Origin of the sequence: Pseudomonas sp. FW305-25 (assembly GCF_017351415.1) — a bacterium.
GTDB classification, from domain to species: Bacteria; Pseudomonadota; Gammaproteobacteria; order Pseudomonadales; family Pseudomonadaceae; genus Aquipseudomonas; species Aquipseudomonas chlororaphis.
Window position 1 is genome coordinate 227,732 of record NZ_JACNDE010000004.1, and the last position, 57,303, is coordinate 285,034.

Genomic DNA, 57,303 nt, shown 5'->3' on the forward strand with positions numbered 1-57,303 from the left:
CCAGGATATGAGTAACGTGCGGGCGAAGATCGAGCGTGCCGGCGCGGAGCTGAAAACCCTCAAGGCCAATGCCGAGGCGGCCACCCGTACCGCGACCGTAACCGGCAACGATTCGTTGAAATCGCCCAAGGCCGGGGTTTGATCGGCGGCCTCGAACGCCGCGTTGAATGAACCAGCGCTATCGCGAGCAAGCTCGCTCCTACAGGGGATTGCGCAAAACCTGTAGGAGCGAGCTCGCTCGCGATGACCGCAAAGCGGTCGACTCCACTAATGCAACAAATCGCTGTCGAGCACCTTCGACGAGCCGTCCAGCACGCTCTCGCTGAGCTGGATGAACTCTTTGGTGCTGACACGCTCCAGACGCATCACCGCCCGGGTCACGTCATCCAGCGAACGCTTGTTGCGGGTCTTCAGGCGGATCTCCCGATCCAGTTCCTGCAACAGCAACACCGCCCTGGCCACCACCGGCGCGTCCACCTGTTCGCCACGCAGGCTGCTGACGCCGTGGCCGCTCTTGGCCAACCGAGTCTCCAGGGCCTGGTAACGCTCGTCGCTCATGCCGCCAGCGCGCCGCATCAACTCTATGGCGTAGTACTCCGCCAGGCCCTCGCCGATCCAGTCGCTGCGCTCGCTGTCATTGATCCGGGCAAAGACCTGGATCACTTCGCGCAGCAGCGGGCTGGTGCCGCTCTCGCTGACCAGCGGCAGGCGGCTGTGCAAGAACAGCGAATCGTGCCCGGCCAGGCTGCCGCGCCACATCGGGTCGGCCGCGCCGACGATCAGCAACTTGGTTGGATGACGGGGAAAAGTCGCCTGGATCTGCGGCCAGACGAAGGTCAGCAGGGTCAGCACATCCATGCGTCGCATGCCCTGCCCTTGCGGCGAGGCCACCGTGACTTCGGTTTCCCCCAGCCGGGTGCGGCGGCTGCCCAGGGCGCCGGCCAGCATCCAGCCGGTGGGCCGGTCGAACAGGCGCGCGGGGTTATCGATACGGAAGCGGTTCTTGCCAATCCGTGGCCAGGCGGTCTCCACGCTTTTCCAGCCCGCGGGCAACTCGAACTCCAGGCGCGACACCAGCTCGATGCCGTCCTGCTGGTCGAGCTTCGCCGCCGGCACCAGCGTGTCGCCACGCAACAAGGCCCAATGCGGGGTCATGCGGCTGTCGAAGCTGTCTTTCTTCAGGCTGTGGCTGATTCGCACCCGGTAGCTCAGGCTGGCCTTGCCGCCGGCCGGGCGCCATACGCCGCGCTGTACCGCGGGCGGCTTGGCCGCCCCGGGCTGCCATTGGCCATCGGCCTTGAAGTCGCTGTAATCGCCATGCTTGCCCAGGTTGAAATCCAGGCTGCGTACCGCCGCGCCCTCCGCCAGGGTCAGGCGTACCTCGGCCTGGTCGCTCTGCGGCAACAGGCGCACGTGGTAATCCAGATCGATTTTTTTCGCCGCCCACCCCGGCGCACTGAGCACCAGCAGCCAGCCGGCCAGCGCCAGCCTTGCCCCCACAGCCATACACACTCCTTCGTGAAACAACCTTGAACGCGAGCGCGGCGTACCTTCAGCCGGCGCGGAAAATCAGATGATCTTCCCAGTCTTCCTCGGCCACGCTGCCTTCGGCGAGCATGCGTCCGGATTGGGAAATACGCTCATGGTGCACCGCGTCGCGGTCACCGCACACCAGATGGTGCCAGAGCGGCAGGTCCTTGCCCTCGCTGACCAGGCGATAACCGCAGGTCGGCGGCAGCCATTTGAACTCATCGGCCTTGCCCGGGGTGAGCTGGATACAGTCCGGCACCGAGGCCCGGCGGTTGGCGTAGTCACTGCACTGGCAGGTCTTCAGGTCCAGCAGTTTGCAGGCGATGCGGGTGTAGTAGACGCTGTTGTCTTCTTCATCCTCGAGCTTCTGCAGGCAGCACAGGCCACAACCGTCGCACAACGACTCCCACTCCTCCTGATCGAGTTGTTCGAGGGTTTTGCGGATCCAGAAGGGTTCAACTTTGGCGGCCATGGCTCAGGTAATCGGTATCGGACAGGGAAAAGGCCGCCAGTCTAGTGCCCAAGGCCCCGCGGGCCAAGCGCTGGCGACTGTCGGTAAGGCACTACTTGTCAGGCCGCATGCCGCGCAGTAGCTTTGCCTGTCGCAAAGACCCACGTCCGCGTGCCATTAGCGCTCGACCGCGTCGCACCGGTGAACCGCCCCAGGGTCAGGACAAACCTCATTGCCCAGTTCAACTGCGCTCGCCGGTTTATCCACCTTTCATTCTCAAACGTAGCCAGGAATCTCTGTCATGAGCGCCAATCCCCGCGTTGCCGAGTACGCCATCCACCCGCAGTTCACCGAGCGCTGGTCGCCGCGCGCCTTCACCGGCGAAACCATTCCCGAGGAAACCCTGCTGAGCTTCTTCGAAGCCGCGCGCTGGGCGCCGTCGGCCTACAACTCGCAGCCGTGGCGCTTTCTTTATGCGCGCCGCGACACGCCGAACTGGGAACGCTTCCTCGGCCTGCTCAATGAGTTCAACCGTGGCTGGGCGCAGCACGCCTCGGCGCTGGTGATCGTGATCTCGAAAACCACCTTCACCGCGCCGGGCGCCAGCGAGGAAACCCCGGCCCTGTGGCACACCTTCGACACCGGCTCGGCCTGGGGCCACCTGGCCCTGCAAGCCAGCATCAGCGGCTGGCACACCCACGGCATGGCCGGGTTCGACCAGGAGCTGACCCGCAAGGAGCTGAAGATTCCAGAAGGTTATGCCCTGCATGCCGCCGTGGCCGTCGGCAAGCTGGGTGACAAGGCGAGCCTCGCCGAATACCTGCAGGCCCGCGAAGAGCCAAGCCCGCGTCGCCCGCTGAGCGAAACCGCGGCCGAAGGCGATTTCAGCCTGTAAACCAGCAACCTGTAGCCGCTGCCGCAGGCTGCGATCGCCCACAACGTGGGCGCAGGATCTTGAGATCGCTGAAGTCCTTCGGACTTATCGCAGCCTTCGGCAGCGGCTACAGAGTCTGTGATTCCCCTCAATACCCCCGGGTGAAATCCACTTCGCCACGCAACGCCGTGTCGGCCTGATAGGCCCGCAGGTTGTCGATGAACAGCTGCGCCATCAGGGTCGGCGAGGTCGGCGCCGAGCTGTGGCCGGTCAGCAGCAGGCCCCAGGCGGTCCAGAACGGATGGCGCTGCGGCAGCGGTTCCTGGCGGCAGACGTCGATCACCGCCCCCGCCAGATGCCCTTCCTTCAAGGCGTCCACCAGATCCGCATCGACCACCGCGACCCCGCGGCCGACATTGATAAACAGGCCGGTCGGCTTGAAACGCTTGAACAGCGCCGTGTCGTACAGGTCATGGGTGTGCGGGGTGTTGGGCAGCAGGTTGACCACATAATCCACCTCACCGACCAAACGTCCCAGGTCCGCCAAGGCCGCCACTTCGATAAACGGCGCCTGCTCCCGGGCTTCGCTGGCAATGCCGTACAGCTCGACGCCGAACGGCAAGAGGAACTGCGCCACGCTCTGGCCGATATCGCCCGCGCCGACGATCAGCACCTTGCGCCCGGCCAGGCTCTGGCCCGTGCGGTTATCCCACTTGCGCTCGACCTGGCTGACCAGGCGCGCCAAGACTTCGCGCTCGTGACCGAGCATGTAGGTGAGCACGTATTCGGCCATGACCTGGCCGAAGATCCCCACGGCGCGGGTCAGCCGGTAATGGCGTGGCAGGCCATCGGCAAGCAGCGGCGTGATGCCGGCCCAGGTCGATTGCAGCCACTGCGGCTGGTGGCCCTGGCGCAACAGGGTGGCCAGCAGGTCCGGCTGGCCGAGCCAGACCGGGCAGTCCGCGGCCAGCTTCGACAGCTCGGCGGAATCGCCGCTGGTGAGCACTTCCAGGTCAGGTGCCAGCTGACGCAACAAACGGGCATAAATAGCGTGATCGTGTTCGGCAATCAGAACGCGCATGGTTCAAACCTTACAAAACGGTGCAGGCAGCCACCGACGGAGTATCGCTCCATCGATCGCGGCAGCCGCCAGATAGAATCAGTTCCATTTTCAACGATGCCCTGGACAGGGCATCTACAGGTGTCCGTCAGACCGGATCATTACGGCGCAGCAGCTCTTCGGGCAAGTGCTCGATGTACTCGTCCTCGGCCGGTGGCATCTGCAGGTGGTAACCCTGCTTCTCGAGGTTTTCCAGCACCTGGTGGATGTCCTCGCGCGACAGCTTGCGCTCGGGACTCAGCACCAGGTCGAAGGCGTGCTGCGGCTTGCCGAACGCCGCCAGCAGGTTTTCCGGCACGCGCTCCAGGGCATCGCTCTTGAGCACATAGAGGTACATCTCGTTCTTGCGCGGGCTTTTGTAGATCGAGCAGATACGTTTCATGGCTGTTCTCCGGCGGTGGCCAGGCTGTCGAGCAGCACCTGGCCCATCAATTCGCGGCGCCAGCCACGCAGCGAATCGGGCAATTGGTAGGGTCCGTTAGGAAAGCCGCTCTTGAGCAGGCTTTCCAGGGTTTTCTTGCGCAGCATCAGTTCCGGGGCGATGCCCAGGCGCTCGGCTTCAGCCTGACCCACAGCGCGCAGGCGCTTGAGCAGGGCCGAGGCTTCCATCGGCAACGGCTCGGGGACGGCCGGCGGCCACTGGTCGGGGCTGACGCTGGCGGCACGCTTGATCAGGCCCAGCAGGAACTCGCCGTCCTGACGCACGGTGCGCGGGTGCATGTCTTCGATTTTCGCCAGGGCGCCGAGGTTGTCCGGCTGGCTCTTGGCCAACGGCCACAGCGAGTGCTCGCGCACGATCCGGTTGCGCGGCAGGTCCCGTGCCCGTGCCTCACGCTCGCGCCAGGCGCAGAGTTCACGCAGCACCGCCAGTTGCGCGCGGGACAGTTTCCAGGCCAGCTTGGCCTCGCGGTAGACCTCATAGGGATCGACTTCGCGGCGCAGGTTGGCCACCAGCTCGGCGCCGTCTTCCAGCACCCAGTTGTATTTGTCCTCGGACAGTTTCGGCCGCAGCTGGGTGAAGACCTCGGCCAGGTGCACGGCGTCTTCGGCGGCGTAGCTGACCTGGGTTTCCGACAGCGGGCGTTGCAGCCAGTCGGAGCGGGTCTCGCCCTTGGGCAACTCGATACCCAGCACTTCCTGGACCAGCCGCGAGTAGCCCATGGAGAACCCCAGGTTCAGGTAGGCGGCCGCCAGTTGCGTATCGAACAACGGTGCCGGCAGGCTGCCGGTCAGGCGCAGCAGGACTTCGAGGTCCTCGCTGCAGGCGTGCACCACCTTGACCACCGCGCTGTTCTCCAGCAAGGCCGCCAGCGGCTGCCAGTCGTCGATGGTCAAAGGGTCGATGAGGTAAGCGCGCTGGCCATCGCCGACCTGCAACAGGCCGGCGATCGGATAGAAGGTGTCGACCCGCATGAATTCGGTGTCGAGGGCGACGAATGGCAGCTTCTGCCACTCGGTGCAGAATTGACCGAGGCTATCGTTGTCGCGAATCCAGTGAATATCGATGGCCACACGGCTCTCCCTTGAAGAATGGCGCGCAGTATATATCGCCCTCGGCGATTTCTGAGCATTCACTCGACAAGAGCCTGCGCGAAATCGGCGCCCGGGCCACAAGAATAGTCCGAACGCCGTCGGCTACCCCTGTTTGCGCAGGACGTAAACCCGCCAGGCGGCGCAGCCGGGAATGAAATCCTGGTGGCTGAGCACTTCGAACCCCGCGCCCTTGAACTCGGCCTCGACCCGCGCCCGGCTGACGTCCATGCGTGGAGCACGCTGCAATTGCAGGGTGTCGTTGCCCTCCAGCCGGTCGCGCATGACTTTCAAGCGACTATCGATGCGCACCGCGAGGATCACCGAGTCGCGACTGACCCGATGGAATTCGCCCAGCAACGCCAGGCGCGCCTCGCTGCTGGCGACATGGGGGAACAGTTGCAGGCAGACGATGCAGTCCACCGCGTTGGCCGACAGGCCGATGCTGAACGACGAACTCTGGAAAGTCCTGACCCGCCTGAGCAGGCTCGCCGGGTGGTGGGTCTGGGCGTGGTTGAGCATGTCCTGGGACGGGTCCGCCGCCAGGATCACCCGATTACTGTGCTCGCCCAGAACCGGCCAGAAGCGCCCTGCGCCGCACGCAAGATCGAGAATCAGCCCCGGCTCGCCCGCCACCTTCAACGCGCGGCGAACCAGCCACTCGTCGCGCCACAACGACAGGCGCCGCCCCAACCCGAGCGGGCGCTCGTCGCCACAGACGCGCGCGTGCGCCTGGTCATAACGCCTGGCGAACTCGAGCTCGAGGGGGGATGGAGGGTGCACGGACATGGATCTACTGGCTCTTGTAAGTCTTGGATGAAAAACAGGTTACCGCCCCGATCGTGAAAAAAAGGTCGAACGCCGATCAAGGCTTCATTGCCGCGCCAACACGCCGTCGACCACGCTGCCCCGGCAGCCGGCGAACAGGTCCAGGTCGGGCTGGTAGACCCGGCTGTCGACTTCCAGCAGACCGAGCATCGAGTGGAACAGATTGTCCTGGCTCAGCGGTTTTTCCCGGCTCAGTTGCAGGCAATGGGTGTCCACCGAGAAGGCCTTCTGATAGCTGTCCGAGAACCAGGCCAGCATTGCCACATGTTTTTGCTGCGACGGCGCGAGCATGTAGGGCGTGCCATGCAGGAACAGGTTGTATTCGCCCAGGGACTCGCCGTGGTCCGACAGATAGAGCATGGCGGTATCGACCTTGTCCTGGTTGCTGCGCAACAGGTCGATCAGGGTCGCCAGCACGTGGTCGGTGTACAGCAGCGTATTGTCGTAGCCATTGACGATGCTCTCGCGGCTGCAATTGTTCAGGGCGTTGCTCTGGCACACCGGGGTGAAGCGCTCGTATTGCTTGGGGTAGCGCTTGAAGTATTCCGGCCCGTGGCTGCCCATCTGGTGCAGGACCAGCACGGTGTCCTTGTCCAGGGTATCGATGAAGTGCTGCAGGCCCTGGAGCAGGATCTCGTCGCGGCATTCGCTGTTGGCACAGAGCGCCGGGTCCTTGAGGTTGCTGACGTCGTCGAGGGTCACCCGGTCGCAGGTGCCCTTGCAACCGGACTGGTTGTCCCGCCAGATCACCTCGAGCCCAGCGCGCTTGAGCACGTCCAGCAGCCCTTCCTCGTTCTTCGCCTTGCTGGCGTCGTAGTTCTTGCGCCCCATGTTGGAGAACATGCAGGGCACCGAGACCGCGGTCTCGGTGCCGCAGGACGACACGTCGGTAAAGGCGATCAGGCCGTTTTCCTGGCTGAGTTTCGGCGTGGTGTCGCGCTCGTAGCCCAGCACGCCGAAGTTCTCGGCCCGGGCACTTTCGCCGACCACCAGCACCGTCAGCGACTTGCGCGCATGGTTTTGCCAGGTCGGATTGCGCTGGGCATCTTCCCCGATCTTGACGAAGGGCTGGCGCGCCGAAACCACTTGCTCGCGCAGGTAGCCGATGGAAGCGCCCACGTAGTTGCTCGGCACTATCATCAGGCGCAATTCATGGTGATTGCGAAACAGCGAGGCCAGCCCCTGATAGTTGGCCAGGGCTACCCCGCCAATGGCCGCCGCGCACATAACGGATACCAGCAACTTGCTCAATAACTCGCGGTGCCAGCGACGATAATTGATCGGGGCTTTCCACAATAACCAGGAAGGCAATACACCCAGGAACAGAATATAAACAAGCAACTTCAGGGAGAGTAAGTCACGCACTTCCGTTGCATTGGTTTCGGCGAAGTTGCGAAACATTCCGGCATCTATCAGCACTCCGTACTGGCCCATGAAATAAGCCACGCCGGCACTGACCATAAACAATAAAACCAGCACCGGCTTAAATATCCGGCGAAACGCCAGCCAGGTCAGGATAAGGTTGAAGGCACAGAAGATCATCACCCCGAAAGCCACGCGCATGGCGATGCCGCGGGTGTCCGAGGCGGTAATGCTAAACAGGTGCTGCCAGAGCACAAAGTTGCAGCCAAGCAATAAAAAGGCGCAGGCAATCAACGTCACCCATTCGGGACGCAGGGGTTTGATGTTTAGCATGACGATCGACTTGTTCCTTGAAAGAAGTGCGTCGTCAGGCCTGTTATTCAATGACCGCCCACGACAGCACGAACTTTAGGTAGCCGACCATCAACGTTTCGTGAAAAAGAAGCCAACAAATAGTTGGCATAGCCCTTTGCCAAAACTTTTTTCGGTGAAAACGACCCGCGCGCACTGGCGAGCGATGCGTCTTGCCCCATTCGGGTCGGGCGCAAATAATGAGCCGCCCTCGGCCACTCCCTCGTCATCAAGGATCGACCGCATGAAAGCACGCCTTCTGCTCTGCTCGCTGCTGACCCTCAGCGCCCCGGCCTTTGCCGCGCCAAGCACCTCGCACCTGGATCAGGTCATCGAACGCGGACACCTGAACGTCTGCACCACCGGCGACTACAAGCCTTACACCTACCTGCGCGCGGACGGTGCCTATGAAGGCATCGACATTTCGATGGCGCAGTCCCTGGCGCAAAGCCTGGGGGTCGAGGTGAAGTGGGTGAAGACCACCTGGAAAACCCTGATGCCGGACTTCCTGGCAAACCAGTGCGACATCGCCGTGGGCGGTATTTCCGTGTCCCTGGAGCGACAGAAGAAAGCCTTCTTCAGCGATACCCTGGGCGTCGACGGGAAAATCCCCCTGGTGCGGTGCGCCGACAAGCAGCGCTACCAGACCGTCGAGCAGATCAACCAGCCTTCGGTGCGCCTGATCGAACCGCCGGGAGGCACCAACGAAATCTTCGCCCGGGCCCACCTGCCCAAGGCCAGCCTGACCCTGTTCGCCGACAACGTGACCATCTTCGAGCAACTGCTGGAGAACAAGGCCGACGTGATGATCACCGACGCGTCCGAAGCGCGCTTCCAGCAGAAACTCAAGCCGGGGCTGTGTGCGGTGAACCCCGAGCAGTACCTGCAATACAGTGAAAAAGCCTTCCTGTTGCCACGGGACGACGTCGCCTGGAAAAGCTATGTCGACCAGTGGCTGCACCTGAGCAAGGCCACCGGTTTCTACAGCGGCGTGGTCAATCAGTGGCTGGCGGCGCCCACGCCCTGAGCCGTCAGCCGCTCGCGAAAAGCAGTCGTCAGCAGCTCGCGAAAAGCCTGGCACGCGGCGCTGCGATAAGCGCCCTTGCGCCCCAGCAGCGCCACGCTGCGGGGCGCCAGGGGCGGTTGCAGGATCACCGGCCTCAGGCCCGGCTGCTCCTGGGTGATGGCCAGCGGCAGGATGGTCGCCAGTTGTCCGCGGCGAACGATTTCGACAATGGCGCCGATGGAGTTGGCTTCGATGGCGATGCGCGGCGTCATGCCCTGCTCGCGGCAATAACGGTCGATATGCTGGCGGGTGGCGAAATCGCCGCTGAGCAGCACCAGCGGCTGCCGCTCCAGCTCGGCCGCCGTCAGTTCCCGCGGTAGCTCGGGCTGCTGCTCGCGGCTGACCATCAGGCTCAGGCTCTCCTCGAACAACAGCTGGCTGTCGATATCCGGCAGGTGCTGCCCGGCAAAGGCAATGCCCAGGTCCAGGCGGTCTTCGGCCAGGGCCGCTTCCAGTCGGTCCTGGGTCATCTCTTCGAGGCTCAGGGCGATCCCCGGATACCGCTGGTTGAAACGGGTCAGCAGCGGCCCCGCCAGGTAAGTGATGAAAGTCGGGGTCATGCCCAGGCGCAACGAGCCGCGCCGCAGATCCTGCACGTCATGCATGGCGCGCCTGGCGGCCTCCAGGTCCTGCAGGGCCAGCCGCGCATAACGCACATAGGCCTCGCCGGCGTCGGTCAGGCGCACGGTGCGCCCCGAGCGGTCGAACAGCGGCGCGCCGAGGCTGTCCTCCAGTTGCCTGATCTGTTGCGACAGCGTCGGCTGGGACACGTGCAAGGCTTCGGCGGCGCGGGTGAAGTTGCCGTGCTCGGCGACGGCCAACAGGTAACGGATATGACGTAGCAGCATGGTGTCTCCAGGCCAGGACCGCCAACTATAGGCAGTACTTATGGCCAGCATAACAAGCCAGTCTTGGACGCTATAGCTGAAATTTCCCATCCTTGCGCCATCAGCGATGCAAGGAGAACCACCATGCGGCACATCATCGACGGCTTTCTCAAGTTCCAGCGCGAAGCCTTCCCGAAACGCAGCGAGCTGTTCAAGCAACTGGCCACCACCCAGAACCCCGGCACCCTGTTCGTCACCTGCTCCGACAGCCGGGTAGTGCCGGAACTGCTGACCCAGCAGGAGCCAGGCGATTTGTTCGTGATCCGCAACGCCGGCAATATCGTGCCCTCCTACGGGCCGGAACCGGGCGGTGTGTCGGCCACTGTGGAGTACGCGGTAGCCGTGCTCGGGGTCAGCGACATCGTGATCTGCGGGCATTCGGACTGCGGCGCCATGACCGCCATCTCCACCTGCAAATGCCTGGACCATCTGCCGGCGGTGGCCAACTGGCTGCGCCATGCCGAGTCGGCCAAGGTGGTCAATGCCGCCCGCAGCCATGCCTCGGACGAAGCCCGCCTGGATGCCCTGGTGCGGGAAAACGTGATCGCCCAGTTGGCTAACCTGAAGACCCATCCCGCGGTCGCCCTGGCCCTGGAACAGGGCCGGCTGAACCTGCACGGCTGGGTCTACGACATCGCCAGCGGCGCCATTGCCGCGCTGGACGGCCCGAGCCAGGGCTTCGTGTCCCTGGCCGAACACCCCGACGCCTGCGCCTTGGTCGGTAAACCGCGACACGCGGCTTGAACGCTCTCTTTTCAACGACCCTTTTTCAACGACTCGTTCAACAACCGTTTCACCATCCCAACGAGGAACTCGACATGCTGCAATCCCAATTCGCCCAAGCCCCACGCCTGGCCCTGGCCGACACCATCATCGACGCCAAGGCGCGCAAGAACCTGTCGTGGCAACAGCTCACCGACGGTACCGGCCTGAGCCTGGCGTTCGTCACCGCCGCCCTGCTCGGCCAGCACGCCTTGCCGGCCGCGGCCGCCGACCTGGTCTGCAGCAAGCTCGACCTGGACCAGGACGCCAGCCGCCTGCTGCAAAGCATCCCGTCGCGCGGCAGCATCCCCGGCGGCATCCCCACCGACCCGACCGTGTACCGCTTCTATGAAATGCTCCAGGTCTACGGTTCGACCCTCAAGGCACTGGTCCACGAGCAGTTCGGCGACGGCATCATCAGCGCCATCAACTTCAAGCTCGACATCAAGAAAGTCGAAGATCCGGAGGGTGGTTCCCGCGCGGTGATCACCCTGGATGGCAAGTACCTGCCGACCAAGCCGTTCTGATCGCCCGAGGCCCGCGCACCGTCGCGGGCCCCTGTAGCCGCTGCCGCAGGCTGCGATCCAGGCCGTAGGACTGGCCCGGGCAACGTGGTGCTTCCGGCAGACCGCATGTGCAGGTTTGGGGGCTGCTTCGCGGCCCAGCGCAGCCTGCGGCAGCGGCTACAGGTGTTATTTGATTTCTAGATAGTCCTGCACACTTTCTGATTTGCTCCGGCCACGCCCCTCCCCGCCTAATCAGCGCCTGAATTGTTCAAGGTCTGGTTATGGAAAACGTTCGCGCGACAACCCGCCCCGTCTTCTGGCTGATGCTCAGCGTGACGCTGGTGGCCTTGAACCTGCGGCCGTCGATGGCCGCCGTCGGCCCCTTGCTGTCCGGGATTCGTGGCGATATCGCCCTGAGTTTCAGCGGCGCCGCGCTGCTGACCATGCTGCCAGTCATGGCCATGGGCCTGGCGATGTTCCTCGGCGTGCGCATCGGCCAGCGCCTGGGCGACCACCGCAGCGTGGTGATTTCGCTGCTGGTCATTGGCCTGGCCACCCTGTCGCGGCTGTTCCTCGATTCGGCCGCCGAACTGATCCTCAGCGCCGTGCTCGCCGGCCTCGGCATCGCCCTGATCCAGTCGCTGATGCCGGCACTGATCAAGTCGCGCTTTCCCGACAATGTCTCGCTGTTCATGGGCCTGTACGTCACCTCGATCATGGGGGGCGCGGCGGTCGCGGCGTCCTTTGCCCCGCTGGTGATGAGCCGCACCGGCAGCTGGCGGCTGGGCCTGGCGATCTGGGCGGCGCTGGCGGTCCTGGCGCTGCTGTTCTGGTACGCGCAACGGGCGGCCATGCCGAAACTGCCTGGCGCCGCGACGCACCACGAATCTTTTGCCGGCAACCGTCGCGCCTGGCTGCTGGCGATCTTCTTCGGCCTGGGCACGGCGTCCTACACCTGCGTCCTGGCGTGGCTGGCCCCCTATTACGTGGAACAGGGCTGGAGCGAACAGGACGCCGGCCTGCTGCTGGGATTTCTCACCGCCATGGAGGTGATCTCGGGCCTGGTGACGCCGGCCATCGCCAACCGCAGCCAGGACCGCCGCCGGGTGCTGGTGGCCTTGCTGGCGCTGATCATCGCCGGCTTCTGCGGGCTGATCCTCAGCCCCCGGCACCTGAGCCTGCTCTGGCCGTGCCTGCTCGGCCTGGGTATCGGCGGGTTGTTTCCCATGAGCCTGATCGTGTCCCTCGACCATCTGGACCATCCGCGGCGTGCCGGTGGCCTGACGGCCTTCGTGCAAGGCATCGGCTACCTGATCGCCGGCCTGTCGCCGCTGCTCGCCGGGATCATCCGCGACCGCCTGGGCAGTTTCGAGTGGGCCTGGTGGTCGCTGACCGCGGTCATGGCGCTGATGATCCTGATGGTCCTGCGCTTCGATCCGCGGCACTACCACCGCCACTTCCAATGACCCGGGGAACGCGCTCATGAAACCCGCCAGCTTGCTCAACGCCCATCTCGGCATGCTGCTGTGGGCGATGTTGATCGCCGCTTCTTTTTTCGCCGCGGCCCGGGTCAGTCAGGCCGTCGACCCGCTGTTGCTGACGGGCCTGCGCCTGCTGTTGTCGGCCCTGATGTTCGTGCCGGCGCTGTGGCTCAACGGCACGCTCCGGATCAACCGCGCCGGGCTGCGGGCGCATGCCATGCTTGGGTTGCTGCTGGCGATCTATTTCGCTTCGCTGTTCGAGGCGCTGCGGCATACCTCGGCGATCAATACCGGCATCCTGTTCGCTCTGGTGCCGCTGCTGACCCTGCTGTTCGAGGGCCTCCTGCTGAGCGACAACCCAGCAAAAAACCGCCTGTTGCCGATGCTGCTGGCGGCCGCCGGGGCCATGCTGCTGACCTTCAGGGGCGGCGGCGCCGAGGGTATGCCGTCGCTCTACGCGGTCGGCGTGTATGGGGTCGGTTGCCTGGCCATGGCCGGTTATTCGCCGCTGAGCCAACGGCTGAAAGCCACCAGCCTGAAAGATCGCAGCCCGGCCGCCATGACCTTCTGGAACATGTTGTTCGGCGCGCTGTTCCTGTTCGCCTTCTGCCTGCCGGGCGGTGGTTGGCGCAGCGCCGTCCTGCTCACTCTCAACGACAGTCTGTGGCTGCTGTACCTGGCCTTGTTCGCCACCCTGGCGACTTTTTGGCTGCTGCACCGGGCCATCGGGGTGATCGCACCGGCCACGGTCATTTCCTACATCTACCTGAGCACCCTGTTCATCACTCTCTTCCACTGGTTCGTGCTGGGCCGGCATCCCTTGCCGGGCGAGCTGCTCGGCGCGCTGCTGGTGGGCCTGGGCATGCTCGCCCTGATCCTCGGCAGCCGCCGGCCAGTCCTGGTGCCCGGTTGAAGGCGCAACACCAAGGGACAGCCGCTACGCGCCGCGCCACACCGCACAGGTCGTGTTCTCGGAATTAATTGTCCCTTCGCTATCCGTGAAACCCCGGGGCAAGGATTCAATTAGGACGATCGTTCCGTTAGCATCAGGCAGGTTTGCGCACGACCGCGCGAGGTGCTCAACGAGACGGAACTGATGCTGAACAGTAACTTGCTTAGAAAGCTCGATATGCAGGACCTGATGGTGTTCGTCGCCGTGTACGAGCAAAGCAGCGTGACCGGGGTCTCGGAAACCCTGTGCGTGAGTCAGTCGACCGTCAGCTACTGCCTGAAAAAACTGCGCACCGGCTTCGAGGACGAGCTGTTCATCAATACCCGCACCGGCATGCGTCCGACCTACAAAGCCAGCACCATGTACAGCCATGTGCTGAAGATTCTCGAAAGCATCAACCTGTGCCATTCCGGGGTCCAGGCTTTCGACCCGACCCGCCAGGCCGTCACCTTCAATGTCTGCGCGCCGGAATATTTCGAACTGCTGATCCTGCCGCGGCTGCTCAAGGGCTTCGACTTCGCCGACCTGCCGGTGACGGTCAACGTGCACAAGCTGGAAACCGATATCCCCGCCGAGGAACTGCGCGACGGCAGCCTGGACCTGGTGGTCTGCTTCGGTCCGAACTTTCACCACAACCACCCCGACCTCAAGTCGCAGGTGCTGCTCGAGGATGACCTGGTGTGTGTCTTCGACAAGCGCGCGACGCCGCCGCTGGAACCGCGTTTCAGCCTGCAGTCGTTCGTCGAGCGTCGGCACGTCTACCCCACGCCCTGGACCTCGACCACCAACATGGTCGATGGCTGGCTGGCCCGCCAGGCCCACCGGCGGCAGATCGTCGCGCGCTCCAACAGCTACAGCGCGGCGCTGAAAATGATCACCGGCACCGACTTCATCCTGACCCTGCCGCGGCGCATCCAGGCGCTGCTGACCAACGACGCGGTGTTCAGCCATTGCGAAGCGCCCAACGGCCTGCCGGGCTTTACCCTGGACATGCAATGGAGCGCCCACACCGACCAGGACAGCGCCAACACCTGGTTCCGCGAGCAAGTGGTCAAGGTCTGCGCGCAGCAGGGCCTATTGTAGGTCCAGGCCCTGTGGCATTCCGGCTCAGTGGCCGATGCTGAGCTTGCCGTAGGACTCGCGGTCGATATCCAGGATCTCCACCGCCAGTTGCAACTCGACGCCGGCCGGCCATTCACAGAGTTCCTGCAGCACCGCCAGCAGGCTTTGCGAAAGCTGCTTCTTGATCTCTGGCGAACGCCCGCTGAGCAACGACAGCTTCACATGCACGAACGCCCGCTCGCCGAGGCCGGTGCCGACGCGAAACGTCTCGACCTTGCGCGCGCGGCTCTTGATGTCGTATTCAGCGAACTGCCCGGACGCCACCAACGCGTTGTTGAACCGCAGCAAGGCCTTGTCGGCATCCAGTTGCGACAGGTTGGCGGTGTATTCCATATGCAGATGAGGCATGGCGGATCTCCCTGAAAGGTGGGGGTGAAAAGGCGCTCCATACTACACGCCTCGCGACCGCCTGCCTGAGTCCTCTACGAAGGGATAAGAGATTCAACGCGCCTTGAGCGGCGCCAGGTCGCGGTCGCTCATGAACGCCTCCAGCCGCGAACGCAGCCAGCGTTCGGCCGGGTCGGTGTCGACATGACTGAGCCAGACCATGGACAGGTCCAGGGTCGGGGTCTTGAACGGAAACGGCTCCTGGAACAACTGCCCCGACGCCGCCATGGCCGCCGCCGTGTAGTCCGGCAGGCTGGCGATCATGTCGGTCCCCGCCAGCAACGCCGGCAGCGAACTGTACTGCGGCACCGACAACACCACATGGCGCTGTCGACCGATCTCGGCCAGCCATTCATCGGCAAAGCCGCTGACATTGGCCGTGTGCGACACCAGCACATGCGGACGGGAACAGTATTCGTCGAGGGTCAGTGGCGTGTCGCTGGCATCGGCGCGCAGCACGCTGGGCTGGATATGCCGCAGCAGCTTGCGCTTGGCATTGGCCGGCAGCCCGCGGGTCTGGCTGATGCCCACGGTGATGTCGCCGGCGGCCAGCAGATCCGGGATCCGCCAGTAGTCCGCGTGCTGCACTACGAACACTACCTTCGGCGCTTCCTGGCGCAAGGTCCGCAGCAGCGGCGGCAACAGGCCGAATTCGACGTCGTCGGACAAGCCGATGCGAAAGGTCATGGTGCTGCTGGCGGGATCGAAATCGTGGGTCAGGCTCAGGGCCGAGGACAAGGCATCCAGCGCCGGCGACAGGTGCTGGATCAGCTCTTCGGCGCGGGCGGTCGGCTCCATCCTGTGGCCCACGCGAATGAACAGCGGATCGTTGAAGATCGCGCGCAAGCGATTGAGCGCCGAACTGATGGTCGGCTGGCCGAGAAACAGCTTCTCCGCCGCCCGGGTCACATTGCGCTCGAGCATCAGGGTTTCGAACACCACCATCAGGTTGATATCGGCCTTGCGCAGTTCGTTGCGATTCATCCGCGTGCTCCATCCCCAGGTCGGAGCCCAGTGTAGAAAGGCCCCGCAACGGCGTCTATCGCCATTGAAGGGGCTTGGTTCAACCCTGAATGTTCAGGGGAAGGTAAAGGTGAACTCCGCCGCGCCATCGGCATCGCCGACCTTGACCTCGGCATCGCTGCCGGTGCGGATGTAGCCGGCCCGCAGCGGGATGATCGCGCTGTCGCCCACCCGTTGCATGTCGTAGCGGGTGCCGTCGTATTTGACCCGCTGCCCGTTCAGGTCGTTGATCATGATGATGCCGAAGCCCTTGGCGCTGTTGGGCGAAGCCGCCAGGTTGAGCACCGACGGGTCGGTGTGAGCGGCAACTTTGTCGGTGAAGGTGATCTGCGGCCTGGCATTCAATGCGCACTGGCTCAGCTCGATGCGAAACGGTACCGGCGACGAAGTCGAACCCACCTTGGGAAAATTGGCCAGGGAGAAACGCCCGAGCTTCACCGGTATGGTCCTGTACGACTCCACCACACAGGTGTTGGGAACGGTGATCCCGCCTCCCCCGCCCATATTGATGATGGCGGGGCCCATCAAGGAGTAGGGTTTGCGGCAGATGCCGATGGGCATGTTGTCGTTCGGAATGGTGACCTCCCCTCCCAGGCTGGCCACCCCCTTGAGCAGGTCGACCGCATACAGCATCAGCCCCGAGCTGCCGGCGACACGGTCGATCACCAGCTCGCCGCTGGGCAACTGGCTGGGGGGCACCGTGAGGATCAGCGATTGCAGATAGTTGGTCACCATCAGCGAACGCTGGTTCTGGCCTGCGCCGGGGTCATAGATAACCTGGTTCTTTTCCAACGCTACGGGCTTGGACACCTGGGTGATATTCCTGAGGACGCCGTCGGAGGAGTTCACCGCGATCTTGAAACCGATACCGTCGATGTTGGTCGGGGCGATGGCGTCGGGCAGCGGCGTACCCGCGGTCCAGTATCCGGCAGAGACCAACTCATGGGCCTTGTTACCCGTAGCCCCGCCATATCGGTAGTTGGTGATCAGGGCCACCGGTCGTTGCCACAGGACGGAGCCTACCGGCGTGGTGCTGGTCAACGGCGTCACTTCCACCCAGGGCCGGCCGGCACCGTTACTGAACGAGCAGTCGATTGCCTGGCTTTCCACCAAGGCGGCCTGGGCCGTCGCGCCGATCAAGCCCGGGAGCAAACAAGCCAGTACCTGGGCGCTGCGGTAGAACCGACGTACGTGGCCGGCGGGCCTCAACGCCAATAGATGGGTCATGGGGCCATTCTCCATGCTCTGCTTGAGCCCGGCCGTGTTGGCCGACCGGGTTTCGTTGCTCATGGAAGACCCGCATCGCGGATCATCCTGAAAGAGGTGATGAATCCTGAAAAACCGATACGCCATGCCGCGGCATGACGTATCGGGAACCCGCGATACCTGAGTATCAGCGGGTGGTGCCGAGGGTTACTGGATGATTCCCAGGTTCATGCCGGAAAGCGGTACCTGGGCAGCCTCGCCCAGTGCCGAGTTGTATTTCATCTCGCCATAGTTGACGCCGACCAGGCCGCCGTAAGTCTGGTAGCTCGGGTAATTGGCGTTGATCTTGCCACTGGCCACCGATTGACGAACTTTGCCCATGTTCAGCCCCACCAGGCCACCGAGCCTCGTGTAGTAACCGCCGCTCACCGAGCCCAGGGCCAGGGAGTTGAAGATCTGGCCATGGTTCTGCCCCACCAACCCACCGATGTTACTGTCCCGATCACCGTAGACAGTGCCCTTGGCCGTAGCGGTTTCGATAGTCGAGCCCAGGGTGCGACCGTTGGTACCCACCAGGCCACCCACGAAGCTGTTGCTCCCGGCCCGGACTTCACCACTGGCTTCGACCGAACTCAGGTCACCGTCGTTGTTGCCGATCAACCCGCCGACATTGCTGTTGCTGCCTGCCACGACCTTGCCGCGAGCCACGACGTGGCTGACGGTACCGCCGTAGTTACTGCCGATCAGCCCGCCGGTATTGCTGTTGGCACCCGCGGTGACATTGGCCAAGGCCTCGGCGGTGTCTATTTTGCCGTAGAAGTTCTGGCCGACCAGGCCACCGACATTGGTGCCCGAAGTGTCGTAGACCGTACCGCTGGTCTTGACGTCGTTCAGCGTGCTGTTCTGGTTGTAACCGATCAGCCCGCCTGCCGAGGCACTGCCGTAACCGTTGACCTTACCGCTGAAGCTGGACTCCCTGACCGCACTGTTGGTGTTGAACCCGATCAGGCCGCCAATGTTGCTGGCGCTGTGACCCTGCACCGTTGCCGAGGAGCTGGACCGCTCGACCGTGCCTGCCTGGTTGTAACCGATCAGCCCGCCTACATTCGTGCCCACATAGCTGCACGAGTAGGTACCGACTGAACCGCTGCTGGAAGAGTCGGCGATATAACCGCCCCTGTTGGTACCGACCAGACCGCCCGCACCACCAGCGAAGTTGCGCGCCAGGTACCCGCCGATGGCGACATTCGCCAAACTGTTGGTAATGCTCGCGGAACCCGTACCCCCTGAAACGTTTTCACCGACCAGGCCACCCACCGACGTGGTATAGCTGTTGCCATTCACGTAGGAGTTGCCCCCCACCGATGCGCGATCGATCGCACCGCCAGCATTGAGCCCGACCAGGCCACCCACGACGTTGGTGTTCGAGGCGTTGGCGTTGACGCGCAGGCCAGTGGCGCTGACGTTGGTCAGGGTCCCGGTGTTCACCCCCACCAGGCCGCCGATATAGCTGAAGCCCACTCCGGAGGTAGTGCCATTGACGGTCATGTTGGCCAGCTTCAGGTTACTGATACTGCCCGAGTTGCCGGCGAACAGACCAACCATGGGCCCGGTATTGGTCACCGTGAAACCGCTGACGGTATTGCCCAGGCCATCGAAGACGCCAGAGAAGGTGCCATTGCCGCCAATGGACTTGAAGTTGCCGTAACCCTTGATGTCGGTCCCCAGGACATACAAGCCATTGAGGTTGTTATTGACCGCCTGCAACTGGGCGGTGTTTTGAATGACATCGTAAAGCGCGCCGTTCGAATCGAACGAGGCCCCGGTACCGGACAGAGTGACCTTCGCGTCCTGCCCTAGGGCATAGCCGCTGCCATGGTTCATCCCAAGGCTGGCATTGGCCCCACTGAGGGTCACGTTGCCGTTGAGCCGGATGGCTTTATCGGCATTCATCTCGACCCGGGCCTTGATACCGGTGCTGGCCAGTCCGCCATTGACCTCGATGTCGCGCTTGGAAGACAGCTTCAGCTGATTGCCACTGTTCCAGGTGACGGGACCACCCACCACCACATCGCCGGCACTGCTGGCCAGTTCGATATTGGTGGTCGCCAGGTTGTTCGACAAGGTATCGGCGTAGGCGGTGTCGCTGCCCGATGCCGCTGTCGGATTGACCTTGACCTCGCGCGAGGTGATCTTCCAGCTGCCGGTCTGGCCGTTGCTGGCCTGGGTATTGACCCGGGTCGCCAGTTGCACCTCGGTATTCGCGCCTTTGGTCTCGATCACACCGCCGTTACCCACGGCGCCGATGGCACTGGCGGTCATCGCCCCGCCTACCAGCACCTTGCCCATATCGCCGCCATCGAGGGTGATCTTGCCGGCTGTGCCACGCAGGGTATTGGCCTCGATGGTGCCCTGGTTGTTGACCACGGTCCGCAACATGTCGCCGGCACTCTTGGCGGTCATCAGCACCTGGCCGCCGTCAGCCTTGAGCAGGCCACCGTTTTTCACCAGGGCATCCACTGCGGCACCATCGACTTGCAGGTTGAGCAGGTTGTTGCCGTCGAAGTTCACGGTGAACTTGTCCCCCGCGCCCAGTACCACCCGGCCCATTTGCGCCTGGATCACCCCATCGTTGCGAACGTTGGTCCCCAGCAGCGCCACGTTGCCGCCCTGGTCGGCAATGATGTCGCCGTTGTTGATGATCTCCGCCGACGAGTTGCCCGAGAAATTGTATTTGCCGGCCTTGAAGTCATCGTCGCTGATGCTTCGGGTCGAAGCCACCAGACCACCCACGTTGACCTGGGCGCCCTGGCCGAACACTACGCCGTTGGGGTTGACCAGGAATACCTGGCCATTGGCATTGATCCGGCCCTGGATGTTACTGGCATTGGTTCCGATGACGCGGTTCAGCGCAACCGAGCTTTTACCGGGCTGGTTGAAGGTAACCCTCTCGCCCTTTGCGACGCTGAAGTCGTTCCAGTTGGTGATCAGCTTGTCGGTATGCTGGTTGATCGACATTTCCTTGTTATTGCCGAAGATCAGAATATCGCCGGTACCGTGCACCACGGTTCCCCCCGTCGGCAGGGCGAATGCCGAGGACATGGCGCCCGCTCCCAGCAGGCTGACAGCCGCCACGACCATCCCCTTGCGCGCACCCGACTTGCGCCGGCGACGTGCCCCTTCATGAGCCACATTCCAGCATGCCAGGGCCTGGTTCCAAACCAGTGCATACATTTTGTTCACGGTAACGCCCTCTTCACTAAAGAACGTTCTGCAAACCATTTGCAGAACGACACCACTCCTGCTACGAGCAGGTACTAGAAATATTGCGTCGCGTTCATCCAGACCTGGGGGCGGCGCTCCGGCTTGTCCCGGGTCTTGCCGTTGTCATGCAGCGGCCAGGCGAGCGTCAGGTTGACTTGCTGCGAAGGCCCCGCCCAGCTGGCACCGATACCGGTCGCCGTGATCCGGCGGGTATTGTTTTCGGAGGTCCAGGGTTGGCGGTTGACCTTGACCGTGCCCGTGTCGGCGAAAGCACTGAGCTGCCAGCGTGGAGCCAGCGCGTAGCGCAATTCGGTACTGGCCTGCCAGCCCTGGTCGCCACTGCCGGCGCCCAATGAATAGCCACGCACACCGTAGGGACCGCCAAGGCCGAGCTTTTCCGAGTTGTCCAGGTTGCTGTTGGCCCATTGCGCACTCAGCCGGGTATAGAGCTGGAAACGGTCGCTCAGGCGCTGCAGGCGCGCGGCGTTGAGATTGAGCTTGGCGAACCCGCCCGAGATGCCTGCGGTACGAGTATCGCTAACCTCTTCCTCGCGGTCGCCAAAACGCAACCGACCGCTGCCGTAGGACAGATCGAAGAAGTTCTGGCCTCCCCGAAAAAAACGGTCCTGGCTGTTGCCGCTGAGGCTCAGGGTCCACAGGCCGATCCGCTTGCGGTTACTGAATTCGAACAGGTCGATATCGTCGCGCAGCCGTTTGTCTTCGTATTGCAGTTGCGCAGTGAGGTCGAAGGTGCGGCTGCGCACCAGCGGCTGGGCGACGAAAAAACTGCGAAAGCTGGCGGTACCGTGGTAGTCGAGGACCTCGAAGTCCCTGTACAGGCGGTAGCTCATTTCCGAGTACGCACCGCCGACTCGGGTCGACCAGGGCCCGACCGGTAACTGGTAGGCCGCCCGGTAATAACGCTGCGACTCGTCGCTGCGCATCGCCCGCAGGCTGAGCTGGTCGCCGAGGCGCAAGGGGTTGTTGAGGTTGAGGCTGCCGCCCAGGCGGTATTCGCCTGTGTAGTAGCCACCGAAGTTGTCCGCCTCCAGGGTGCCATTCAGCAGCGGCCCGGGCTCGGCGTCGATCACCAGGTCGGTGGTCCCGTACTCCTGGCCAGGACGCAAGGTGCCCCGGGCCTGGACCCCGGGCAGGTCGCTCAACAGCAAGAGGCTGCGCTCCAGGTCCGCGTCGTATACCGCCTCGCCGCTGTTCAGCGCCGACAGCGGCGCATGCACCACCTGATCCAGGGCGCGCGAACGGTTCTGCACTTCGATGCGTCCGTAACGCCCCTCCACCACGGCGATCCGCACCAGGCCGTTTTCAATGTCCTGGGGCGGTAGGAAAGCGCGGGCCAGTACATAACCCCGCTTCTGGTAGTAGTCGGTAATACGCTGCGCGGCTGCGCGCAAACCGTTCAGGTCCAGCTCCTGGCCCTGCAGGTCGGCCAGCAGCGGCTGCAGGCGCTCGGTGGCGAAAACCTGGTTGCCCTCGATGGCAAACGCCTGGACCTGCACCCGGATCCCGGAGGTGTCCGGGGCTGCTGGCGCGGTGGGTGTCTCGGCCTTGGGCAGATCCAACTCCAGCTCCGAAGGAACTGGCTGGACCGGCTGGACCGACTCGATGTCACGCATCGCCTGACCGGCGCTAGGTACCTGCAAGGCCAAGGCGATATCGGGCACCGCCAGGGGCAGCAGCGCCGCCAGCACGAAACACGACCCACGCCGCCCCAGACTCATGCCCACCGGTCGCGCACCCTCGGGCGCTCGACCGCAACCGCATGACGACGCACTCGCCGCGAATCTGTCCATCGCAAAACTACTGTTGTAACCGCGCACTTCCACTCAGCGTCTCCCCGCTGTCTATCGCCACCTGGTAACGAACGACCGTCGCATTGGCGACGGCTGCCTTTTTTGTTGCGGGCAGGGCGATACGTGTCGTGCCGAAAGGCTCGAGCGTGATCCCCTGCCAACTGATCGATTGAGCCCCGCTGCCCAGTTCCAACTGCGGGATGGACACGTAGTAAGGCGCCCGGCTGGTGGCCAGCAACGCCATCTGCCCGTCCGCTCCGGGTGCCTTGTCGAGGCTCCAGACCACTTGCCCGATTGCCTCGTCCGCCTTGCCGGCAAGGCCCGAAGGGCGGTACAGCAGCTTCATGCGCATGCGATAGGCCAGGCGCAGCACATTGCTGTCGCTGGTCGTCACCGGTGGCACTTCAAGGAAGTTGATCCAGAACACCGACTCGCGATCGCCGGGCAAGGGTTCGCCGGTGTAACGCACCACCAGGGCGCTGCGCTGTTGCGGGTCGAGCCGTGAAATAGGCGGCGACAGTACGAACGGCACCGTCAAACGACTCGGGTCGGCGCGCGTATCCCCCCGATCCAGCCAGGCTTGCAGAAGGATCGGCGCATCGCCGGTGTTGCCGACCCTGAGCGTCAACGCCGGGGTATTGGCCGGGTAGATGAAGCGCGTACCGGTAATGGCCAGCGCCGCCTGGACGTCGGCGCAAAGCGACATCAGCAGCCAGGCCGCCATCAGGCCCTCACAGATTCGCCGAGCCATGGCCGAGGGGCAGCACAAGCCGCCTGCCTGTCGCATCAGCCGTTCCTCGCCTGAGCGGGCGCGCCGGCAGTGTCGGGAGGTAGCGGGCGGCATGGCAGGTCGAATACCTCATAGCCCTTCGCCTCAGCCGCCTTGGCAGCCGCTGCATCGCGTTTGGACAAGCGGTAGTCGATCAGGCATTGCTGCCCAGGCTGATCACCCCATTCGACGCGGATCGAACCCTGGTCCTTTTCGCTGCGCAGCACCAGGCGACTGCCCTGGCCGACCGCGCCCATTTCCACCCCGCTCTCGGCGTCGGTCGCGATCGCGGCAAACGGCAGGAGCGCGCCATTGGGTTGCAGGCTGTTGATCAGGAAAGAGCGCGCCTTGCGGGTCGGGTAAGACAGCATCACCACGGCTCCAGCCACCGGCGCGGTGTTGCGCGAACTGACCTGCAGCTCGACGTCGTCGGGCATGCCTTGCGGGTCGATATCCACGGTGTTGAGCTGGAAAGGCGTCAGGCTGGGCACCACCGCGTAACCGCTGCCATTCACCTGCGCGCCGCTGTAGCCGACACCTGCGCCCTTGGCATGAGGCGCGTAGACCAGGCCGCTGGTCTCGCTCAGGGTCTGGGCAAACGTCAGGCCGCCGGGGTGCAGGATCATGCCGCCGGACGCGCCGATGGAGCCCTGGCGGTAATCGCTGCCCTGGGAAAAACTGGAACTTAAGGCCACCTGGGGCAAGGAATAATTGAGACTGGCGTTGTGGCTGGTTTCCCGTTGCTTGTCATCACGGGAAACGGACACGGCATAGGATGCTTTGCCCGCGTCGTCCACTGTCCCGGAAACGCCGCTGGTCAGATGAGTTCCCGTACTCTGGTCGTGACTGACGAAGTTATTGAGCACCGTTGCGCCCCGAGTCTCACGGCCCAGCGGGATCGTAAGGGTCAAACTCAAGGTCGTATTGCTACTGACTGCCCGACGCCCTGAATACCGGTTCTGTCCCAACGTGCGCTGTACGGCGAAGGAATAGCTATTGCCCCGCCACTGATTGCTGTAACCCGTGGAAAAGCTCAGGGCCTTACCTTGTCTGTTCCAATAATTGAGCGCCGAACCACTGGCATAGAGATGCCCGCCAGTGGCCTTCAACTGCTGACTGATATTCACATCCAGCCGGTCACGCATTCGGGAGAAGGCTTCCACCCGTTCGCCGCTCTCGACGAAGTCCTGCAACGCGACCGCGTCATGCAGTCCCAAATAACCACGGGTCGAGTAGCGATAAGCCAGTAACGAGAAGTTGGTACCGCTATTGGGCAGGTTCTTGCTATAGGACAGACGCAGGCTCGTCCCCTTCAGACGGCCCCTCCTGGGCACGTTGGTTTTGGCCTGGGTCACATCGAAAGCAAATCCCCCCACATCGGTATTGAGCGCACTCCCCATCAGCACCGACATATAACTGCCCGTGACAGCACCGCCGATGTATCCGGTAATGTCGTTATCCAGACCGTGCTGGGCTGTCCCTTGCAGCACATACTGGTTATTGCCACGCAGTCCAGGATCGATGATCTGGCCAGCGGTGAAGCCATATCGGGAGTTTCCAGGACGCAGTAACTGAACAGTCGTGGCAAAGGGCACGATGAAGCTGCTGCTCTTCCCGTTAGCCTCGGTCACGGTGACGCTCAGGTCGCCACCGAAGCTGGCGGCCTGCAGATCGCTGATCTCGAATGGCCCTGGCGCAACCGAGGTTTCGGAAATCAGATAACCGCGCTGATAAACCGACACCTTGGCGTTCGAGCTGGCCGTACCGCGCACCACAGGCGCGTAATAACGATCAGTGTCAGGAAGCATCCGATCGTCACTGGACAACTGCACACCGCGGAACGACACCGAGTCGAACAGATCCGCATCGGTGGCGCTCTCCCCCACCAGCAGCTGCGAGCGCCAGGCCGGCAGTTCGGTCTGGGCATAAACTTGCCCGCGCTGATAATGGCCACCCGTTTGCGGCGACCAGGTCAAGGTGCCGTTATGCCGTAAACGCACCGAGCCGACATTGAGCCCCATGTTCAGCCCGGCATAACCATTGGTCATGGTGCGGCCGCTGTTTTGCACGCTGAACAGGTTAGTGTTGTAGTTGAGCAGCCCCGCGGAAACGCCATGATCCCAGTTCGCCGGATCGACATAGGTTTTCGACAGGTTCTTCTGCAGGAAATATTGCGGGACCGAAAGATCGATCGTCAGCTCCTTGAGATCGATCTTCGTGGTGAGACCCGGAATGTAGCGAGCCAGGTCGGCGCAATAGGCGCCCTCCGGCATGCTTTCTGCGGAAGGTTGCGCCGAAGCCGCCTTGTCCAGATCGATACCGGCGCGAACCAGCAACGAACGCTCATAACAAGGCTGGCCGCCCTGCGGCCCATGAGTGTCGCGAAACTCGATGTTCTGCGTGGCACGCCACTGACCATTTACCAGCAGGTCGATGCGGTAATTGCCCGGAATGAGAAAGCCCTGGCGCTCAAAACGGCTGGTATCGATGGGGGCACCTTCGGTCTGAAACAACATCTGCGAATCGAATACCACGCCCTGCCCTGCGGGCTCGGCAGTGGAGGTTTCAGCCCATGTTTCAGTCGTCATGACAATAGCCGCCGTAGAAACAAGACATAGAAAAAACCGACCTGGACTAAAACCGTACGAAACTAACGCACAAGCAAAAACAACCAGATAACTACGCTGGACGTTCAACATATTCGATACCGGCATGCAGCCAGGTCATAGAAATGACAAAACTGCAGGGTGAGAAAAGTTACAGGGACAACGGTTTTTCAAGTACGCGCCGCCCACCGAAGTCATTAATGACCTCGTAATGGACAGAGGCTTTTCGATAAGCCTGAGGAGCCTGTTCGGGCAATGGAAAAAAATCACTACTGAAAGGCGCGATCATTTCATCTTTAACTGCAATCCGTCGCCCATCCAGGGCAACTTCGACCTTGCCGAAAGAAACGTAATACGCCGTCGGATTGCTTACCTGAATCCCCAGGCGATGCTCAATTTTGCCTTTTCCATCCGGATGACTGGCTTGTTTGAATTGCCAATCGAGCTTGTTCGCCACCAAGTCCACATCCGACTTCAAGTTCTTGGGCCTAAAGAACACTTTGATTCGAGTTCTGAACGTAAATTGCAAGACATTTTCATCGACTTCCTTGCGCGGAGGCGTTTCCAGCACATTGAGCCAGAACAAGGTCTCCCGATCTTCTGCAAGTTTTTCACCCGTATAGGAAACACGCAGCGAAGCCGAACTATCCGGGTCCAGGCGGATCACCGCAGGGGACAGCAAAAATGGAACCTTTATTTCCTCGGGGCCTTTAGTTGAATCGCCATCATCAATCCAACTTTGGGCCAATGAAGCAGAGGCACCGGTATTGTTCATTTTTATAGTAACTTCACGAGCATCCGACGGATAAACCAGCCGAGTGCCCTGGATGACTACCGACGCCTGCACGATTCCAGAACATACGCCCAAGAACATGACGCCGAGAACGAAAGAAGAAAAAATACGCGCTTTCGGCGTCATGAATCACTCCTCGGGCGCTGGCCTTTACTTATACGACAGGGTGTATCGAACGAAGGAGTTACCCGAACCCGCGCCAACGCTAGCGGCGGTCGCGACATAGTTCGCTTTGAACTTCAGGGTTGCCGTGTTGCCTGCAACGGTGGCGACCTGTGGCGTGGCTTCCGACTGACCGAGTGGGACTTTCGTGCCAGCTGCGACATTGTCGTTGTACACCTGGATCTGCACGCCGGTAGCAGGTGCCGCGCCGATCAGCTTGAGGTTTCCGGTCACCGCGTCGACGTTGCCCACCTGGTCAAAATCAACGACGACCTTGGTTCCATTGGAACAATCCGCGCCGGACAGCACCAATTGGAAGCCCTTGAACGGAGAAACATCGCCAATGGCCTTGAAGATCGAAGGAGAGATGCGCCCCAGTTCCACGTTGGTGACGTTGTCTTCACCCGGGGCCTTGCCGTTGATATTGCAAGTCACGTCGGTGATGCTGCCAGAGAAGTTAACCACGCCATCAGTGGCATGAGATAACGAAGGAACAAGTGCGGCAAGCATCAAGCTGGAAGTTGCCAGGGATAGTAAAGATGTTCGTTTCATGTGATTTCCTTGTTCACGTTGATCGGCAAAAGAAGTGCGATTTATTTGATCGCCCTTCCGGTTCAGCCATGACCAAATCACGCCAGCCATAGCAGCCCTAGCCTCTCTCATTCAAAGTCTAAGTCGATTGGTCGACAACAATAGCAAGCTCCCTTGGCAGCCCATGAAGGACGCCCAAAGGAAGCCGTAGCTTACCGATCAACCTTCGAATTTGAATTGAGAGACGGCCGAAGCACCCATCAGAAATATCCTAATAAGCCGTCCATTGATTTCGTCTTTACTTATGAGACAAGACTGTGTACTTCTTCACGCGCTACGTTCAGCTGAACTCTGCCAAGTGCTCGCATCACAGTAGCCTGAGCCAGGTTAATTAACTACTCAATAAAAATGAAAGGAGTCTACCTCGCCGGCCTGCGCAGTGAGCGCCGACAAAAGGCCCAACCTCAATGAGAAGAATTGAATATAGAGAGTAAAAATATAAAACCTACACGCACAATCAATATAGAGAGAGCACACTATGGGATCCATAGTAATAGTCGACGACCACCCTCTGGTCAGAGTCGCATTGAAAGTCATACTTGAACGTAACGGACACCATATCGCCGCCGAGGCAGACAATGGCGTCGACGCCATTCAAGTTGTTCGCACACATAAACCGGACCTTGTGATACTTGACCTCGATCTACCGCAACTGGACGGGTTATCGGTACTCACCCACTTCAAGGCAAATAACTTCCTGGTAAAAACGCTGATATTGACTTCCAGCGACTCAAAGAATTTTGCCGTACGTTGTTTGCATGGAGGCGCAGCAGGTTTCATTTGCAAAGACGAAGCGCTGGATGAGGTCGGAGATGCAGTAAAGGCACTGTTATCGGGGCACACCTATTTTCCTGAAAGTTCTCTGCTCCTGTTGCAGGAAAGCATTCACACCAACCAGATGCAAAGCATTGCCGCTTCCCAACTGACCAACAGGGAAATCACCACATTAAGGTTATTGGCACAGGGTCTTAACAATAGGGAGATTGCAGCGACTCTGCTTATCAGTCATAAAACGGTCAGCACTTACAAAGTCAGACTTTTGAAGAAGTTCAACACCACCAACCTTCTGGCCCTGATTGAAATAGCCAGGCAGAAAGGAATCATATAAGCCTCTTGCGAAACCCAGCAGCGCATGGACATCTGTCCGTTTCAGAATCGGCGTCTTATCGGTTTTGCGACGGGACATCGAGTACTACTCCCTTAGAGCAGCAGAGGAATCAGCGCTCACGAGGCAGTTCTCTCAGATTGATTGGCCCATCATCCTGTATGGCTACAAGACAGATGTCCTTGAGGTTGAGCAACGCCTGCTCGACCAGCTGCACCCTTTCCAACAGCACCGGCCAACTCCCCGCGAGACTGACGTCCCTCAACTGCTGGCAGCTGGAAATCAGCGGCTGGTACTTCAACACACAAGCTGCACCCGCCATCTTGTGGCACAGCCTGGCAATGGCCTGCCGATCGTTTTGTGCGCAGTACGCCCGCAACAGCTCGAGGTCTTTGATCTGGTAGGTCCTTACGTCGTCGATAAGCCGTCGTGCGATTTGTTCATTGTCGCCAGCAAGGTCCATGAGCCTGCCAAGCACCTCTAGCAACGACACGGCGGAGCCGATCCGGATAGCGTGAAACATCTCACCATCCATGCTTATGCCGGTGTTGAAGCCTGCCGTCTCCGGCGTTGCGCCGGCCTGTGCATTCTGCCTATTCATATCCACCTCCTTGCTCACTTGAATATGCCGCGGCCCATTCATTGAATACGGATCAGGCTAGGCAAAACTCCTGGAGGCGAATATCAGACGTTTCTCAAAGCGCTGAACAGGGCGGCCTTATTCAGGGAGGCCCCCTAGACATTGAAGTCCGGACAGTATGAAAAAGCCCGCCAGAAAAATGCTCTGGCGTTTTTTTAACAACTGACACTGTAACTTGCAGGTATCCAGCACTGGTATTAGCCAGCCAGCCCTTGCTGCATAAGGGTTTCAGCTCACTGCGCCGCATCAGCGCCGGATGCCGGCGACCCTTTCGCCAAAAACACATCGACACAATATTGACACCAAAACACCCGCCCGTCGGAATATTGGCACTTCGTACTGTTACTCCCGGTTAACACCTTTACAAGGCCTGACCCCACAACTAAACAACTATCCAACTGATATCAGGAAAGGCCGTATCCCTGAATCGGCACGATCCGGCTTCATCCAGCCATTACTTCAGGAGTCCCTTTCATATGGGTGCTCTCAGGCTATTGCGCACCATGCGCAGCGCAGCTCCAGGCTTGGGCTCATGTTCGCCCGACCGCTCCTGCGATTCGCTTCTCAAGTACGGCGAACTTCTTCACCTGCGCGCCACCTGCGTCCCTCTTCCCGCAGGCCCAGACGGCCGACGATGTCCGGGATCACCTTGCACCGCTCCTTGACACCCTGAGCGGTACACGCACGGGACTTCGTCCTGTCAGCAGGACCTGGCGATTCTAAAAAGCACTCTCGGGAGAAAGACATGGCTACCACCACAACGACCAGCGGCGGCACCGCAACTTCGTTTTCCAATACGCCGCAGGCGCAGGACGACATTTTCACTACCGGCGTCATTGGCACGAGCAGCGCAAGCATCACTGAAGACCTGCTGGGGGTCGTGTATCTGGACGTCATGTCCAATGACCTGGGTGGCAATGCAAAGACACTCTGGTCACTCGATAACGCGACCAGCCTTTCTACTGCCACCAAGGTTTATGCTCCGGCCGATCTCCTGGTCCAGGACACGGGCAGAGTCGAGGCGACGAGTTCCGACACCAGCTTCAATGGTGCAAAAATCTGGATTACGTCCGATGGAAAAGTCGGCTACGACGCCGCGACTTTATCGACTGCTTTCAAGGCGCAACTTCAGGCGCTTGCTGCCGGAGCATCCCTGACAGACAGCTTTACGTATGCGATTCGTCTCGGCAATGGCACGCTCAGCTGGGCCACCGCGCAGGTGCAGTTTGCAGGTGCGAATGACAGCGTAACGATGAGCCTTGGCGCCCAGGCCGGTACCGCAACCGAAGATGCGGCCACGACACCTAGCCCGACCGACTCGCACAGCGCGACGGGCACGATTGCGTTTAACGATGTCGATCTGAGCGACACGCATACCGCCTCTTTCGTGGCGGCGCCAGGCAATGCCACAGCGCTGGGCAACTTCGTCCTCGCTTCGGTGACTGAAGCCGCCAACGCGGCCAACGGCACCGTCAACTGGACTTATACCTTGAATAACGCGGCAGCCCAGTCCCTGGCCCAGGGGCAGACGGCCAGCGAAACTTATGTGGTCACCATCAGTGACGGGCATGGCTCGTCGACAACGCAGAATGTGATCATCACCATCACCGGCACCAACGACCAGGTGCAAATCACCAGCGGCGTGCAGGCCGGAGATGCCAAGGAAGACAGCGGCGACTACGCTGCCAGCGGCAACATCACCTTTACCGACGCCGACCTGATCGACACCCACAGCGTTACCGTCACGCCGGGTGCTTCGGGCTACCTGGGCAGCTTCACTACAGACCCGCTGAACGACAGCACCGGCACGGGCAGCGGCTCGCTGGGCTGGCACTTCGCGGTAGACAACGCCGCCCTGCAGTTCCTGGGTGAAGGCCAGACCCTCACCCAGACCTATAACGTGGCGATCGGCGACGGCGCGGTGCAAACCGTGACCATTACGATCACCGGCACCAACGACCGGCCGACGCTGACGATTGCCGACACTGCCGGCGCCATGAGCGAAGGCAACGCTGCGGCCACACTGAGCGACAGCGGCGCCCTGAGCTTTGCCGACCTGGACAACATCGACGCGGTGACGGTGTCGCACACCGCCAACGGCAACATCGCCTGGAGTGGCGGCACGCTCAACGCGGGCGTGGCTTCGGCGCTGGTGGCCGGCTTCTCGGTCGATCAGAACAGCTGGGACTACAGCAGCAACCAGAACCTCGACTTCCTCGGCGTCGGTGAAACCATCACCTTCTCGTACACGGTCGTCGCCACCGATGACAGCGGCGCGGCTAATGCAACCTCGGCGACGCAGATCGTCAGCATCACCATTACTGGCAGCAACGACGCCCCGGTAATCAGCTTCGCCACCGGCAACGATGCCGGCACCGTGAAGGAAGACACCACCCTCAACGTCAGCGGTCAGTTCAGCTCGACCGATATCGATCACGCTGCCACGGCCACCTGGAGCATTGCCGGGTCAAACACCGGCACCTACGGTTCGATCGCCGTGGACAGCACCGGCCAGTGGACTTACACCCTGGCCAACGGTAGCGATGGCGTTGCCAGTGCTGTGCAGTCTCTGAAGGCCGGCGAAAGTCATGACGAAGTGTTCAGTGTGCAAGTCAGTGATGGCCTCGGCGGCGTCGACACTCAGCAGATGACCGTTACCGTCACCGGCAGCAACGATGCGCCGGTACTCAGCTTCGCCACCGGCAATGATGCCGGAGCCGTGAAGGAAGACACCACCCTCAGCGTCAGCGGCCAGTTCAGCTCGGCCGATATTGACCACGATGCCACCGCTACCTGGACCATCAATGGCTCGCCAAATGGCAGCTACGGTTCGATCGTCGTGGACAGCAGCGGCCAATGGATCTACACCTTGGCCAACGGTAGCGATGGCGTTGCCAGTGCCGTGCAGTCGCTGAAGGCCGGCGAAAGTCATGACGAAGTGTTCAATGTGCAAGTCAGTGATGGCCTGGGCGGCGTGGATACCCAACTGGTAACCATTACCGTCACCGGGAGCAACGACGCGCCGGTGCTCAATTTCGCCAGCGGCAATGATGCCGGTGCCGTGAAGGAAGACACCACCCTCAGCGCCAGTGGTCAGTTCAGCTCGGCCGATATTGACCACGATGCCACCGCCACCTGGACCATCAATGGCTCGCCAACTGGCAGCTACGGTTCGATTGCCGTGGACAGCAGCGGCCAGTGGACCTACACCCTGGCCAACGGCACCGATGGCGTTGCCAGTGCCGTGCAGTCTCTGAAGGCGGGCGAGAGTCATAATGAGGTGTTCAGTGTTCAAGTCAGTGATGGTCTAGGTGGCGTCGACACCCAACAGGTGACCGTTACCGTCACCGGCAGCAATGACGCACCGGTGCTCAATTTCACGCTAGGCAATGATGTCGGCACCGCGCAGGAAGACATCACCCTCAGCGTCAGCGGTCAGTTCAGCTCGACCGACATCGACCACGATGCCACGGCCACCTGGAGCATCGTCGGAACAAATACCGGCAGCTATGGCTCGATCGCCGTGGACAACAGCGGCCAGTGGACCTACACCCTGGCCAACGGCACCGATGGTGTTGCCAGTGCCGTGCAATCGCTGAAGGCCGGAGAAAGTCATGACGAAGTGTTCAGCGTGCAGGTCAGCGATGGCCTCGGCGGCGTGGATACCCAACTGGTGACTGTCACTGTCACCGGTACCAATGACGCTGCCGTGCTTTCCTCGGCCAGCGTCACGCTGAGCGAAACCAATGCTCCGCTGAGCACCGGCGGCAGCCTGACCGTCAGCGATATCGACAGCCCGGAAAGCTTCCAGGCGCAAATCGACACTGCCGGCAACTACGGCCAATTCTCCATCGGCACCGGCGGTGCCTGGACCTACATCGCCGACTCCGCCCACAACGAGTTCGCCGCAGGTACCACCTACACCGACACCTTCGCGGTGAGCAGTGCCGATGGCACCCTGACTTCGGTCACGGTGCATATCCTCGGCACCAACGATGCCGCCGTGCTGTCCGCCGACATCGCCAATCTCACCGAGACCAATGCCGCCACTGACATTTCCACCGCCGGCACCCTGACCATCAGCGACGTCGACAGCGCCGCGACCTTCGTCGCCCAGACCAACACCGTCGGCAGCTACGGCCAATTCTCCATCGGCACCGGCGGTGCCTGGACCTACGCCGCCGACTCCGCCCACAACGAGTTCGCCGCCGGCACCACCTACACCGACACCTTCGCGGTAAGCAGTGCCGACGGCACCCTGACTTCGGTCACGGTACATATCCTCGGCACCAACAATGCCGCCGTGCTGTCCGCCGGCATCGCCAACCTCACCGAGACCAATGCCGCCGTCGACATCTCCACCGCCGGTACCCTGACCATCAGCGACGTCGACAGCGCCGCGACCTTCGTCGCGCAAACCAACACCGCCGGCAACTATGGCCAATTCTCCATCGGCACCGGCGGTGCCTGGACCTACGTCGCCGATACCGCCCACAACGAGTTCGCCGTCGGCACCACCTACACCGACACCTTCGCGGTAAGCAGTGCCGACGGCACCCTGACTTCGGTCACGGTACATATCCTCGGCACCAACGATGCTGCCGTGCTGTCCGCCGGCATTGCCAATCTCACCGAGACCAATGCCGCCACTGACATTTCCACCGCCGGCACCCTGACCATCAGCGACGTCGACAGCGCCGCGACCTTCGTCGCGCAAACCAACACCGCCGGCAACTATGGCCAATTCTCCATCGGCACCGGCGGTGCCTGGACCTACGTCGCCGACTCCGTCCACAACGAGTTCGCCGCCGGCATCACCTACACCGACACCTTCGCGGTGAGCAGTGCCGATGGCACCCTCACTTCAGTCACGGTGCATATCGCCGGCAGCAATGATTTGCCGACTATCACCTCCAACGGCGGTGGTACGACGGCTTCGATCAACGTCGCGGAGAACACCGCAGCGGTCACGACAGTGGCGGCAACCGATGTTGATCTACCCGCACAAACACTGAGCTACAGCATCGTCGGCGGAGCGGATGCCGCGAAGTTCTCGATCGTTTCAGGCACAGGTGCGCTGAGCTTTATTTCCGCACCCAACTTTGAAGCGCCGGCGGATTCGGGAACGAACAATGTCTATGACGTGATTGTGCGGGCGTCAGACGGCACGCTGTTTGACGACCAGGCGATCGCCGTAACCGTGACGGGCGTCAACGACAACAGCCCGGTGATCACCTCCAACGGCGGTGGTACGACGGCTTCGGTCAACGTGGCGGAGAACACCACGGCCGTCACCACGGTGGTGGCGACCGATGCCGATCTACCAGCGCAGACGCTGAGCTACTCGATCCTGAATACGGCCGGGACGGACTTCGGCAAATTCTCGATCAGTTCGAGCGGAGTGCTGACGTTCAATTCGGCGCCCGATTACGAGAATCCCCAGGATATCGGTGGTACCGACGGCGACAATGCCTACGTCGTGGACGTTCAGGTGGCCGACGGCAATGGCGGAACCGATACGCAGACCATTACGGTGAATGTACAGAACGTCGTCGAGACGCCTGTCGATAGCGTGGCGCCAACGGTGACAGTGACAGGGACGGCCTTAGGCAGTTCGATCGGCTCGACGTCGACGGTCACATTCCAGTTCAGTGAGACAGTGAGCGGTTTCAACCTCTCGGATGTCTCGGTGACTACGACGAGCGGAGCGCCCCGCGGAACCTTCAGTAACTTTACCCAGGTCGATGGCGATACCTACACCGCGACGCTGACCAGAACGCTGGGCGGTAGCATAAAAGTCGACGTTGCCGCGAACAGCTACACCGACCTGGCGGGTAATCCCGGGGCTGCCGGGAGCAGTGCAAACCTTCCGGCAGGCGTTGCCGGCGAACCCATCAATCTGGCCCTCGACACTCCACTAGCCGAGATTAACGGCCCCGTAACGGTGGCCATCAGTGGCATTCCTTCGGGGTGGGTGTTCAATGCTGGAACCGACAACGGCGACGGCACCTGGACCGTGCAGACCAACGATCCCGGCGCCTTGACCGTGACAACCCCAAGCGACTTCGCAGGTGCGTTGGTACTTGATGTCAACATGTACTGGAGCAACAGTGACGGCAGCACCGCAAGCGCCTACGTGTTCAACAACGTCGAAGTCTATGCCCCAAGCTCGCCGATCTTTGCCTTGTCCGCTGATGACAACCTGACCGGTTCGTCCGGTGCCGACACGTTCGTCTTCGCCCAGCCAATCGGTAACAACCAGATCTACAATTTCGACGTCATGGCGGACAAGATCGACTTGATCGGCTTCACAGGCGTCACCACCTTCGCTGACTTGAGCATCAGCAACGACGTAAACGGCAATGCCCTGGTCAGCATCGGCTCCGGCCAGACGGTCACCTTGAGAGGTGTCGATGCAGCGGACCTGAGCGAAGCGAACTTCCAGTTCGATAGGGACCCGCTTACCAGCAATACCGGCACCCTCACCATTGCCGACGGCGCGATCATGCCGTTCGGTGGCAGCCTCGATAATAGCGGCACCATCGAACTCGGCTCCGCTGGCAACGAGACCCGTCTTGAGATTCTGTTCCGTGGCGCGACCTTGACCGGTGGCGGCCAGGTGCTGCTATCCGACAACGCGCAAAACGTGATTTTCGGCGGTAGCGCCGACACCGTGCTGACCAACGTCGACAACCGCATTTCCGGCGCCGGCCAGTTGGGCGCCGGGCAAATGATACTGGCCAATGCGGGGCTGATCCTCGCCAGCGGCTTGAACAGCCTGGTGCTCGACACCGGCAGCCACACCATCACCAACAGCGGTGTGCTGGAGTCCACAGGCACAGGCGGCATGACGGTGGCGAGCACGGTCGAAAACACCGGCCATCTGTGGGCCAACGGTGGTGACCTGTACCTGCTGGCCGACGTGACCGGCAATGGCAGCGCGACCATCGACGGCGATGCCAGCCTGACCTTCGCCGGCGCCGCACACACCTCCGTCGCCTTTCACGGCGAAGGTGCGGGCTCGCTGGTGATCGCCCAGGCTGAAGCAGCGGGCTCGCTGGTCGGTATCCTTGGCCTCGAGAGCGATGACTTGCTGACGTTCGGCGATCTCGCTTTTGGCGCCAACACCCAGCTCAGCTACACCGCCAACGCCTCTGGCGCCGGTGGCCTGCTGACGGTGGACAATGGAGCACATCGAGCCGAGGTGAACCTGCTGGGGCACTACTCGGCGGAAGACTTCCAGGTCACCGACGGCGGCGAAGCCGGCACCCAAGTCAGTTACCACGGCGAATCCAGCGGCACACTGGTGGGCAGCATGCTCGCGGATACGCTCAGTGGCGGCGATGGCAACGACATCATCGTGGGTCGTGGCGGCGAGGACACGCTCAGCGGCGGTGCGGGAGCCGACGTGTTCGCCTACCTCAACGCGAATGAAGGCGGCGACCATATCCTCGACTACAACTTTGCCGAAGGTGACACCCTCGACCTCTCCACGCTGCTCAACGCCAACTTCGTCAGTGGCACCAGCCAGGTAGCCGACTTTGTCCAACTGGCGCAGTCCGGCAGCGACATCACGGTGCAGGTGGATCCCGATGGCGCCAACAATGGCAAGCAATTCGTCGATGTGGCGGTGCTTGACCACGCTGGCACGCCCAGCCCCGACCTGGTACGCACCTGGTTCGGAGAGGCCGACCATACGCTGACCGCGTGATTCATTGGGCTGGAGCTGACCGGGAGGGTAAGTATGCTCGATGTGAATCGAGTGGTCCCTCAGTCAGCTTTTCGAAATCCAGATGGGGGAACAAGCGGGGGGAATAAAAACAGCCAGAAACGACAAAGCCCCTGAAAACTTTAACGTTTTCAGGGGCTTCGGCTACTTCAATAATGGCGGAGAGATAGGGATTCGAACCCTAGGTACCCGCGAAGGTACAACGGATTTCGAATCCGTCCCATTCGGCCACTCTGGCATCTCTCCAACGGCGCGCATCATAACAGCACCTTTGCCCGAAGCGAAGCCCCTCGGGCAAATTTTTTCCGTGCTATCAGTCGGTTGCGTCGATTACAGCGGTACGCCCAGACGGTTTGCGACTTCTTCGTAGGCTTCGATCACATCACCGAGGCCCTGACGGAAGCGGTCCTTGTCCATCTTCTTGCGGGTTTCCTTGTCCCACAGGCGGCAGCCATCCGGGCTGAACTCGTCGCCCAGGACGATCTGGCCGTGGAATACGCCGAACTCCAGCTTGAAGTCCACCAGCAGCAGGCCGGCGTCGTCGAACAGCTTGCTCAGGACTTCGTTGACCTTGAGCGACAGTTCTTTCATGCGTGCCAGTTGCTCGGCGGTGCCCCAACCGAAGGCCACGACGTGGGATTCGTTGATGAACGGGTCGCCCTTGGCGTCGTCCTTCAGGAACAGTTCGAAGGTGTAAGGGTTGAGCTTCAGGCCCTCTTCCACACCCAGGCGCTTGACCAGGCTGCCGGCGGCGTAATTACGCACGACGCACTCGACCGGAATCATGTCCAGCTTCTTCACCAGGCACTCGTTGTCGCCCAGCAGCTTGTCGAATTGGGTCGGCACGCCGGCCTCTTCGAGCTTTTGCATGATGAAGGCGTTGAACTTGTTGTTCACCATGCCTTTGCGATCGAGCTGCTCGATACGCTTGCCGTCGAACGCCGAGGTGTCGTTGCGAAACAGCAGGACCAGGCGGTCGGCGTCGTCGGTCTTGTAAACCGATTTGGCTTTGCCACGGTAGAGTTCTTCACGTTTTTCCATGATGGGCTCCGCTTGCTAAGTAGGTGGGCTAGGCGATGTGTCGCCAGTCGAGCCCTGAATCTTGATCGGCCAGTTGCAGCCAGTCCGGGTCGCACCCGAGGGTGTCGACAAAACATTGCCGGGCCAGCTGCGGCAGGTTGTTCTTGCTGCTGAGATGGGCCAGTACCAGATGCTGCAGGTCCTGCCAGCCCAACTCGGCCACCAGGCTTGCAGCCTGATGGTTGTTCAAATGTCCCATTTCCCCACCGACCCGCTGCTTGAGGAAATACGGGTAGTAACCTCGGGCCAGCATATCGCGGCAGTGATTGGCCTCGATCATCAAGGCATCCAGCCCGCGATAGCGGTCGATCACCGTGTTGCAGTAGGAACCCAGGTCGGTCAGCAGGCCAAAACGCCGCCGGCCGTCACTGAACACGTACTGCACAGGTTCCAGCGCATCGTGGGCGACGCGGGTCACGTCGATGCTCAAGGCACCGACCTGAAGCGTCTCGCCCCCAGTGAGAAAACCCGCGGCTTCCACCGGTTTGCGCATCCCGCGCAACGTGCCGCGACTGAGGTAGACCGGTAAATTGTAGCGCCGAGACAGCAAACCCACGCCATGCACGTGGTCGGCATGTTCGTGGGTTACCAGAATCGCGCTCAGCTGCGCGGGGGCTACCCCCAGGCGCAGCAGGCGCCGCTCGGTTTCGCGCAAGGAGAAACCACAATCCACCAGGACGTAGGTGTCGTCACTGGCTATCAGCGTGCCATTCCCTTGACTGCCACTGCCGAGAACGGCGAAACGCATCGGATCAGCCCAGGTTGTCCTGAATCACAGTCAAGACCTTGCGCGCCACTTCAGGCGGAGCAACGGTGTTGATGTCTTTCTCGACGGTGACCTGGACGTTGTCGCCCACCTTGCTCAGGCGAACCTGATAACGCTCGGCGCGGGCCTCGATTTCTTCCTTGGCCGGTGCGCTGCCGAACAACTTGCCGAAGAAGCCCGGCTCGTCGTTTTTCTTCTCGGCTTTTTCCGCCAGGTTGATGTAGTACAGGCCCAGGCTGCGGTTGATGTCTTCAACGCGCCACTCGCCCTGTTCCAGGGCACGGCCGACGCTCGACCAGGCGCGGTCGAGGTCTTCGCCGAGGTTGAGCACCACGTTGCCGCTGCCGTCTTCGGTGAGGCTGACACGGCTGGGGGTATCGAAATCACGCGCGGCCAGCAGGGAGACCGAACCGCCCTTCTCGGCGCTGCGGCTCATGCTGGCGAGCATTTCGTCGACCAGCGCGGCATCCAGGCTGGTGTTGACCGAGCGGTTGGTGAAATCGACGTTGGAGGTGCTGCCGACAGGACGTTCGGCGCTGACCACGTAGACTTCACTGGTATTGCGCTGCACGCCCGGCTCGATACGCACCCGCACGCGGGTTTCGTTATCGGCCGAACCTACGCTGCCCAGGCGCTTGGCCATGGATGCGGAGAGTTCGTCGGAACGCTGCCAGGCGGTGGTGAACTCGCCAGTTTGCGGACGTTGTTCGTCAATACGGAAACCGTTGTCCTGGAAGAACTGCATGGCCACCGGCCAGACTTCGGCCGGGGCGTGCAGGGCCATGACCCAACGCGCATCGCCGCTCTTTTGCAGGGTGTAGTCGCTGGCATCGGCCACCGAGCCCAACGGCTGCGGACGCGGCACGATGTATTCGCCCTTGACGGTGTCGTCGGCCACGTTGCGCGGAATCGGCAGCAGCGGATCGAGGCGTTTGGAGGTGCTGACATCCGACGGCAGTTGCATCGGTGCGGTCTGTTGCGCTTGCAGGTAATCGCTGCCGCGGTCACGGAAGTAGCCTTCCGGCCCCCAAATCCAACCGCAGCCACTGGTGCTGGAGATAATCAAGGCAAGTGCGGAAAGTCCGGCCAATCGCTTCATGCGTAGTACTTCCTCAATTAAACCAATACGCCGGACTGGCGCATGGCCTGCCGCAGCGGTTCGTGACAGGCAGCACTGAGCCAGGTGAGCGGCAGACGGATACCGTTCGCCATCAAGCCCATCTCGCACAGGGCCCATTTCACGGGAATAGGGTTGGATTCGATAAACAGAGTCTTGTTGAGCGGCATCAGCTTCTCGTGGATCGCCCGGGCGGTGGCGGCATCGCCACGCATCGCGGCGGCGCACATCTCGCTCATGGCTTTTGGCGCCACGTTGGCGGTCACCGAAATATTGCCCTTGCCACCCAGCAGGATCAGTTCGACGGCGGTTGCGTCGTCGCCGGAGTACACCAGGAAGTCGCTGCTCACACCGGCCAGGATGTCCTTGGCGCGCTGCAGGTCACCGGTGGCTTCCTTGATGCCGATGATGTTCGGCACGGTCGACAGGCGAATCACGGTCTCGGCCTGCATGTCGCAAGCGGTGCGGCCCGGCACGTTATAGAGGATCTGCGGGATATCGACGGCTTCGGCGATGGCACGGAAATGCTGATACAGGCCTTCTTGCGTCGGCTTGTTGTAATAAGGGGTCACCAGCAGGCATGCGTCGGCACCGGCGATCTTCGCATTGGTGGTCAGCTCGATCGCTTCGCGCGTCGAGTTCGCGCCGGTACCGGCGATCACCGGGATACGCCCTGCAACCTGAGCGACCACGCGACGAATCACTTCGATGTGTTCGTTCACATCGAGGGTAGCCGACTCACCTGTAGTGCCGACCGCCACAATGGCGTTGGTGCCCTCTTGCAGGTGGAAGTCCACCAGTTTGCTCAGGCTGTCCCAGTCGAGACGACCCTGTGCATCCATGGGTGTGACCAGTGCCACCATACTGCCCGCAATCATGCAACCGCTCCTGCCGGAAAAAGAGAGCGGTAATGGTACTGGCGCCAAGATGCTTGCACAAGCGAAGTACCGCGCTGCGAGCATTCCCCTGAGCGATGTATTTCGCTACCCTTCAGGCTTTGATCGGTACTGCTAAGCTTGTACGCCGGGTTCCAGCCTCCCTTTTCGGCATCCGAAGCCCCAATCCTGCGTTGCCGCCCTTCGCTCTCGCCTTTTATGGAGCTCGTCGCAACCTGGCGGTTCAGGGCTTCTGAAACCGCATCCGGACGTTTACCCAGTACTCAAGCCTGCAAAAGTATCGACCGCTCATCGCTTTAGGAATGCTGCATGTCCACCCCCACAGTCCGCGAACAATTCCTTGTCATCAGTGCCCTCGGCGCCAACCCCATGGAGCTGACCAACGTCCTGTGCCGCGCCAGCCATGAAAACCGCTGCGCCGTGGTGACCTCCCGCCTGACCCGCCATGGCGAGTGCAGTGCGCTGGTCCTGGAGGTTTCCGGCAGCTGGGATGCCCTGGCGCGCCTGGAGGCCGGCCTGCCGTCGCTGGCGAAGAAATACGCCTTCACCGTCAACGTGGTGCGCAGCGCGGCCCTGGAAAACCGCCCGCAGGCCCTGCCTTATGTGGCTTACGTCAGCGCCGCCTACCGCCCGGACATCGTCAATGAACTGTGCCAGTTCTTCATCGACCACCATGTCGAGCTGGAAAACCTGACCTGCGATACCTATCAGGCCCCGCAGACCGGCGGCACCATGCTCAACGCCACCTTTACCGTGACCTTGCCGGCCGGCACCCAGATCAGCTGGCTGCGCGATCAGTTCCTGGACTTCGCCGACGCAATGAATCTCGATGCGCTGATCGAACCCTGGCGCCCACAGAACCCAATGTAAGGAAGCCCCAATGGCCGTTGCCATCGACCAACCTGTTGCCCACTTCGAAGCCCCGGCCACCAGCGGTCAGACCGTCAGCCTGGCCGCGCTCAAGGGCAAGCAGGTGGTGATCTACTTCTACCCCAAGGACAGCACCCCGGGTTGCACCACCGAGGGCCAGGGCTTTCGCGATCAATACGCCGCGTTCAAGGCCGCCAACACCGAGGTGTTCGGCGTCTCCCGCGATGGCCTGAAGTCCCACGAGAACTTCAAGTGCAAGCAGGAATTCCCCTTCGAGCTGATCAGCGACAAGGACGAAGCCGTCTGCCAACTGTTCGACGTGATCAAGCTGAAGAAGCTCTACGGCAAGGAATACATGGGCGTCGATCGCAGCACCTTCCTGATCGACAAGAATGGCGTGCTGCGCCAGGAATGGCGTGGCGTGAAAGTGCCAGGCCACGTGGATGCGGTACTGGCTGCCGCGCAGGCGCTGAACAAGGCCTGAGCGCGGTAACCGACTAAAAGGTAACCGACTAAAAAAGGGGGGGCGGCTGATTCAGCCGCCCCCCCTTTTCATTTCCAGAGCAGGGCCGCTCTAGAGCAAGGGCGCCACAACCGGCTCCTTGCGCGGCCAGGCATCCAGTACCGCCTTGAACAGGGTGGCCAGGGGAATCGCGAAAAACACCCCCCAGAAGCCCCACAGCCCGCCAAACAACAGTACTGCACAGATGATCGCCACCGGATGCAGATTCACCGCCTCGGAGAACAGCAGCGGCACCAGCACGTTGCCGTCAAGGGTCTGAATGATCCCGTAGACCGCCATCAGATAGATGAACTGGTCGCTCCAGCCCCACTGGAACAAGGCAATCAGCGCCACCGGCACGGTCACCACCACCGCTCCGACGTAGGGCACCACCACCGAAATCCCCACCAGCAACGCCAGCAAGGCCGCGTAGTTCAGCCCCAGGGCCACGAAGGCGATGTAGGTCACCCCGCCGCAAATGACGATCTCGATCACCTTGCCACGAATGTAATTGGCGATTTGCCGGTTCATCTCCTGAGCCACCCGGGTGATCAGGGCCCGCTCGCGCGGCAGGTAACCGCGCACCCACTGGCTGATCATCGCCCGGTCCTTGAGGAAGAAAAACACCAGGATCGGCACCAGCACCAGATAGATCATGATGTTGACCAGCAGCGGCAGGCTGGACAGCGAGAAGGTCAGCGCCCACTGGCCGAACTTGCCGATCTCGCCGCGTGCCACCTCGATCGCCTGCAACACCTGTTCGTCGGACACCAGGTGCGGATAACGCTCCGGCAACAACAGAAGCAACGATTGCCACTTGGCGAGCATTCCCGGCAACTCGTTGAACAAGGTAATCAACTGATGCCACAACAGCGGCACGACGACCACGATGAACACCAGCAGCAGCCCCATGAACAAGGCAAAGACCAGGCCCACCGCCGCCCCGCCAGGCAAACGCCAGCGTTCCAACGTGAGCACCAGCCCCTGCATCAGATAGGCCAGCACCATCCCCGCCAACACCGGCGCGAGCATGCCGCCCAGGGTCAGCACCGCGGTGAAGGCCAGGAACAACAGAACGGCCAGTACCACGGCCTCTTCATCGGAGAAGTAGCGCTGAATCCAGTCGCGTAACACTTTGAACATCAATGATCCTTAGACAGAGGCGCGATGATTTCCGGGGCGGTTCAGGCCTTCTTCAGCCAGTAACGATAGACCCCAGCCTCGTCTTCCTCGCGAAGCAGGGTATGACCGGCCAAACGGGCAAAGGTGCGAAAGTCGCGCTGGGAGCCGGCATCCGTGGCGATCACCTTGAGCACCGCGCCGCTGGCCAGGCGATTGAGTTCCATCTTGGCCTTGAGCAGCGGCAGCGGGCAATTCAGTCCGCTGGCATCGAGCTCGGCGTCGTGGGCTACAGCATCAGTCATTGCGTCACTCCGGGAGGGTCGTCGAGGTGCCTAGAATATCTGGTCCAAGGCCTGGTGTCCGGCTACAGTAGACTCTTTGTCGACTAAGGCTTTGTGCATGACTTTTTTGCGCCCTACCCTGCTGACGCTCGCTTGCCTGCTCGCCTCACCAGGCTTCGCCGACGACCTGCCATCACTCGGTGACGCCAGTTCTGCCATTGTCTCGCCCCAACAGGAACACCAACTGGGCCGCGCCTGGCTGGCGTTGCTGCGCAGCCAGGTTTCGCAACTCAACGACCCGCAACTCAAGGATTACGTCGAAACCAGCGTCTACAAACTGGTCGAGACCAGCCAGGTCAACGACCGACGCCTCGAGTTCATCCTGATCAACAGCCCGCAGCTCAACGCGTTTGCCGCTCCCGGCGGGATTGTCGGGGTCAACGGTGGACTGTTCCTCAACGCCCAGACCGAAGGCGAATATGCCTCGGTGCTGGCTCACGAATTGGCGCACCTGTCGCAACGCCACTTCGCCCGTGGCGTCGAGGCTTCGCAACGCATGCAGGTGCCGATGATGGCCGCCCTGCTGGCCGGGATCGTGATCGCCGCGGCGGGCGGTGGCGACGCCGGGATCGCCGCCATTGCCGGCACCCAGGCCGCAGCCATCCAGGAACAACGGCGCTTCTCCCGGCAGAACGAGCAGGAAGCCGACCGCATCGGCATCCTCAACCTGGAAAAGGCCGGTTATGACCCGCGCTCCATGCCGACCATGTTCGAGCGCCTGATGCGCCAGTACCGTTTCGACGCCAAGCCGCCGGAGTTCCTGCTGACTCACCCGGTCACCGAATCGCGGATCGCCGACACCCGCAACCGCGCCGAACAGGCCAAGGCTGGCGGTAAGGAAGACAGCCTGCGTTACCAGCTGATTCGCGCACGAGTACAGCTGATCTACGAAGAGTCCCCTGGCATGGGTGCCAAGCGTTTCCGCGCCCAGCTCGACGAAAACCCGAAAAACGACATCGCCCGCTACGGCCTCGCCATCGCCCAGATCAAGGGCAGCCAGTTCAACGATGCCCGGGAAAACCTCAAGCAGCTGCTGGCCAAGCAACCTAACGACATCACTTACAACCTGGCCCAGATCGACCTGGATACCGCCACCAGCCGCTTTTCCGACGCCCAGGCCCGGGTGGATAAAATGCTTACGCAGTATCCGGGCAACTACCCACTGAACCAGGTCAGGGTCGACCTGCTGCTCAAGCAGAATCGCCCGGCGGACGCCGAAAAGGCCCTGGAAAGCCTGCTCAAGACCCGCTCCGACGATCCGGACGTCTGGTACTCGGTGGCGGAAACCCGTGGCCTGTCGGGCAATATCATCGGCCTGCATCAGGCGCGGGCCGAATACTTTGCCCTGGTCGGCGACTATCGCCAGGCGATCCAGCAGCTGGATTTCGCCAAACGTCGCGCCGGTAGCAACTTCCCCCTATCTTCACGGATCGATGCACGTCAGCGTGAGCTGATGGACCAGGAGCAGATGGTCAAGGACATGATGCGCTGAGCCCAACCGGCGCCCACAAAAAAAGCCCGCCTCTTTCGAGGCGGGCTTTTTATTGCGCGATCAATCCGCTACACGGATTACTCGGCCAGCTTGAAGGTAATGAAGCTGGCACGTCCCTGACGCAGAACCCGCATCGATACCGAACGGTTCTTCGGCAGCGCCTGGGCGATTTCAGTGAAGTTCTTGGTCGAAGTGATCGCCTGATTGTTCAGGTGAGTGATCACGTCGCCCGGCTGCAGGCCGATCAGCGCGGCTGGACCATCCTGAACTTCCTTGATCACCACACCGCCCTTGAGGTCGTAGGTTTTCTTCTGCTCATCGGTCAGCTCGACCACCGCCACGCCCAGACGGTTGCTGCTGCGCTCGGCACCGGACTTGCTAATGGCGTCCAGGGCCTTGTCTTCGTCCGGAATCGCACCAACGGTCAATTCGACGTTCTTGCGCTTGCCGTCACGAATCACTTCCAAATTGGCTTTCGCACCCGCCTTGAGGGCACCGACCAGATGCGGCAAGTCCGCCGACATGATGATCGGTTGACCGTTCATGCTCAGGATCACATCACCCACCTGCAAACCGCCCTTGGCCGCCGGGCCGTCGTCCTGGATCTGCGCCACCAGCGCACCGGCCGGTTTCTCCAGGCCGAAGGACTCCGCCAGGTCTTTGTTCACTTCCTGGATAACCACGCCCAGCCAGCCGCGGCTGACTTTGCCACCGGCTTTCAGCTGGTTGGAAACGTCCATGGCGACATCGATCGGGATAGCGAAGGACACACCCATGAAGCCGCCGGAACGGGTGTAGATCTGCGAGTTGATACCCACCACTTCACCGGCCAGGTTGAACAGCGGACCACCGGAGTTACCCGGGTTGATCGGCACGTCGGTCTGGATGAACGGCACATAGTTTTCGTTCGGCAGGCTACGACCGATGGCACTGACGATGCCCTGGGTGACGGTGTGGTCGAAACCAAACGGCGAGCCGATAGCCACTACCCACTGGCCGGCCTTCAGGTCCTGGGATTTGCCCAGCTTCAGCACCGGCAAGTCCTTGCCATCGATCTTCAGCAACGCCACGTCGGAACGCGGATCGGTGCCGATCAGCTTGGCTTTCAATTCGCTGCGGTCGGCCAGGCGGACAAGGATTTCATCCGCGTCGGCAATCACATGGTTGTTGGTCAGGATGTAACCGTCCGACGAAATGATGAAACCAGAACCCAGGGACTGGGCTTCACGCTGGCGATCACCCCGTGGCGAACGCGGCTGCGGCGGCATGCCACGCTCGAAAAACTCGCGCAGCATCGGCGGCAGACCTTCGAGGTCCGGCATCTGGGCGGAAACCTTGCGGTCCGGGAGCTTCTGCGTGGTACTGATGTTGACCACTGCAGGCGACGCCTGCTCGACCAGTTGTGTGAAGTCAGGCAAGTCCGCCGCCTGTGCGGTAACGGCCTGACCGAGCACCAGCACAGTAGCGAAAATGGAGAGATAGGATTTCAAACGTGGTATCGACATACGGCTCCCATTACAACGAGCGTGGTTAAGCGATAGGGACAAGAAATACCAGGCAACTCGCACAGTACTTTTGTCCCGGAAACGACAAACAAGGCCAGAACCTAGTGGCTCTGACCTATAAGAAAAAACAGGGGGTTTTGCAAATGAAAATGTTCACCGAACATTTAGATATCTCGATTGCAGAGCTGGCATTGCAGACCTCTTACACAACCAACATTAACGCTCGATGAACACCTGGGGCTGTACTCTCACTGCGTCTTGGGCGCAGCGGCGTCGGTACGCATCGACAAGGCGATCCGTTCGGCGGTACCGATAGGTATCTCACCCACCACCGTTACCATCATCTCGCCTTCAGGCGTGGTCAGGCGTCGGGAGACCGCCACGGTCGGACCCAGTTGAGTGCGGGTGTCAGTCACCGTCGCGCCATTGAGCGGCTCGAGGAACACCGAGAAGCGGGCCAGGCCATCGTCATACATCAGGCTGTTGACCATGGTCTTGGTGTCGGGATCTTTACGCGCACTGCTGCTGGTCAACTCGAAGCCTGGCGGCAGCCAGTCGGAATGCCAGGCCTGCGCAGCCTTCACCGCGGAGGCCTTGTCGCTGTCCAGGGCCACGGCCTTGCATTCGGCGCTGGCCTGCAGCTCGCTGTCCTTCGGCACATCCGCCGTATCCAGGCGAGTGAACTGGAAGCGCTCGAGCAACTGCCCCTTATCGTTCAACAGCAGCGATTTCAGCGGCAGGCCCGTCTCGCGGTCCAGATGCAATTCAAAACCATAACGGTGCTGGTCCCGCGGGGTCAGGGAAACAATGACCGCGGAACGCCCAGCCACACGCGACTTGCCGATGACGGCAAGGTCATACCAATTCTTGAGCTTTTCTGGATCGAGTGAGTGGGCCGAAGCGTTGGGGGCGTCCCCCAGTCCAGCCACCAGCGTACCGCTGACACATTGGGTACGCCCATCAACACGCACAACCTCTTGAGCGGAACCGTCGAGCTGAATCAGTCGCTCGCGGACCTGGCCATCCTGAACGCGATGCCAGATGTTATGGGTAGAAAAACTACCATTACGCTCGTAGACGAAAGTACCCTGAAAGCTTTGCTGCTGTTCGGCTTGCCCAAGACGTTTCAACCAATCCTGAGCTTCGTCGGCGTGGGCTGGAACAATGAACCAGCCACTGAGCAGAAGCGAGAGTAGAGGGATGGCGCGCATGATCCTCCTTAACGGTTTTCCAGGCTCGCCGCACGAGCGTAAGGCAGAGCGCTTTCAGTGCCCTTCAATGCAGCTTGTTGAGCATGCTGACGCAGGTAGCTTGGCAGACGCTGATCGTGCCAGCCTGGCTGACCTTGCAATACGCCGTTGGCCATAGGGCCAGGGGCTTCCGAACTCTCATTGTAGCCGGCCAATACAGCTGGGCCTTTTACTTGAGGAGCGGCCAGGGTTGGCTGGTTCGATTGCTGTGCCAGTTCGACACCAGCGATCTCGTCCTGGTTGTACAGGCGAACACCCGCCAATACGGCAACGGTCACCGATGCGGCAACAGCCAGGCGACCCAGGCTACGCCATGGACCACGAGTGGCCTTGGCCGGTACGGCTTCGTCAGCCAGCGCAGCAGAAACAGCCGCGGCGATGTCCAGACGCGGAAGCAGCAATTCCTTGTGCATGGCCGCCCGGGCGATCTGGTAACGAGCCCAGGTCTCACGGGTTTCCACTTCGTCGACGGCATTCAATACCCGACGTAATTCCAGTTCGTCCGCTTCGTTATCCATCACCGCGGACAGCGATTCCTGCAGGGCTTCACGACTCATGGCGGTTCCTCTCTTGGCTGTCGCCGCTGTCTCAGGTTTCCTGCAACAACGGCTGCAGGGCTTTGTCGATGGCTTCCCGAGCGCGGAAAATCCGGGAGCGCACGGTACCCACCGGACACTGCATGACGCTGGCAATGTCCTCGTAACTCAGACCATCGAATTCACGTAAAGTTAAAGCCGTACGCAAATCTTCTGGCAGTTGCTGAATGGTTCGATGGACGGTGCCTTCGATCTCATCCCGCAGCAATGCGCGCTCCGGTGATTCGAGATCCTTGAGGCCATGATCGCCATCGTAGAACTCCGCATCCTCGGAACTGACATCGCTATCCGGCGGCCGGCGGCCGCGCGAAACCAGATAGTTTTTCGCCGTGTTGATGGCGATACGATACAGCCACGTATAAAACGCACTGTCACCGCGGAAATTACCAAGCGCACGGTAAGCCTTGATAAAGGCTTCTTGTGCAACATCCTGGGCTTCATGGGTGTCGTGCACAAAACGCACGATCAACCCGAGAATTTTGTGCTGGTATTTCAGCACTAGCAGATCGAAAGCTCGCTTGTCGCCGCGCTGAACGCGCTCGACCAGCTGCTGATCCTCTTCCTGGGTTAGCATGAACACTCCTCGATAAGCTCGGAGGAGGCTTGCATAACTAAACGATCAGGCTTGCAAACATAGACTCGGGCTTTTCGCAAAAGTTCTCCCCCTCCAAGCAAGTTTCCTGCGGGCTCTGATTTGGCACGCACGAAAAACGCAGCGCGGGCAAGGCCGGCTGCGCGAATAATCCTGTCGTCGAATTGAGCTGCATGACCACGACACAAGTCCTGCATAAAACCGACGCTGTCCCTTCTATCAGGCAACCTTCTATTGAGTTTGGGGCCGTGTCAAAAGTTCCCAATCTTTATAGCCGTACAGAGCGGACATTGTGTAACCATGAAGAGAAAAAGGTTGCTACATCTTCGATACAGTCGCCAGCTCCCCGATTTGACGGAAAAATCGAGCCACCCATCACTGCCTCGCAAGACCGCCTTTCCCGCCTCCATAATTTCATAATGCCACGAAGGCACCGCTATTGTGCCGATCCCCCCCTCTATATACTAGTGGGCTGCATGGCTGCTTTGACTCGCCGATCCAGGCGTCTTGCGCCAACCCCGACCCGGGTCGCTTTTGAGCGGAATCTTCCAATGAGCCAACAGTTTCAACACGATGTTCTGGTGATAGGCAGCGGCGCTGCCGGTTTGAGCCTTGCGCTGACCTTGCCTGGTCATCTGCGCATTGCCGTATTGAGCAAGGGCGATCTCGCCAATGGCTCGACCTACTGGGCTCAGGGTGGCGTCGCGGCAGTGCTGGACGACACCGACACCGTCGAATCCCACGTCGACGACACCCTCAATGCCGGCGGCGGCCTGTGCCATGAAGACGCCGTGCGGTTTACCGTCGAACACAGCCGCGAGGCGATCCAGTGGCTGATCGATCAGGGCGTGCCCTTCACCCGTGACGAGCAATCGGGCAATGAAGACGGCGGTTTCGAATTTCACCTGACCCGCGAAGGCGGCCACAGCCATCGCCGCATCATCCATGCCGCCGATGCCACCGGCGCGGCCATCTTCACTACATTGCTGGAGCAGGCCCGGCAACGCCCGAATATCGAACTGCTGGAACAGCGGGTCGCCGTCGATCTGATTACCGAAAAGCGCCTGGGACTGGAAGGCGATCGCTGCCTCGGCGCTTACGTACTCAACCGCGCCACTGGCGAGGTCGATACTTACGGTGCGCGTTTTGTCATCCTCGCTTCCGGCGGTGCCGCCAAGGTCTACCTCTATACCAGCAACCCCGATGGCGCCTGTGGCGATGGCATCGCCATGGCCTGGCGCTCGGGCTGCCGAGTGGCCAACCTGGAGTTCAACCAGTTCCACCCGACCTGCCTCTACCATCCGCAGGCCAAGAGTTTCCTGATCACCGAAGCCCTGCGCGGCGAGGGCGCGCACCTGAAACTGCCCAACGGCGAACGCTTCATGCCGCGTTTCGACCCGCGTGCCGAACTGGCACCACGGGATATCGTCGCCCGGGCCATCGACCATGAAATGAAGCGCCTGGGTATCGATTGCGTGTACCTGGACATCAGCCACAAACCGGAAGCCTTTATCAAAAGCCACTTCCCGACCGTGTACGAGCGCTGCCTGGAATTCTCCATCGACATCACCAAACAGCCGATCCCGGTGGTACCGGCCGCGCATTACACCTGCGGCGGGGTGATGGTCGACCAGCAGGGCCGCACCGACGTTCCGGGCCTGTATGCCATTGGCGAAACCAGTTTTACCGGCCTGCACGGCGCCAATCGCATGGCCAGCAACTCACTGCTGGAATGCTTCGTCTATGCCCGCTCCGCGGCAGCCGACATTCTTGAGCAACTGCCGCAGATCGCCATTCCGATCGCCCTGCCCGCCTGGGACGCCAGCCAGGTCACCGACTCCGACGAAGACGTGATCATTGCGCACAACTGGGACGAATTGCGGCGATTCATGTGGGACTATGTCGGCATCGTACGCACCAACAAGCGCCTGCAACGGGCTCAGCACCGGGTCCGCCTGCTGCTGGACGAAATCGATGAGTTCTACAGCAACTACAAGGTCAGCCGCGACCTGATCGAGTTGCGCAACCTGGCCCAGGTCGCCGAGCTGATGATTCGTTCAGCCATGGAGCGCAAGGAAAGCCGGGGCCTGCATTACACCCTCGACTACCCGAACCTGCTGCCCGAGGCACTGGACACTATTCTGGTGCCGCCCACCTACGGCGACTGAACTTGAGCCGCACGCGCAGGCGCCGATGTACATCGGCCGCCTGCGCGTCCCGCGGCACACAGACCGACCTCACCCAGCGCTCACCCGGCAGGCGAAAACGCAACACCACCAGCAGCGGCAGCGCCAGGCTGTCAGGCCGCAGTTGCACCGGCCGCCAGCCCTGCCCGGCGCACCACAACTGCCAGCCATCGGCATTACGACGCAGACCGCTGAAAGCCGAGGGATGATTCAGCAGAATCCGCCGCGGCAACGCCCAGACTCCGTGACCCAGGCACAGCAGAACCCCGAGCAGACGGGCCCAGAGTGGAATATCGAGCATCAGCAAGGCGCCCAGCGCGAACAGCTGGGCCAGGAGATAGGCCGCCAGCAATTGCCTGGAAGGCTGCCAGCGGCATTCGAAGGCGTTACTTGGGTTGGACACGATCCAGGATCATGCGGACCATGCGTTGCAGCTCGGGATCTTCGGATTCGGAGCGTTCCATGAACCAGCCGAACATGTCCTGATCTTCGCATTCGAGCAGCCTGACGTAGCAGGCACGATCAACATCGTTCAGATGCGGATAGACTTCTTTCACGAACGGCACCAGCAACACGTCCAGTTCCAGCATGCCGCGGCGGCTGTGCCAGTAGAGGCGGTTCAATTCAACATCTTCGACCATGGAGCGCTCCTCAAATAGAGCGCAAGTATACAGCCCGACGGACACCAGAACAGTCGGCTTTGGTCGGTCACCACCCATCCTTTGTGAACTACCCATTTCAAGGGCGCCCCCTTATGATGTTCGCCAGACTTTTTACCCTGCGATGACCCATGGCTGATTCCGCTTTTTTCTGCTCCCTGTCCCACGAGGGCGTTCTCGCCGTCCGCGGCCCTGATGCCAGCAAGTTCCTTCAGGGCCAGCTGACCTGCAATCTCAATTACCTCAGTGATAGCCAATCCAGCCTGGGCGCCCGTTGCACCCAGAAAGGCCGCATGCAATCGAGCTTTCGCATCCTGCTCGAAGGCGATGGCTGCCTGCTGGCCATGGCCACCGAGTTGCTGGAGCCGCAACTGGCGGACCTGAAAAAATACGCCGTGTTTTCCAAGGCCAAGCTCAGCGATGAAAGTGCCCTGTGGGCGCGCTTCGGCCTGGGCAACGCCGATACCCTGCTGGCCGGTCTCGGGCTGGAACTGCCGCCGGAAGACGGCGCGATCACCCGCAGCGACGGCCTGATCGCCATTCGTGTTTCAGCGGACCGGACCGAGCTCTGGGCCCCCGCAGATAAAGCTGAGGTCCTGCGCGAACAGCTGACCGCGCAACTGCCCGAAGGCGACCTCAATCAATGGTTGCTGGGCCAGATCCGCGCCGGCATCGGCCAGGTCATGCCGGCCACTCGTGAGCTGTTTATCCCGCAGATGCTCAATCTGCAGGCCATCGGCGGCGTCAGTTTCAAGAAAGGCTGCTATACCGGCCAGGAAATCGTCGCGCGCATGCAGTACCTGGGCAAACTCAAGCGCCGCCTCTACCGCCTGGCCTTAAACGCCGAAGAATTGCCGGAACCCGGCACCCCGCTGTTCTCCCCGACCCACGGTAGCTCCATCGGTGAGGTGGTGATTGCCGCGCGTGCCGAACAAAACATTGAACTCCTGGCCGTACTGCAAGCCGAAGCTGCAGAGGATGGCAATCTCCATCTTGGTGCGCTCGAAGGTCCCGGGCTGCACCTGCTGGACCTGCCTTACCAGCTGGATCGCGATCGAGAAATCCAGCGCTGATTGCCGCAACTTCCTGCAATACCCCTAGAGAACAGAAATGAGTGAGCTGGCGGAAAAGGTCCAACAGGATTTGGTTGAGGCCATCGACAACGATGACCTGGTTCTGCCAACGCTACCGGAAGTGGCCCTGCAGATTCGCCGGGCCGCTGAAGATCCGGAAATCAGCGTCAGCACCCTGAGCAAAGTGATTGGCCGTGATACGGCGCTGTCGGCGCGCCTGATCAAAGTGGTCAACAGCCCCCTGCTGCGCGCCACCCAGGAAGTCACCGACCTGCACACCGCGATTACCCGGCTGGGCGTCAACTACAGCAGCAACCTGGCCATCGGCCTGGTCATGGAACAGATTTTCCATGCCCGCTCGGAGGTGATCGCGCAAAAGATGCATGACGTCTGGCGCAAAAGCCTGGAAGTGGCCGGAGTCAGTTATGCCCTGTGCCGCAGCCATACCCAGTTGAAGCCCGACCAGGCCGCCCTCGGCGGGCTGGTGCACCAGATCGGCGTGCTGCCGATCCTGACCTATGCGGAAGATCACTATGAGCTGCTGTCCGACCCGGTCAGCCTCAACCACGTGATCGAGCACATCCATCCGTTGCTGGGCGACAAGCTGCTGCAGGTCTGGGAGTTTCCGGAACAGCTGGCCAAGTTGCCGGGGCAGTACCTGGACTTCCAGCGCCAGTCCGCGCGCCTGGACTACGTCGATCTGGTGCAGATCGCCAGCCTGTATTGCCACAAAGACACCGACCACCCACTGGCGAAGATCGATATCCTCAGCGTGCCAGCCTTCAAAAAACTCGGGATCGACCCCGAGAACAAAGTGATGTGCAGCGATCTGACCGAGTCGCAGTCAATGTTCTATTGAATCAATGCTCTACTGAACCTGTGCCACAAGCCTCTAGCCCGCGTTAAAACTCACCCGCACCTTCAGACCCGCCTGCGCGCCATCGTGCAGGCTGATCTGCGCCAGATGGGCACGACAGATTTCACCGACGATCGCCAGGCCCAGGCCGGAACCGGCGACATGGGGGTTGCGTCGGTAGAAACGCTCGAATACCCGGTCGCGGTCCTCCAGGGGAATCCCCGGGCCGTCGTCCTCCACCTCCAGCACCGCCGGCGCGCTGACCCGCAGGATCACGTTTCCGCCCGGCTTGGTGTGGGCCAGGGCATTGTCCACCAAGTTGCTCAGCAGTTCGTTCAAGAGGGTTGGTTCACCGCGCAGCCACACCGGCTCATCGGCTTCCAGGGCCAGGGCGATACCCCGGGCGTGGGCCAAGGGCGCCATGGCCATGCCCAACTCGCGGGCCAACTGGCTGAGATCGAGCAATTGCGCGCCGCCCTCGGCAATCGCCCGGGCGCCGTTTTCGATCCGCGCCAGGGACAACAGTTGATTGGCCAGATGGGTCAGGCGATCGGTGCCCTGGGCGGCGCTTTCCAGGGTATTGCGCCAGGTCTCGGGCTCCGAGGCCCGCAGACCCAATTCCAGGCGCGCCTTCAACGCCGCCAGGGGGGTGCGCAATTCATGGGCGGCGTCGGCGATGAACTGCGCCTGACGCTCGAACTGGCCACGCAGTCGCTCGGTGAAGTGATTGAGCGCCCGCACCAGGGGCCACAACTCGCGTTGCACCTCGACCAGCGGTAAAGGCCGCAAGTCGTCGGGCTGGCGCTCCTCCACCGCGCTGCGCAAACGCTCCAGCGGACGCAACGCGGCGCTGACCGCGAACCACACCAGCAACAACGCACCGATGGCCAGCATGCCCAGGCGCAACAGGGTATCGGCCATCAGGCTGCGCGCCATGCGGACCCGCGCCTCGTCGGTCTCCGCCACGCGAATCTCCGCCATGCCGTTCATGTTCGGCTCGCTGACCGCCTTGAGCAGGCTCACCACGCGGACGTTCTGCCCTTGGTAAGTAGCATCGTAGAACCGCGCCAGCGCCGGATAATCGTCGGTGCGCGGCGTGCCCGGCGGCGGACCGGGCAGGTTTTCGTAACCGGAAATCAGCTTCTGATGGATATCGTTGACCTGGTAATAGATCCGCCCGGCACTGTCGTAGGCGAAGGTATCGAGGGCGACATAGGGCACATTGGCGCTCAGGCCACCGTCACGCTGGGACAAACCGGCAGCGATGGTCCGGGCCGAGGCCAGCAAAGTCCGATCGTAAGCCGTGTCCGCCGCCTCGCGGCCGTTCCAGTAGGCACTCAGGCCGCTGGCCAGCATCAGCACCACCAGCAGCAGCGCCAGGTTCCACAGCAGGCGCCAGCGCAGGCTGCTGGGCCTATGCATCGCGGCTTTCCAGCAGGTAGCCAAGCCCGCGGAAGGTGACGATGGCCACCGGTTGGCCGTCGAGTTTCTTACGCAAGCGATGGACATAGATTTCGATGGCGTCCGGGCTGGCCTCTTCATCCAGGCCGAACACCTGGGACGCCAGTTGCTCCTTGCTCATGACCCGACCCGGCCGGGCGATCAGCGCCTCGAGTACCGCCTGCTCGCGGGAGGTCAGGGTCAGCAGCTCTTCACCCAGGGTAAAGCGCCGGGTATCGAGGTCGTAGGCCAGCACCCCGCAGCGCTGTACTCGCTCACCGCCGAGCACGCTGCGCCGCAGCAGGGCCTTGACCCGTGCTTCCAGCTCGGTCAGTTCGAAGGGCTTGGCCAGGTAGTCGTCCGCCCCCAGGTTGAGGCCGTGGACCCGGTCCTTGACATCGCTGCGCGCGGTCAGCATCAGCACCGGCAGGTTCTTGCCCCGGGCACGCAGGCGCGCCAGCACTTCGAAACCATCCATGCGCGGCAGGCCCACATCGAGGATCGCCATGGCGTAATCCTCGCTGCCCAGGGCCAGGTCCGCGGCGACTCCATCGTGCAGCACATCCACGGTCAAACCCGTGCTCTTGAGCGCCTGGGCGACACTTTCAGCCAGCTGCAGGTGGTCTTCGACGAGAAGCACGCGCATGGATTTCCTACCTCGTTCAGGGGATCGACGGCATTTTTTATTGCCGCGGAGTTTACAGCCGGGACCGCTGCTGTGAAGCCCGAAAACCGTGAAAGTCTGCTGAAAGGTTAGCGAAAGGTTGGCCCTTTAGAGTCCTGTCACGGATTGTTTCGACTTCCGTGGCTACCCCCCGGTGGCATCCCGAAAAACGCCTCGAAGCGTTTTCGCCAATAAGAACAATAACGGAGTACAACACGATGCTGTCCATGCAGCCTCAGGCTTGCCAGCCTGTTCGTTTTTCCCGTCTCAGCCACACCGCCCTCGCCAGCGCCGCCGCCCTTGCCGGTTTCTCACCGATCAGCCAGGCCGCCTTCTTCGAAGACAGCAGCGCCACCCTCGAAACCCGCAACATGTACTTCAACCGCGATTTCCGCAGCGGCACCAGTGCCCAGCAATCCAAGCGCGACGAATGGGCCCAGGGCTTCATGCTCAACCTGCAATCGGGCTACACCGACGGCACCGTGGGCTTTGGCGTCGATGCGCTGGGCATGCTCGGCATCAAGCTCGACTCCAGCCCCGACCGCACCGGCACCGGCCTGCTGCCGACCCACGACGACGGGCGCGCCGCCGACGAGTACTCCAAAGTCGGCCTGACCGGCAAAGTGAAAATCTCCGCCACCGAACTGAAGATCGGCAGCCTGATCCCGGAACTGCCGACCATCAAGCCCAACGACGGGCGCATCCTGCCGCAGACCTTCGAGGGCGGCCTGCTGACCTCCAGGGAAATCAAGAACCTGACCTTCACCGGCGGCCGCCTGGAGAAAGCCAAGGATCGCGACAGCACCGACTTCGAGGACATCGCCCTCAACAACAAGAACAGCCGCTTCGCCGGCACCGTCGCCGGCAAGCACTTCGACTTCGGCGGCCTGGACTACAAGTTCACCGACAAGATCACCGGCAGCTACCACTTCGCCCAGCTCGCCGAGGTCTACAACCAGCACTTCTTCGGCCTGCTCGCCTCGCAGCCGATGGGCCCGGGCACCTTCGCCACAGATCTGCGCTTCGCCGTCAGTGACGACCAGGGCCAGGCCCGCGGCGGCAAGATCGACAACAAATCCCTCAACGGCCTGGTGAGCTACGCCCTGAACGGGCATAAACTCAGCGCCGGCTACCAGCACATGTCCGGCGACAGCGCCTTCCCCTACCTCGACGGGGCCGACCCGTACCTGGTCAACTTCGTGCAGATCAACGACTTCGCCGGCGCCGAAGAACGCTCCTGGCAAGCCCGCTACGACTACGACTTCGGCAAGCTCGGCATCCCCGGCCTGACCTTCATGACCCGCTACCTGAGCGGCGACAACATCGCCCTGAAAAACGGCGATACCGGCAAGGAATGGGAACGCAACACCGAGATCAAGTACGTGGTG

General features: G+C 61.6%; 49 protein-coding genes and 1 tRNA gene (2 of these 50 only partly in view). 17 read left to right on the forward strand and 33 right to left on the reverse strand.

The window, feature by feature from the left end; genetic code table 11:
- Positions 1-142: the end of a DUF2892 domain-containing protein gene (locus J4E58_RS06340; RefSeq protein ID WP_087089042.1), read on the forward strand. It extends 236 nt beyond the left edge of the window; only the last 142 of its 378 coding nucleotides appear in the window; the start codon falls outside the window, past its left edge; it ends in the stop codon at positions 140-142.
- Between the two features lie 125 nt (positions 143-267).
- On the opposite strand, the gene J4E58_RS06345 is transcribed toward J4E58_RS06340, so the two are convergent.
- Positions 268-1,506 carry a hypothetical protein gene (locus J4E58_RS06345; protein WP_087089044.1) on the reverse strand — a complete coding sequence of 413 codons (1,239 nt, stop codon included), beginning with the start codon at positions 1,504-1,506 and terminating at the stop codon, positions 268-270.
- 46 nt (positions 1,507-1,552) lie between these two features.
- Positions 1,553-2,002 carry a YcgN family cysteine cluster protein gene (locus J4E58_RS06350; RefSeq protein ID WP_007926912.1) on the reverse strand — a complete coding sequence of 150 codons (450 nt, stop codon included), beginning with the start codon at positions 2,000-2,002 and terminating at the stop codon, positions 1,553-1,555.
- A gap of 280 nt (positions 2,003-2,282) precedes the next feature.
- Between J4E58_RS06350 and J4E58_RS06355 the strand changes: the two genes are divergently transcribed.
- The gene (locus tag J4E58_RS06355) at positions 2,283-2,876 is read left to right on the forward strand and encodes a nitroreductase family protein (RefSeq protein ID WP_087089047.1); all 594 of its coding nucleotides are present in this window, start codon (positions 2,283-2,285) and stop codon (positions 2,874-2,876) included.
- A 127-nt stretch (positions 2,877-3,003) separates the two neighbouring features.
- On the opposite strand, the gene J4E58_RS06360 is transcribed toward J4E58_RS06355, so the two are convergent.
- From J4E58_RS06360 to J4E58_RS06380, 5 genes are all read right to left on the reverse strand, one after another.
- Positions 3,004-3,936, reverse strand: a complete 933-nt coding sequence (locus J4E58_RS06360; protein ID WP_087089049.1) for a D-2-hydroxyacid dehydrogenase — start codon at positions 3,934-3,936, stop codon at positions 3,004-3,006.
- Positions 3,937-4,063: 127 nt separating this feature from the next.
- Positions 4,064-4,357 carry a YcgL domain-containing protein gene (locus tag J4E58_RS06365; protein WP_007926915.1) on the reverse strand — a complete coding sequence of 98 codons (294 nt, stop codon included), beginning with the start codon at positions 4,355-4,357 and terminating at the stop codon, positions 4,064-4,066.
- Positions 4,354-5,487, reverse strand: coding sequence for a ribonuclease D (gene rnd / locus J4E58_RS06370; protein WP_087089051.1), 1,134 nt, complete (start codon positions 5,485-5,487; stop codon positions 4,354-4,356). Before rnd ends, J4E58_RS06365 begins: the two co-directional genes overlap by 4 nt.
- A gap of 123 nt (positions 5,488-5,610) precedes the next feature.
- Positions 5,611-6,294, reverse strand: coding sequence for a class I SAM-dependent methyltransferase (locus J4E58_RS06375; RefSeq protein ID WP_087089053.1), 684 nt, complete (start codon positions 6,292-6,294; stop codon positions 5,611-5,613).
- An 84-nt stretch (positions 6,295-6,378) separates the two neighbouring features.
- Positions 6,379-8,028, reverse strand: a complete 1,650-nt coding sequence (locus J4E58_RS06380; protein WP_087089055.1) for a phosphoethanolamine transferase — start codon at positions 8,026-8,028, stop codon at positions 6,379-6,381.
- A 262-nt stretch (positions 8,029-8,290) separates the two neighbouring features.
- Here J4E58_RS06380 and J4E58_RS06385 point away from each other — a divergent pair, with 262 nt between their 5' ends.
- Positions 8,291-9,073: a transporter substrate-binding domain-containing protein gene (locus J4E58_RS06385; RefSeq protein WP_087089057.1), complete on the forward strand. Its 783-nt coding sequence runs from the start codon at positions 8,291-8,293 to the stop codon at positions 9,071-9,073.
- Here J4E58_RS06385 and cynR read toward each other — a convergent pair.
- Positions 9,046-9,960 carry a transcriptional regulator CynR gene (gene cynR / locus J4E58_RS06390; protein ID WP_087089059.1) on the reverse strand — a complete coding sequence of 305 codons (915 nt, stop codon included), beginning with the start codon at positions 9,958-9,960 and terminating at the stop codon, positions 9,046-9,048. The two genes, J4E58_RS06385 and cynR, sit on opposite strands and share 28 nt — an antisense overlap.
- 123 nt (positions 9,961-10,083) lie before the next feature.
- Here cynR and J4E58_RS06395 point away from each other — a divergent pair, with 123 nt between their 5' ends.
- The 5 genes from J4E58_RS06395 to J4E58_RS06415 all read left to right on the forward strand — a co-directional run bounded on the left by J4E58_RS06395 (position 10,084) and on the right by J4E58_RS06415 (position 14,783).
- A complete protein-coding gene (locus tag J4E58_RS06395; protein WP_007926930.1) occupies positions 10,084-10,743 on the forward strand; it encodes a carbonic anhydrase in 660 nt (219 codons plus the stop codon).
- A 74-nt stretch (positions 10,744-10,817) separates the two neighbouring features.
- Entirely contained in the window at positions 10,818-11,288 is a 471-nt protein-coding gene (cynS, locus tag J4E58_RS06400) for a cyanase (protein ID WP_009042607.1), read from the forward strand.
- Positions 11,289-11,548: 260 nt separating this feature from the next.
- Entirely contained in the window at positions 11,549-12,733 is a 1,185-nt protein-coding gene (locus J4E58_RS06405) for a cyanate transporter (RefSeq protein WP_087089061.1), read from the forward strand.
- A 16-nt stretch (positions 12,734-12,749) separates the two neighbouring features.
- Complete coding sequence (locus J4E58_RS06410) at positions 12,750-13,661, forward strand: DMT family transporter (protein WP_087089063.1); 912 nt, start codon at positions 12,750-12,752, stop codon at positions 13,659-13,661.
- A 183-nt stretch (positions 13,662-13,844) separates the two neighbouring features.
- On the forward strand, positions 13,845-14,783 hold the full coding sequence (locus J4E58_RS06415; protein WP_007928853.1) for a LysR family transcriptional regulator: 939 nt from the start codon (positions 13,845-13,847) through the stop codon (positions 14,781-14,783).
- 24 nt (positions 14,784-14,807) lie between these two features.
- On the opposite strand, the gene J4E58_RS06420 is transcribed toward J4E58_RS06415, so the two are convergent.
- The 9 genes from J4E58_RS06420 to J4E58_RS06460 all read right to left on the reverse strand — a co-directional run bounded on the left by J4E58_RS06420 (position 14,808) and on the right by J4E58_RS06460 (position 27,395).
- Positions 14,808-15,170: a 5-carboxymethyl-2-hydroxymuconate Delta-isomerase gene (locus J4E58_RS06420; RefSeq protein WP_087089065.1), complete on the reverse strand. Its 363-nt coding sequence runs from the start codon at positions 15,168-15,170 to the stop codon at positions 14,808-14,810.
- Positions 15,171-15,263: 93 nt separating this feature from the next.
- A complete protein-coding gene (locus tag J4E58_RS06425; RefSeq protein ID WP_007928849.1) occupies positions 15,264-16,193 on the reverse strand; it encodes a LysR substrate-binding domain-containing protein in 930 nt (309 codons plus the stop codon).
- A gap of 93 nt (positions 16,194-16,286) precedes the next feature.
- Positions 16,287-17,522 (reverse strand): fimbrial protein, encoded by a 1,236-nt coding sequence (locus tag J4E58_RS06430; RefSeq protein WP_256580901.1) that lies wholly within the window; start codon positions 17,520-17,522, stop codon positions 16,287-16,289.
- A gap of 123 nt (positions 17,523-17,645) precedes the next feature.
- Positions 17,646-20,681, reverse strand: a complete 3,036-nt coding sequence (locus J4E58_RS06435) for a GLUG motif-containing protein (protein ID WP_087089067.1) — start codon at positions 20,679-20,681, stop codon at positions 17,646-17,648.
- Between the two features lie 74 nt (positions 20,682-20,755).
- Entirely contained in the window at positions 20,756-22,441 is a 1,686-nt protein-coding gene (locus J4E58_RS06440; protein WP_087089069.1) for a ShlB/FhaC/HecB family hemolysin secretion/activation protein, read from the reverse strand.
- 79 nt (positions 22,442-22,520) lie between these two features.
- The gene (locus J4E58_RS06445) at positions 22,521-23,300 is read right to left on the reverse strand and encodes a molecular chaperone (protein ID WP_087089070.1); all 780 of its coding nucleotides are present in this window, start codon (positions 23,298-23,300) and stop codon (positions 22,521-22,523) included.
- Positions 23,300-25,870, reverse strand: coding sequence for a fimbria/pilus outer membrane usher protein (locus J4E58_RS06450; protein ID WP_087089072.1), 2,571 nt, complete (start codon positions 25,868-25,870; stop codon positions 23,300-23,302). Before J4E58_RS06450 ends, J4E58_RS06445 begins: the two co-directional genes overlap by 1 nt.
- Before the next feature lie 169 nt (positions 25,871-26,039).
- The gene (locus tag J4E58_RS06455) at positions 26,040-26,807 is read right to left on the reverse strand and encodes a molecular chaperone (protein ID WP_087089074.1); all 768 of its coding nucleotides are present in this window, start codon (positions 26,805-26,807) and stop codon (positions 26,040-26,042) included.
- 24 nt (positions 26,808-26,831) lie between these two features.
- Positions 26,832-27,395, reverse strand: coding sequence for a fimbrial protein (locus tag J4E58_RS06460; RefSeq protein WP_087089076.1), 564 nt, complete (start codon positions 27,393-27,395; stop codon positions 26,832-26,834).
- A gap of 517 nt (positions 27,396-27,912) precedes the next feature.
- On the opposite strand from J4E58_RS06460, the gene J4E58_RS06465 reads away from it, so the two are divergent.
- The gene (locus J4E58_RS06465) at positions 27,913-28,542 is read left to right on the forward strand and encodes a response regulator transcription factor (protein ID WP_023968165.1); all 630 of its coding nucleotides are present in this window, start codon (positions 27,913-27,915) and stop codon (positions 28,540-28,542) included.
- Between the two features lie 109 nt (positions 28,543-28,651).
- Here the strand turns inward: J4E58_RS06465 and J4E58_RS06470 are convergent, their stop codons facing one another.
- Positions 28,652-29,140 carry an Hpt domain-containing protein gene (locus J4E58_RS06470; protein WP_087089078.1) on the reverse strand — a complete coding sequence of 163 codons (489 nt, stop codon included), beginning with the start codon at positions 29,138-29,140 and terminating at the stop codon, positions 28,652-28,654.
- Between the two features lie 784 nt (positions 29,141-29,924).
- On the opposite strand from J4E58_RS06470, the gene J4E58_RS06475 reads away from it, so the two are divergent.
- Positions 29,925-36,890 carry a VCBS domain-containing protein gene (locus J4E58_RS06475; RefSeq protein WP_087089080.1) on the forward strand — a complete coding sequence of 2,322 codons (6,966 nt, stop codon included), beginning with the start codon at positions 29,925-29,927 and terminating at the stop codon, positions 36,888-36,890.
- 174 nt (positions 36,891-37,064) lie between these two features.
- On the opposite strand, the gene J4E58_RS06480 is transcribed toward J4E58_RS06475, so the two are convergent.
- The 5 genes from J4E58_RS06480 to dapA all read right to left on the reverse strand — a co-directional run bounded on the left by J4E58_RS06480 (position 37,065) and on the right by dapA (position 40,749).
- Positions 37,065-37,154, reverse strand: a tRNA-Ser gene (locus J4E58_RS06480).
- An 84-nt stretch (positions 37,155-37,238) separates the two neighbouring features.
- Positions 37,239-37,949, reverse strand: coding sequence for a phosphoribosylaminoimidazolesuccinocarboxamide synthase (purC, locus tag J4E58_RS06485; RefSeq protein WP_007930242.1), 711 nt, complete (start codon positions 37,947-37,949; stop codon positions 37,239-37,241).
- A gap of 28 nt (positions 37,950-37,977) precedes the next feature.
- A complete protein-coding gene (locus J4E58_RS06490; RefSeq protein ID WP_087089082.1) occupies positions 37,978-38,736 on the reverse strand; it encodes an MBL fold metallo-hydrolase in 759 nt (252 codons plus the stop codon).
- A 4-nt stretch (positions 38,737-38,740) separates the two neighbouring features.
- Positions 38,741-39,853 (reverse strand): outer membrane protein assembly factor BamC, encoded by a 1,113-nt coding sequence (gene bamC / locus J4E58_RS06495; RefSeq protein ID WP_087089083.1) that lies wholly within the window; start codon positions 39,851-39,853, stop codon positions 38,741-38,743.
- Positions 39,854-39,870: 17 nt separating this feature from the next.
- Positions 39,871-40,749, reverse strand: coding sequence for a 4-hydroxy-tetrahydrodipicolinate synthase (gene dapA, locus J4E58_RS06500; RefSeq protein ID WP_009042590.1), 879 nt, complete (start codon positions 40,747-40,749; stop codon positions 39,871-39,873).
- A 327-nt stretch (positions 40,750-41,076) separates the two neighbouring features.
- Here dapA and J4E58_RS06505 point away from each other — a divergent pair, with 327 nt between their 5' ends.
- Both J4E58_RS06505 and J4E58_RS06510 read left to right on the forward strand, forming a co-directional pair.
- On the forward strand, positions 41,077-41,637 hold the full coding sequence (locus J4E58_RS06505) for a glycine cleavage system protein R (protein ID WP_007930238.1): 561 nt from the start codon (positions 41,077-41,079) through the stop codon (positions 41,635-41,637).
- Positions 41,638-41,647: 10 nt separating this feature from the next.
- Positions 41,648-42,121, forward strand: a complete 474-nt coding sequence (locus J4E58_RS06510; RefSeq protein ID WP_007930237.1) for a peroxiredoxin — start codon at positions 41,648-41,650, stop codon at positions 42,119-42,121.
- A gap of 90 nt (positions 42,122-42,211) precedes the next feature.
- On the opposite strand, the gene J4E58_RS06515 is transcribed toward J4E58_RS06510, so the two are convergent.
- Both J4E58_RS06515 and J4E58_RS06520 read right to left on the reverse strand, forming a co-directional pair.
- Positions 42,212-43,282, reverse strand: a complete 1,071-nt coding sequence (locus tag J4E58_RS06515) for an AI-2E family transporter (protein WP_007930236.1) — start codon at positions 43,280-43,282, stop codon at positions 42,212-42,214.
- A 41-nt stretch (positions 43,283-43,323) separates the two neighbouring features.
- Positions 43,324-43,563, reverse strand: coding sequence for a sulfurtransferase TusA family protein (locus tag J4E58_RS06520; RefSeq protein WP_007930235.1), 240 nt, complete (start codon positions 43,561-43,563; stop codon positions 43,324-43,326).
- A gap of 97 nt (positions 43,564-43,660) precedes the next feature.
- On the opposite strand from J4E58_RS06520, the gene J4E58_RS06525 reads away from it, so the two are divergent.
- The gene (locus tag J4E58_RS06525; RefSeq protein ID WP_087089085.1) at positions 43,661-45,094 is read left to right on the forward strand and encodes a M48 family metalloprotease; all 1,434 of its coding nucleotides are present in this window, start codon (positions 43,661-43,663) and stop codon (positions 45,092-45,094) included.
- A 77-nt stretch (positions 45,095-45,171) separates the two neighbouring features.
- On the opposite strand, the gene J4E58_RS06530 is transcribed toward J4E58_RS06525, so the two are convergent.
- From J4E58_RS06530 to rpoE, 4 genes are all read right to left on the reverse strand, one after another.
- On the reverse strand, positions 45,172-46,599 hold the full coding sequence (locus tag J4E58_RS06530; RefSeq protein WP_087089087.1) for a DegQ family serine endoprotease: 1,428 nt from the start codon (positions 46,597-46,599) through the stop codon (positions 45,172-45,174).
- Positions 46,600-46,847: 248 nt separating this feature from the next.
- Entirely contained in the window at positions 46,848-47,810 is a 963-nt protein-coding gene (locus tag J4E58_RS06535) for a MucB/RseB C-terminal domain-containing protein (RefSeq protein ID WP_087089090.1), read from the reverse strand.
- A gap of 8 nt (positions 47,811-47,818) precedes the next feature.
- A complete protein-coding gene (locus J4E58_RS06540) occupies positions 47,819-48,406 on the reverse strand; it encodes a sigma-E factor negative regulatory protein (protein ID WP_007930231.1) in 588 nt (195 codons plus the stop codon).
- Between the two features lie 31 nt (positions 48,407-48,437).
- Positions 48,438-49,019 (reverse strand): RNA polymerase sigma factor RpoE, encoded by a 582-nt coding sequence (gene rpoE, locus J4E58_RS06545; RefSeq protein ID WP_007930230.1) that lies wholly within the window; start codon positions 49,017-49,019, stop codon positions 48,438-48,440.
- Positions 49,020-49,588: 569 nt separating this feature from the next.
- Here rpoE and nadB point away from each other — a divergent pair.
- Complete coding sequence (gene nadB / locus J4E58_RS06550) at positions 49,589-51,205, forward strand: L-aspartate oxidase (RefSeq protein ID WP_009042585.1); 1,617 nt, start codon at positions 49,589-49,591, stop codon at positions 51,203-51,205.
- On the opposite strand, the gene J4E58_RS06555 is transcribed toward nadB, so the two are convergent.
- Positions 51,174-51,626: a protein YgfX gene (locus J4E58_RS06555; RefSeq protein WP_085530065.1), complete on the reverse strand. Its 453-nt coding sequence runs from the start codon at positions 51,624-51,626 to the stop codon at positions 51,174-51,176. The genes nadB and J4E58_RS06555 overlap by 32 nt on opposite strands.
- On the reverse strand, positions 51,610-51,864 hold the full coding sequence (locus J4E58_RS06560) for a succinate dehydrogenase assembly factor 2 (RefSeq protein ID WP_007930227.1): 255 nt from the start codon (positions 51,862-51,864) through the stop codon (positions 51,610-51,612). The genes J4E58_RS06555 and J4E58_RS06560 overlap by 17 nt, the downstream gene beginning before the upstream one ends.
- Before the next feature lie 149 nt (positions 51,865-52,013).
- Here J4E58_RS06560 and J4E58_RS06565 point away from each other — a divergent pair, with 149 nt between their 5' ends.
- A complete protein-coding gene (locus tag J4E58_RS06565; RefSeq protein ID WP_087089092.1) occupies positions 52,014-52,955 on the forward strand; it encodes a folate-binding protein YgfZ in 942 nt (313 codons plus the stop codon).
- Positions 52,956-52,992: 37 nt separating this feature from the next.
- The gene (locus J4E58_RS06570; RefSeq protein ID WP_087089094.1) at positions 52,993-53,814 is read left to right on the forward strand and encodes an HDOD domain-containing protein; all 822 of its coding nucleotides are present in this window, start codon (positions 52,993-52,995) and stop codon (positions 53,812-53,814) included.
- A 33-nt stretch (positions 53,815-53,847) separates the two neighbouring features.
- Here J4E58_RS06570 and J4E58_RS06575 read toward each other — a convergent pair whose 3' ends face one another.
- On the reverse strand, positions 53,848-55,233 hold the full coding sequence (locus J4E58_RS06575; RefSeq protein WP_007930222.1) for a sensor histidine kinase: 1,386 nt from the start codon (positions 55,231-55,233) through the stop codon (positions 53,848-53,850).
- Positions 55,226-55,897 carry a response regulator gene (locus tag J4E58_RS06580; protein ID WP_007930220.1) on the reverse strand — a complete coding sequence of 224 codons (672 nt, stop codon included), beginning with the start codon at positions 55,895-55,897 and terminating at the stop codon, positions 55,226-55,228. The genes J4E58_RS06575 and J4E58_RS06580 overlap by 8 nt, the downstream gene beginning before the upstream one ends.
- A gap of 236 nt (positions 55,898-56,133) precedes the next feature.
- Between J4E58_RS06580 and J4E58_RS06585 the strand changes: the two genes are divergently transcribed.
- Positions 56,134-57,303 carry the 5' portion of an OprD family porin gene (locus J4E58_RS06585; protein WP_009042579.1) on the forward strand. 123 nt of this gene lie beyond the right edge of the window, so the window shows 1,170 of its 1,293 coding nt (coding positions 1-1,170); it begins with the start codon at positions 56,134-56,136; the stop codon falls past the right edge of the window.

What these genes read in the sequence shown, in the direction of transcription:
- J4E58_RS06345 (WP_087089044.1), bottom strand. Translation starts at nt 1,506, where the DNA reads ATGGCTGTGGGGGCAAGGCTGGCGCTGGCCGGCTGGCTGCTGGTGCTC.
- J4E58_RS06350 (WP_007926912.1), bottom strand. Translation starts at nt 2,002, where the DNA reads ATGGCCGCCAAAGTTGAACCCTTCTGGATCCGCAAAACCCTCGAACAA.
- J4E58_RS06355 (WP_087089047.1), top strand. Translation starts at nt 2,283, where the DNA reads ATGAGCGCCAATCCCCGCGTTGCCGAGTACGCCATCCACCCGCAGTTC.
- J4E58_RS06360 (WP_087089049.1), bottom strand. Translation starts at nt 3,936, where the DNA reads ATGCGCGTTCTGATTGCCGAACACGATCACGCTATTTATGCCCGTTTG.
- J4E58_RS06365 (WP_007926915.1), bottom strand. Translation starts at nt 4,357, where the DNA reads ATGAAACGTATCTGCTCGATCTACAAAAGCCCGCGCAAGAACGAGATG.
- J4E58_RS06375 (WP_087089053.1), bottom strand. Translation starts at nt 6,294, where the DNA reads ATGTCCGTGCACCCTCCATCCCCCCTCGAGCTCGAGTTCGCCAGGCGT.
- J4E58_RS06380 (WP_087089055.1), bottom strand. Translation starts at nt 8,028, where the DNA reads ATGCTAAACATCAAACCCCTGCGTCCCGAATGGGTGACGTTGATTGCC.
- J4E58_RS06385 (WP_087089057.1), top strand. Translation starts at nt 8,291, where the DNA reads ATGAAAGCACGCCTTCTGCTCTGCTCGCTGCTGACCCTCAGCGCCCCG.
- cynR (WP_087089059.1), bottom strand. Translation starts at nt 9,960, where the DNA reads ATGCTGCTACGTCATATCCGTTACCTGTTGGCCGTCGCCGAGCACGGC.
- J4E58_RS06395 (WP_007926930.1), top strand. Translation starts at nt 10,084, where the DNA reads ATGCGGCACATCATCGACGGCTTTCTCAAGTTCCAGCGCGAAGCCTTC.
- cynS (WP_009042607.1), top strand. Translation starts at nt 10,818, where the DNA reads ATGCTGCAATCCCAATTCGCCCAAGCCCCACGCCTGGCCCTGGCCGAC.
- J4E58_RS06405 (WP_087089061.1), top strand. Translation starts at nt 11,549, where the DNA reads ATGGAAAACGTTCGCGCGACAACCCGCCCCGTCTTCTGGCTGATGCTC.
- J4E58_RS06410 (WP_087089063.1), top strand. Translation starts at nt 12,750, where the DNA reads ATGAAACCCGCCAGCTTGCTCAACGCCCATCTCGGCATGCTGCTGTGG.
- J4E58_RS06415 (WP_007928853.1), top strand. Translation starts at nt 13,845, where the DNA reads ATGCTGAACAGTAACTTGCTTAGAAAGCTCGATATGCAGGACCTGATG.
- J4E58_RS06420 (WP_087089065.1), bottom strand. Translation starts at nt 15,170, where the DNA reads ATGCCTCATCTGCATATGGAATACACCGCCAACCTGTCGCAACTGGAT.
- J4E58_RS06425 (WP_007928849.1), bottom strand. Translation starts at nt 16,193, where the DNA reads ATGAATCGCAACGAACTGCGCAAGGCCGATATCAACCTGATGGTGGTG.
- J4E58_RS06430 (WP_256580901.1), bottom strand. Translation starts at nt 17,522, where the DNA reads ATGAGCAACGAAACCCGGTCGGCCAACACGGCCGGGCTCAAGCAGAGC.
- J4E58_RS06440 (WP_087089069.1), bottom strand. Translation starts at nt 22,441, where the DNA reads ATGAGTCTGGGGCGGCGTGGGTCGTGTTTCGTGCTGGCGGCGCTGCTG.
- J4E58_RS06445 (WP_087089070.1), bottom strand. Translation starts at nt 23,300, where the DNA reads ATGCGACAGGCAGGCGGCTTGTGCTGCCCCTCGGCCATGGCTCGGCGA.
- J4E58_RS06450 (WP_087089072.1), bottom strand. Translation starts at nt 25,870, where the DNA reads ATGACGACTGAAACATGGGCTGAAACCTCCACTGCCGAGCCCGCAGGG.
- J4E58_RS06455 (WP_087089074.1), bottom strand. Translation starts at nt 26,807, where the DNA reads ATGACGCCGAAAGCGCGTATTTTTTCTTCTTTCGTTCTCGGCGTCATG.
- J4E58_RS06460 (WP_087089076.1), bottom strand. Translation starts at nt 27,395, where the DNA reads ATGAAACGAACATCTTTACTATCCCTGGCAACTTCCAGCTTGATGCTT.
- J4E58_RS06465 (WP_023968165.1), top strand. Translation starts at nt 27,913, where the DNA reads ATGGGATCCATAGTAATAGTCGACGACCACCCTCTGGTCAGAGTCGCA.
- J4E58_RS06470 (WP_087089078.1), bottom strand. Translation starts at nt 29,140, where the DNA reads ATGAATAGGCAGAATGCACAGGCCGGCGCAACGCCGGAGACGGCAGGC.
- J4E58_RS06475 (WP_087089080.1), top strand. Translation starts at nt 29,925, where the DNA reads ATGGCTACCACCACAACGACCAGCGGCGGCACCGCAACTTCGTTTTCC.
- purC (WP_007930242.1), bottom strand. Translation starts at nt 37,949, where the DNA reads ATGGAAAAACGTGAAGAACTCTACCGTGGCAAAGCCAAATCGGTTTAC.
- J4E58_RS06490 (WP_087089082.1), bottom strand. Translation starts at nt 38,736, where the DNA reads ATGCGTTTCGCCGTTCTCGGCAGTGGCAGTCAAGGGAATGGCACGCTG.
- bamC (WP_087089083.1), bottom strand. Translation starts at nt 39,853, where the DNA reads ATGAAGCGATTGGCCGGACTTTCCGCACTTGCCTTGATTATCTCCAGC.
- dapA (WP_009042590.1), bottom strand. Translation starts at nt 40,749, where the DNA reads ATGATTGCGGGCAGTATGGTGGCACTGGTCACACCCATGGATGCACAG.
- J4E58_RS06505 (WP_007930238.1), top strand. Translation starts at nt 41,077, where the DNA reads ATGTCCACCCCCACAGTCCGCGAACAATTCCTTGTCATCAGTGCCCTC.
- J4E58_RS06510 (WP_007930237.1), top strand. Translation starts at nt 41,648, where the DNA reads ATGGCCGTTGCCATCGACCAACCTGTTGCCCACTTCGAAGCCCCGGCC.
- J4E58_RS06515 (WP_007930236.1), bottom strand. Translation starts at nt 43,282, where the DNA reads ATGTTCAAAGTGTTACGCGACTGGATTCAGCGCTACTTCTCCGATGAA.
- J4E58_RS06520 (WP_007930235.1), bottom strand. Translation starts at nt 43,563, where the DNA reads ATGACTGATGCTGTAGCCCACGACGCCGAGCTCGATGCCAGCGGACTG.
- J4E58_RS06525 (WP_087089085.1), top strand. Translation starts at nt 43,661, where the DNA reads ATGACTTTTTTGCGCCCTACCCTGCTGACGCTCGCTTGCCTGCTCGCC.
- J4E58_RS06530 (WP_087089087.1), bottom strand. Translation starts at nt 46,599, where the DNA reads ATGTCGATACCACGTTTGAAATCCTATCTCTCCATTTTCGCTACTGTG.
- J4E58_RS06535 (WP_087089090.1), bottom strand. Translation starts at nt 47,810, where the DNA reads ATGCGCGCCATCCCTCTACTCTCGCTTCTGCTCAGTGGCTGGTTCATT.
- J4E58_RS06540 (WP_007930231.1), bottom strand. Translation starts at nt 48,406, where the DNA reads ATGAGTCGTGAAGCCCTGCAGGAATCGCTGTCCGCGGTGATGGATAAC.
- rpoE (WP_007930230.1), bottom strand. Translation starts at nt 49,019, where the DNA reads ATGCTAACCCAGGAAGAGGATCAGCAGCTGGTCGAGCGCGTTCAGCGC.
- nadB (WP_009042585.1), top strand. Translation starts at nt 49,589, where the DNA reads ATGAGCCAACAGTTTCAACACGATGTTCTGGTGATAGGCAGCGGCGCT.
- J4E58_RS06560 (WP_007930227.1), bottom strand. Translation starts at nt 51,864, where the DNA reads ATGGTCGAAGATGTTGAATTGAACCGCCTCTACTGGCACAGCCGCCGC.
- J4E58_RS06565 (WP_087089092.1), top strand. Translation starts at nt 52,014, where the DNA reads ATGGCTGATTCCGCTTTTTTCTGCTCCCTGTCCCACGAGGGCGTTCTC.
- J4E58_RS06570 (WP_087089094.1), top strand. Translation starts at nt 52,993, where the DNA reads ATGAGTGAGCTGGCGGAAAAGGTCCAACAGGATTTGGTTGAGGCCATC.
- J4E58_RS06575 (WP_007930222.1), bottom strand. Translation starts at nt 55,233, where the DNA reads ATGCATAGGCCCAGCAGCCTGCGCTGGCGCCTGCTGTGGAACCTGGCG.
- J4E58_RS06580 (WP_007930220.1), bottom strand. Translation starts at nt 55,897, where the DNA reads ATGCGCGTGCTTCTCGTCGAAGACCACCTGCAGCTGGCTGAAAGTGTC.